The 47,107-nt window shown below is 72.5% G+C and carries 43 protein-coding genes and 1 pseudogene; 26 read left to right on the top strand and 18 right to left on the bottom strand.

The window, feature by feature from the left end:
* Nucleotides 1–162: 162 nt before the first annotated feature.
* The 3 genes from ACIP94_RS25685 to ACIP94_RS25675 all read right to left on the bottom strand — a co-directional run bounded on the left by ACIP94_RS25685 (nucleotide 163) and on the right by ACIP94_RS25675 (nucleotide 4,545).
* On the bottom strand, nucleotides 163–2,712 hold the full coding sequence (locus tag ACIP94_RS25685) for a discoidin domain-containing protein (protein ID WP_402430081.1): 2,550 nt from the start codon (nucleotides 2,710–2,712) through the stop codon (nucleotides 163–165).
* Nucleotides 2,713–3,020: 308 nt separating this feature from the next.
* Nucleotides 3,021–3,455, bottom strand: a complete 435-nt coding sequence (locus ACIP94_RS25680) for an ANTAR domain-containing protein (RefSeq protein WP_402430078.1) — start codon at nucleotides 3,453–3,455, stop codon at nucleotides 3,021–3,023.
* 112 nt (nucleotides 3,456–3,567) lie between these two features.
* Complete coding sequence (locus tag ACIP94_RS25675) at nucleotides 3,568–4,545, bottom strand: Ku protein (RefSeq protein WP_402430075.1); 978 nt, start codon at nucleotides 4,543–4,545, stop codon at nucleotides 3,568–3,570.
* A gap of 350 nt (nucleotides 4,546–4,895) precedes the next feature.
* Between ACIP94_RS25675 and ACIP94_RS25670 the strand changes: the two genes are divergently transcribed.
* The 3 genes from ACIP94_RS25670 (at nucleotide 4,896) to ACIP94_RS25660 (ending at nucleotide 9,351) form a co-directional block, all read left to right on the top strand.
* Nucleotides 4,896–6,098, top strand: a complete 1,203-nt coding sequence (locus ACIP94_RS25670; RefSeq protein ID WP_402430072.1) for an EfeM/EfeO family lipoprotein — start codon at nucleotides 4,896–4,898, stop codon at nucleotides 6,096–6,098.
* Nucleotides 6,095–7,324, top strand: a complete 1,230-nt coding sequence (gene efeB, locus ACIP94_RS25665) for an iron uptake transporter deferrochelatase/peroxidase subunit (protein ID WP_402430069.1) — start codon at nucleotides 6,095–6,097, stop codon at nucleotides 7,322–7,324. The genes ACIP94_RS25670 and efeB overlap by 4 nt, the downstream gene beginning before the upstream one ends.
* 188 nt (nucleotides 7,325–7,512) lie before the next feature.
* Nucleotides 7,513–9,351 (top strand): phospholipase C, encoded by a 1,839-nt coding sequence (locus ACIP94_RS25660; RefSeq protein ID WP_402430066.1) that lies wholly within the window; start codon nucleotides 7,513–7,515, stop codon nucleotides 9,349–9,351.
* Between the two features lie 62 nt (nucleotides 9,352–9,413).
* Here the strand turns inward: ACIP94_RS25660 and ACIP94_RS25655 are convergent, their stop codons facing one another.
* Entirely contained in the window at nucleotides 9,414–10,229 is an 816-nt protein-coding gene (locus ACIP94_RS25655) for an inositol monophosphatase family protein (protein WP_402430064.1), read from the bottom strand.
* 99 nt (nucleotides 10,230–10,328) lie between these two features.
* Between ACIP94_RS25655 and ACIP94_RS25650 the strand changes: the two genes are divergently transcribed.
* The 4 genes from ACIP94_RS25650 to pqqB all read left to right on the top strand — a co-directional run bounded on the left by ACIP94_RS25650 (nucleotide 10,329) and on the right by pqqB (nucleotide 14,127).
* Nucleotides 10,329–11,306 carry an AsnC family transcriptional regulator gene (locus tag ACIP94_RS25650; protein ID WP_402430061.1) on the top strand — a complete coding sequence of 326 codons (978 nt, stop codon included), beginning with the start codon at nucleotides 10,329–10,331 and terminating at the stop codon, nucleotides 11,304–11,306.
* Nucleotides 11,307–11,528: 222 nt separating this feature from the next.
* Nucleotides 11,529–11,930 (top strand): SseB family protein, encoded by a 402-nt coding sequence (locus ACIP94_RS25645; RefSeq protein ID WP_402430058.1) that lies wholly within the window; start codon nucleotides 11,529–11,531, stop codon nucleotides 11,928–11,930.
* 137 nt (nucleotides 11,931–12,067) lie between these two features.
* The gene (locus ACIP94_RS25640; RefSeq protein WP_402430055.1) at nucleotides 12,068–13,183 is read left to right on the top strand and encodes a hypothetical protein; all 1,116 of its coding nucleotides are present in this window, start codon (nucleotides 12,068–12,070) and stop codon (nucleotides 13,181–13,183) included.
* Between the two features lie 59 nt (nucleotides 13,184–13,242).
* A complete protein-coding gene (pqqB, locus tag ACIP94_RS25635) occupies nucleotides 13,243–14,127 on the top strand; it encodes a pyrroloquinoline quinone biosynthesis protein PqqB (protein WP_402430052.1) in 885 nt (294 codons plus the stop codon).
* 8 nt (nucleotides 14,128–14,135) lie between these two features.
* Here pqqB and ACIP94_RS25630 read toward each other — a convergent pair whose 3' ends face one another.
* The 4 genes from ACIP94_RS25630 to ACIP94_RS25615 form a co-directional block, all read right to left on the bottom strand.
* Nucleotides 14,136–14,540 carry a MarR family winged helix-turn-helix transcriptional regulator gene (locus ACIP94_RS25630; RefSeq protein WP_402430049.1) on the bottom strand — a complete coding sequence of 135 codons (405 nt, stop codon included), beginning with the start codon at nucleotides 14,538–14,540 and terminating at the stop codon, nucleotides 14,136–14,138.
* A gap of 181 nt (nucleotides 14,541–14,721) precedes the next feature.
* Complete coding sequence (locus ACIP94_RS25625) at nucleotides 14,722–15,090, bottom strand: hypothetical protein (RefSeq protein ID WP_402430274.1); 369 nt, start codon at nucleotides 15,088–15,090, stop codon at nucleotides 14,722–14,724.
* A 198-nt stretch (nucleotides 15,091–15,288) separates the two neighbouring features.
* A complete protein-coding gene (locus ACIP94_RS25620) occupies nucleotides 15,289–15,639 on the bottom strand; it encodes a VOC family protein (RefSeq protein WP_402430046.1) in 351 nt (116 codons plus the stop codon).
* A 362-nt stretch (nucleotides 15,640–16,001) separates the two neighbouring features.
* Complete coding sequence (locus ACIP94_RS25615) at nucleotides 16,002–16,289, bottom strand: ArsR family transcriptional regulator (RefSeq protein ID WP_402430043.1); 288 nt, start codon at nucleotides 16,287–16,289, stop codon at nucleotides 16,002–16,004.
* 581 nt (nucleotides 16,290–16,870) lie between these two features.
* Here ACIP94_RS25615 and crcB (ACIP94_RS25610) point away from each other — a divergent pair.
* The 11 genes from crcB (ACIP94_RS25610) to ACIP94_RS25560 all read left to right on the top strand — a co-directional run bounded on the left by crcB (ACIP94_RS25610) (nucleotide 16,871) and on the right by ACIP94_RS25560 (nucleotide 27,916).
* Complete coding sequence (crcB, locus tag ACIP94_RS25610; RefSeq protein WP_402430040.1) at nucleotides 16,871–17,347, top strand: fluoride efflux transporter CrcB; 477 nt, start codon at nucleotides 16,871–16,873, stop codon at nucleotides 17,345–17,347.
* 35 nt (nucleotides 17,348–17,382) lie between these two features.
* The gene (locus ACIP94_RS25605; protein WP_402430037.1) at nucleotides 17,383–17,844 is read left to right on the top strand and encodes a DUF190 domain-containing protein; all 462 of its coding nucleotides are present in this window, start codon (nucleotides 17,383–17,385) and stop codon (nucleotides 17,842–17,844) included.
* The gene (crcB, locus tag ACIP94_RS25600; protein ID WP_402430034.1) at nucleotides 17,841–18,218 is read left to right on the top strand and encodes a fluoride efflux transporter CrcB; all 378 of its coding nucleotides are present in this window, start codon (nucleotides 17,841–17,843) and stop codon (nucleotides 18,216–18,218) included. The genes ACIP94_RS25605 and crcB (ACIP94_RS25600) overlap by 4 nt, the downstream gene beginning before the upstream one ends.
* A gap of 82 nt (nucleotides 18,219–18,300) precedes the next feature.
* Nucleotides 18,301–19,134: an undecaprenyl-diphosphate phosphatase gene (locus ACIP94_RS25595; RefSeq protein ID WP_402430030.1), complete on the top strand. Its 834-nt coding sequence runs from the start codon at nucleotides 18,301–18,303 to the stop codon at nucleotides 19,132–19,134.
* A gap of 187 nt (nucleotides 19,135–19,321) precedes the next feature.
* Nucleotides 19,322–19,999, top strand: a complete 678-nt coding sequence (locus tag ACIP94_RS25590; RefSeq protein ID WP_402430271.1) for a FadR/GntR family transcriptional regulator — start codon at nucleotides 19,322–19,324, stop codon at nucleotides 19,997–19,999.
* Nucleotides 19,996–21,438 carry an amino acid permease gene (locus tag ACIP94_RS25585; RefSeq protein ID WP_402430027.1) on the top strand — a complete coding sequence of 481 codons (1,443 nt, stop codon included), beginning with the start codon at nucleotides 19,996–19,998 and terminating at the stop codon, nucleotides 21,436–21,438. The genes ACIP94_RS25590 and ACIP94_RS25585 overlap by 4 nt, the downstream gene beginning before the upstream one ends.
* Before the next feature lie 11 nt (nucleotides 21,439–21,449).
* Nucleotides 21,450–22,466: an asparaginase gene (locus ACIP94_RS25580; RefSeq protein WP_402430268.1), complete on the top strand. Its 1,017-nt coding sequence runs from the start codon at nucleotides 21,450–21,452 to the stop codon at nucleotides 22,464–22,466.
* Nucleotides 22,467–22,511: 45 nt separating this feature from the next.
* Entirely contained in the window at nucleotides 22,512–23,924 is a 1,413-nt protein-coding gene (aspA, locus tag ACIP94_RS25575; RefSeq protein ID WP_402430024.1) for an aspartate ammonia-lyase, read from the top strand.
* Between the two features lie 152 nt (nucleotides 23,925–24,076).
* The gene (locus ACIP94_RS25570) at nucleotides 24,077–25,000 is read left to right on the top strand and encodes a glutaminase (RefSeq protein ID WP_402430020.1); all 924 of its coding nucleotides are present in this window, start codon (nucleotides 24,077–24,079) and stop codon (nucleotides 24,998–25,000) included.
* Nucleotides 25,001–25,175: 175 nt separating this feature from the next.
* Complete coding sequence (mptB, locus tag ACIP94_RS25565; RefSeq protein WP_402430017.1) at nucleotides 25,176–26,564, top strand: polyprenol phosphomannose-dependent alpha 1,6 mannosyltransferase MptB; 1,389 nt, start codon at nucleotides 25,176–25,178, stop codon at nucleotides 26,562–26,564.
* The gene (locus ACIP94_RS25560) at nucleotides 26,561–27,916 is read left to right on the top strand and encodes a glycosyltransferase 87 family protein (protein WP_402430014.1); all 1,356 of its coding nucleotides are present in this window, start codon (nucleotides 26,561–26,563) and stop codon (nucleotides 27,914–27,916) included. Before mptB ends, ACIP94_RS25560 begins: the two co-directional genes overlap by 4 nt.
* A 38-nt stretch (nucleotides 27,917–27,954) precedes the next feature.
* On the opposite strand, the pseudogene ACIP94_RS25555 reads toward ACIP94_RS25560, so the two are convergent.
* A pseudogene (locus ACIP94_RS25555) lies at nucleotides 27,955–28,827 on the bottom strand (D-alanyl-D-alanine carboxypeptidase family protein); the annotation flags it as partial.
* Between the two features lie 106 nt (nucleotides 28,828–28,933).
* The gene (rho, locus tag ACIP94_RS25550; protein ID WP_402430011.1) at nucleotides 28,934–30,076 is read right to left on the bottom strand and encodes a transcription termination factor Rho; all 1,143 of its coding nucleotides are present in this window, start codon (nucleotides 30,074–30,076) and stop codon (nucleotides 28,934–28,936) included.
* A gap of 406 nt (nucleotides 30,077–30,482) precedes the next feature.
* On the opposite strand from rho, the gene ACIP94_RS25545 reads away from it, so the two are divergent.
* On the top strand, nucleotides 30,483–31,727 hold the full coding sequence (locus tag ACIP94_RS25545; protein ID WP_402430008.1) for a cytochrome P450: 1,245 nt from the start codon (nucleotides 30,483–30,485) through the stop codon (nucleotides 31,725–31,727).
* 113 nt (nucleotides 31,728–31,840) lie between these two features.
* On the opposite strand, the gene ACIP94_RS25540 is transcribed toward ACIP94_RS25545, so the two are convergent.
* Nucleotides 31,841–32,992: a glycoside hydrolase family 19 protein gene (locus tag ACIP94_RS25540; protein ID WP_402430005.1), complete on the bottom strand. Its 1,152-nt coding sequence runs from the start codon at nucleotides 32,990–32,992 to the stop codon at nucleotides 31,841–31,843.
* 188 nt (nucleotides 32,993–33,180) lie between these two features.
* On the opposite strand from ACIP94_RS25540, the gene ACIP94_RS25535 reads away from it, so the two are divergent.
* Entirely contained in the window at nucleotides 33,181–33,948 is a 768-nt protein-coding gene (locus ACIP94_RS25535) for a class I SAM-dependent methyltransferase (protein ID WP_402430002.1), read from the top strand.
* Here ACIP94_RS25535 and ACIP94_RS25530 read toward each other — a convergent pair.
* The 5 genes from ACIP94_RS25530 to ACIP94_RS25510 form a co-directional block, all read right to left on the bottom strand.
* Nucleotides 33,926–34,660, bottom strand: coding sequence for a GntR family transcriptional regulator (locus ACIP94_RS25530; RefSeq protein WP_402429999.1), 735 nt, complete (start codon nucleotides 34,658–34,660; stop codon nucleotides 33,926–33,928). The two genes, ACIP94_RS25535 and ACIP94_RS25530, sit on opposite strands and share 23 nt — an antisense overlap.
* Nucleotides 34,661–34,826: 166 nt before the next feature.
* Nucleotides 34,827–35,792, bottom strand: coding sequence for an acetylxylan esterase (locus ACIP94_RS25525; protein ID WP_402429996.1), 966 nt, complete (start codon nucleotides 35,790–35,792; stop codon nucleotides 34,827–34,829).
* Nucleotides 35,793–36,030: 238 nt separating this feature from the next.
* The gene (locus ACIP94_RS25520; protein WP_402429993.1) at nucleotides 36,031–36,615 is read right to left on the bottom strand and encodes a hypothetical protein; all 585 of its coding nucleotides are present in this window, start codon (nucleotides 36,613–36,615) and stop codon (nucleotides 36,031–36,033) included.
* Nucleotides 36,616–37,068: 453 nt separating this feature from the next.
* Nucleotides 37,069–37,842 carry a ferredoxin reductase gene (locus ACIP94_RS25515; protein ID WP_402429990.1) on the bottom strand — a complete coding sequence of 258 codons (774 nt, stop codon included), beginning with the start codon at nucleotides 37,840–37,842 and terminating at the stop codon, nucleotides 37,069–37,071.
* Nucleotides 37,843–37,855: 13 nt separating this feature from the next.
* Nucleotides 37,856–38,461, bottom strand: coding sequence for a sulfite oxidase-like oxidoreductase (locus tag ACIP94_RS25510; protein WP_402429987.1), 606 nt, complete (start codon nucleotides 38,459–38,461; stop codon nucleotides 37,856–37,858).
* Nucleotides 38,462–38,707: 246 nt separating this feature from the next.
* On the opposite strand from ACIP94_RS25510, the gene ACIP94_RS25505 reads away from it, so the two are divergent.
* On the top strand, nucleotides 38,708–39,631 hold the full coding sequence (locus ACIP94_RS25505) for an NADP-dependent oxidoreductase (RefSeq protein WP_402429984.1): 924 nt from the start codon (nucleotides 38,708–38,710) through the stop codon (nucleotides 39,629–39,631).
* A complete protein-coding gene (locus tag ACIP94_RS25500; protein ID WP_402429981.1) occupies nucleotides 39,628–40,344 on the top strand; it encodes a GNAT family N-acetyltransferase in 717 nt (238 codons plus the stop codon). The genes ACIP94_RS25505 and ACIP94_RS25500 overlap by 4 nt, the downstream gene beginning before the upstream one ends.
* Nucleotides 40,345–40,681: 337 nt before the next feature.
* On the opposite strand, the gene ACIP94_RS25495 is transcribed toward ACIP94_RS25500, so the two are convergent.
* Nucleotides 40,682–41,086 carry a MarR family winged helix-turn-helix transcriptional regulator gene (locus ACIP94_RS25495; RefSeq protein WP_402430265.1) on the bottom strand — a complete coding sequence of 135 codons (405 nt, stop codon included), beginning with the start codon at nucleotides 41,084–41,086 and terminating at the stop codon, nucleotides 40,682–40,684.
* Between the two features lie 355 nt (nucleotides 41,087–41,441).
* Between ACIP94_RS25495 and ACIP94_RS25490 the strand changes: the two genes are divergently transcribed.
* From ACIP94_RS25490 to ACIP94_RS25480, 3 genes are all read left to right on the top strand, one after another.
* Nucleotides 41,442–42,218 carry a putative protein N(5)-glutamine methyltransferase gene (locus ACIP94_RS25490; RefSeq protein ID WP_402429978.1) on the top strand — a complete coding sequence of 259 codons (777 nt, stop codon included), beginning with the start codon at nucleotides 41,442–41,444 and terminating at the stop codon, nucleotides 42,216–42,218.
* Between the two features lie 121 nt (nucleotides 42,219–42,339).
* On the top strand, nucleotides 42,340–44,355 hold the full coding sequence (locus tag ACIP94_RS25485) for an FAD-dependent oxidoreductase (protein ID WP_402429975.1): 2,016 nt from the start codon (nucleotides 42,340–42,342) through the stop codon (nucleotides 44,353–44,355).
* A 33-nt stretch (nucleotides 44,356–44,388) separates the two neighbouring features.
* Nucleotides 44,389–44,976, top strand: coding sequence for a PadR family transcriptional regulator (locus tag ACIP94_RS25480; protein ID WP_402429972.1), 588 nt, complete (start codon nucleotides 44,389–44,391; stop codon nucleotides 44,974–44,976).
* Here ACIP94_RS25480 and ACIP94_RS25475 read toward each other — a convergent pair.
* Nucleotides 44,960–45,928: a fibronectin type III domain-containing protein gene (locus tag ACIP94_RS25475; RefSeq protein WP_402429969.1), complete on the bottom strand. Its 969-nt coding sequence runs from the start codon at nucleotides 45,926–45,928 to the stop codon at nucleotides 44,960–44,962. The genes ACIP94_RS25480 and ACIP94_RS25475 overlap by 17 nt on opposite strands.
* 349 nt (nucleotides 45,929–46,277) lie before the next feature.
* Between ACIP94_RS25475 and ACIP94_RS25470 the strand changes: the two genes are divergently transcribed.
* Nucleotides 46,278–46,955 (top strand): glycoside hydrolase family 75 protein, encoded by a 678-nt coding sequence (locus ACIP94_RS25470; RefSeq protein WP_402429966.1) that lies wholly within the window; start codon nucleotides 46,278–46,280, stop codon nucleotides 46,953–46,955.
* Nucleotides 46,956–47,107: the final 152 nt, after the last annotated feature.

Raw genomic sequence — 47,107 nt, 5'->3', positions numbered from 1 at the left:
GGGGGGGGCGCGCCCGGGGGGGCCCGGGGGCGGTGGCGCCCCGGGGGGGGCCCCCGGGCGCCCCGGCACCCGGGGGGGGGCGCCCCGCGCCCGGGGGGGGCCGGGCCCGGGGCCCGCCGCACCGCCGTCACGGGTCATCCGCGGCCCGTGAGGCGTGACGCGTCAGGGGAACTGGGCGACCTTGGACGGAACGGTGTCCGTGCCCGAGGTGGGGGCGCCGGTGTCGTTGACGACGTGGGCGTACTGGCCCTTTCCGCCCAGCGAGATCACCAGCAGGTCGTGCATCCTGATCCCGGGTTTGACGGGCACCTGGAAACCATGGGCCTGGACGATCGTCGGGTCGGCCGTGTAGTTGCAGTAGCTGCCCAGGCCCCACGCCTCATGGACGTTCACGGTGTCGGCGACCTTGTAGGCCGCGTAGCCGACGATGCCGTCGTGGGTGATGGCGGCGGCGTTCGGGGCGTCGTAGGCCTTCTCGTTCTGGAAGAAGATCGTGCGGCCCCGCTCGCCGCTCCACAGCACGTCGTACTTGTTGAAATGCTCGACGAAGAGCCCTGTGGCCAGGACGTCGTCGCCGTTGACGCGCAGCCCGTAGTCGGCTCGGTTGGTGTTCCAGCCGACCCCGTCCCCGTGGTCGGCGCGCCAGATCCAGGTGTGGTCGATGACGACGTCGTCGCTGTTGACGACGACGGAGTTGGTGGCCAGACCCGGGCCCGCGCCGCCGATGCGGATGAAGACGTCCTGCATGGTGGTGGGGTCGGCGGAGTGGTCGGCCGTCGAACCGGCCGGGCCGATCTGCAGGAGCGTGTCGGAGTTGACGGGGCCGGCGTCGATGAGGAAGCCCGCGAGCCGGACCCCGTCGACGTCCGCCACGTGCATCGCGTCGATGCCGTTGTCCGGGACGAGGGTGGCCAGACCGAGGCCGAGCACGACCGTGTCGGCCCGCGTCACGTTGAGGGTCTGGTCGAGGTGGTAGATCCCCGGGGTGAACAGCAGGTTGAGGCCCTGGGCCAGCGCGGCGTTGATCGTCGCGGCGGTCGCGCCGGGCTTGACCACATAGAACTGGTCCAGTGGGATGGAGGTGCCCGCGTCGGCGGGCCAGGACACACCGCGGGCGTTGGTGCGCTTGGCGGGCACGAAGACCTTGTAGCTGGTGCCGTCCAGGTACAGGAACGGCTTCTCGCGGGAGACCGGGGTGGTGTCCAGCGTGGTGTACGGGCCGGAGTCGAAGTTGGTGGCCGGGGCGCCCTGGACACCCGTGAACGTCATGTTCCACACGCCGTTGGTCCAGCCGCCGACCGAGCTGTCGCGGGTGTACCACTGCTGCTGGGAGTACGGCCCCACCGTGCCGTCGATCTTCGAGTCGGCGATATAGCCGCCGGAAGCCCAGCCGTAGCCGTTCGGGGCGAGGTTCAGCCCGCCCTGGACATGGATCCGTCGGAACGGCGCGGCCTGCGCGACGGCCCACCGGTCGGTGCCGTTGGACGGCCTGAGGGCGAGGTTCTCCGCCGAGCGCCAGAAGTTCTGGGTGGCGTTGCCGTTGAACCAGCCCGCGTCGACGGTGATGTCGCCGTTGATCTGGGTGTCGTCGGGGTTCAGGCCGAGTCCCGAGATCGAGGTGTAGAAGCCGAGTTGGGCGTTGATGCCGTTGTAGGTGCCCGGCTTCAGCAGGAACTGGTAGCGGCCGGTGCCGAACTGACTCGACTCCTGCTGGGTGAAGACCTGGTCGAACTTCTGCTGAAGACCGGGCGTGGAGGGATCCACGACGATGACGTTCGGTCCGAGATCGCCACCGCCCTGGACTGGGGGAGTGCCGGACGAGTCCGTGTGGACCGAGACCTCCCACAGGGAGTAGCCGTAGCCGGTCGCGCGGACCGTCCCGTAGATCCGGACGTAGCGGCCCGAGCCGCTCACGTCGTAGGAGGCCGTGCCGCCGCTCGCGCCGCTCACGCTCCTGAGCGTGGTCCAGCTCCGGCCGTCGTCCGAGGCCTGGATCTGGAACTCCTTGGCGTAGGCGGCCTCCCACGTCAGGTCGACCTTGCACAGCTTCCGCACCGATCCCAGGTCGGCCTGCACCCACTGCGGATCGGACGCCTGGCTGGACCAGCGGGTGCCGGTGTCACCGTCGAAGGCGGCGGACGCGGGGGTGCCCGCGTTCTCCGTGGAAGAGGCCGAGGCGGGCCTGCCCTTGGCGGCGTCGGCCGGGTCGCAGGAGGGCGCGGTGGTGCCGGGGGTTCCGAAGACCTGGAACTCCCACAGCGAATAGCCCCACTGGGTGGCGCGGTGGACGCCGTACATCCTGACGTAGCGGCCCTGCCCCGACACGTCGAGGGTGTCGATGCCGCCGTCGCCGCCGCTCACGGACTTCAGGTCGGTCCAGCCGCTGCCGTCCTGGGAGACCTGGATCTTGTAGTCCTTGCCGTAGGCGGCCTCCCAGTCGAGGACGACCTTGGTGATCGAGGCGGTGGCGCCCAGGTCGACCTGGAGCCACTGCGTGTCCCCGGCGGCGGACGACCAGCGGGTGCCGTTGTCGCCGTCCACGGCGTTGGCGGCCGGTGTGCCGGCGTTCTCGTCGGACGAGGACGTGGCCGGTCTGCCCTGGGACAGCGGGGTCTCGGCCGCGACCGCGGCGGCGGCCGGTGAAGGGATGGCGGGCAGGGTGAGGAGCGCTGCCGTGGCGGCCAGCGCGACACCCAGGGATCTGAGTCTCATGTGGGGTTCCCTACGGGTGCGGTGAATGGGTGGTCACGACGAGCGGCGGCACGTGGAACGGCGTTGCCTGGTGCGCAGAAGGACCCGGAACGCGGCCACCTGTGCCGCCCCGATCGGCGCGGGGAGTGAACGGGCCCCGGAATCGGCTTAGTTCACGTCTTGATTTAACTGATGAGGCTAGACGCCGGGCAACCCCCCGGACACAGGAATCTTTTCACCTCCTGGCCACGGGCATGTGTGCCGAGGGGGAAGATGCGTTCAGGAAGTGGCGCGGCGGAGGAGGCGGTGATCCTCGGTTGGTCCTCTGCCTACGGCCTGCGCGATGACGGACGGGTGGGGGAAGGAGCCGTCGGTGCGGCCCCCGGCTCCGTGGGCTCGGCGGGGTCGGGGCGGGATCCGGTCGGGTGGGAGCAGATGCTGTACCGTTCGAGCGCCTTGTTCAGCTCCACCCGCAGGGGCTCCGGCAGGACACCGTCCTGCGCGTATCTCAGGATGTGTTCCGCCACGACACGCAGCTTGGTGTTCGTGCGCTGGGAGACGTCCCGCAGCACGCGCCAGGCCTCCTCCGGTGCGATCCGTCCGATGACGACCACGGCGCCCATCGCCTGATCGATGAGGGCATGCGAGGAGACGGCCTGGCGGAGCTGCGCGTTCTCCTCGAGAAGCCGCTCGTGCTCCAGTGCCAGGTCGGTGGCGGACAGCAGGCGCAACGGGTGCTGGTCGGATATCGCGAAGAACGCCATGGTGTGTTCCCTGGTCGAGCGGGCGGTCGCGGTTACAGCTTCCCTCAGGCGGGCGTCGTAGACGAATCGAATCCGGCCTCCCCCGCGAGGACCGGCCGGAGCCCTGCGTCGCCTACGCGCTGCGCGGCCGGCGGGCCGTCTTGCGCGCCGTCGCCTTCTTGGCCGGAACCTCCTTCCTGGCCTCCTTCGTGGCCTTCTTCGCCGCGGCCTTCCCGGCGGGCGCCTTCTCCGCCGTCTTCCCGGCCGCCGTCTTCCCTGCCACGCTCTTCTTCGGCAGCTCGTGGACCTCGGCCTCCGTCTCCTCGCCCCGGGACGCCTTCGCCTGGGCCACGGACTCCCGGAGCGCGGTCATCAGATCCAGCACCGCGCCGGCCCCGGCCTCCGGCTCCGGTGCCTCGGGCGGGGCGTGCCCCTCCCGCTTGGCCTCGATGACCTGCTCGAGTGCCTCCGTGTAGTGGTCGACGAAGTCGGGGCCTTCGAGGGTGTCCCGGGTCATGCGCCCGATCAGGTGCTCGGCCTCGGCGATCTCGTCGTCGGAGAGCTTGACCTCCTGGGGAGCCAGCTCGCGGGGATCCCGGATCTCGTCCGGCCAGCGCATCGCGTGCAGCACGATCGCCTCGTCCCGCACGCGCAGCAGGCCGAGCCGCTCCCGGCCGTGCCAGGCGAACTTGGCCACCGCCACCTTTGACGACCTCTCCAGTGCCTTGCGCAGCAGCGCGTACGGCTTGTTGGCGACCGTCCCCGAGGCCTGGAGGTAGTAGCCCTCGCCGATCCGGAGGGGGTCGATGGACTCGGCCGGCACGAACGCGGCGATCTCGATGGCCCTCGCCGTCGGCAGGGGCAGCTCCCGCAGTTCCTCGTCCAGGACGGCGACGACCTGGTCCCTGGAGATCTCGTAACCCTTGCCGATCTCGTCCTGCGGAATCTCCCGGTCCTCCATCTCGCAGTACTTGCGGACCCGTACCCGGCCCATGTCCTCGAGGTGGTACTGGTGGAAGCGGACGCTGTGGTCCTCGGTCGCGGGGACCACGTTGATCGGGATGGTGACCAGGCCGAAGCTGATCGCTCCTGACCAGATGCTCCGGGGCATCGCAGACCTCTCTGTGACGTGCCCCGAGGCCACCAGCCTACGAAGGGCTCCGCACGGCGGCACGGCGGAGCGCTCCACCGGGGGCCCGCGCGCAGGGCCACCCTTCCCGCGAGGCCCCGGCGCACCCGGCCCGAGGCGGACCGCACCGCCGTGCCCGCTCCCGCAGGTCCCACCGGGGCGGTGCGCTCCCGGCGGTGAGCGCCCGGTGAACCGCCGGGGAAATCTTGGTGTCCGTCCCCGCGTCCGGGCTGTTCCGGCGCCGGGCGCTGCCTAGCATGAGGTGATCGCGCCGGTGTCCCACGACACCCGGGCGCGTGCTCGCGTTCGTACGTCCGGGGAGGCGTTGGGGCATGCCGGTGCCCGGCCTGGGTTCACGGCCGGCCCGACTCCGGGCGGCAGGCGGACTCGTTTTCGTGCTGGCCCTGGTGACGGCGGTGCTGATCACCGCCCTCTCCCCGGGCCATCGGGCGCGGGCCGCCGCCGACGGGCTCCCGCACACCACCGTCGAGGTGTCGCCGAGCGGCTGCGGTCGCGGCTGGAGCCGCCCGGTGTCCGGTCTTCAGGTCTTCGAGCTGCACAACACCTCCGACGGCGCCGCCGAGGTGTACCTTCAGGACGCCCGTACCCGGGCCGTCTACGGGGAACTGGAAGGACTCGCCCCCGGCACGACCCGGCCGTTGACCGTCCGTCTCGGCGCGGGCTCGTACGCGTTCACCTGTCTGCCCGACGACACCGACGCCGTCACCGGCCCCACCGTCCGCATCACCGCCGGGACACCGGGGCCCGCGGCGGCCCCCGTCACCGTGCACGATCTCATCCCTCTCGCGATCGACTACCAGAAATGGGTGGCCGGCGGCCTGGACCAGGTCGTCCGGCTGACCGGACGCCTCCAGGACGCCATCGACCGAGGGGATCTCGACGCGGCCCGCAGCGCCTGGCTCTCCGCACACCTCGAATACGAGCGGCTGGGCGCGGCGTACGACGCCTTCGGCGACGCGGACGGGAAGATCAACGGCACGGACGCGGGGCTGCCCGGCGGGGTCCACGATCCGTCCTTCACCGGTTTCCACCGCGTCGAGTACGGGCTGTGGCACGGCGAGTCCGCCACCGGTCTGCGCGCTCCCGCGGGCGCCCTGGTCAAGGCGGTCCGAGCCCTGCGCGACGGCTGGGCGCAGGCCCGTATGGATCCGGCGCAGCTCGGTCTGCGGGCCCACGAGATCCTGGAGAACACCGTGCAGTTCGAGCTGACCGGACGGACCGACTACGGCAGCGGAACCAACCTCGCCACCGCCCGTGCCGGCATCGACGGGACCCGCGCCGTGCTGTCCCGGCTGCACCCCCTGCTCACCACGCGCGATCCCGGACTGCCCGCTCTCGAAGGGGAGTTGGACCGCGCGGCGCGCACCCTGGACGGCTTGCGCCACCATGGCCGCTGGACCCCGCTCGACCGGCTGGACCGGGCACGGCGCGAACAGGTCGACGCGGTCTTCGGCGACCTGGTCGAGCGGCTCGCCCCGGTGGCGACGCTCTGCGATCCCCGGAGGACGGTATGACCACCCCGCCCGCCACGAGCCGCGTCGGGCGGCGCGGTTTCCTGCGCGGGGCGGCCCTCGCGGGCGCCGGACTCGCCGCCGGCGGCGCCGCCGCCCCGTCGGGCGCCGAGGCCACCGGCGCGCCGCCCATCGCCCCCTTCCACGGTCCCCACCAGCAGTCGGTGCTCGCCGCCCCTCGCCGGGTCACCGCGTTCACCTCCTTCGACGTGACCGTCGACAGCCGCCGGGAACTGGCCGATCTCCTGCGCACCCTCACCGCGCGCGCCCGCTTCCTGACTTCCGGCGGCACGCCCCCGCCCCTCGGCATCACCGGCCCGCCCGCCGACTCCGGCATCCTGGGCGGCCAACTCCCCTCAGGGGCGCTGGCGGTGACCGTCGGCGTCGGCGCCGCGCTCTTCGACGGGCGCTTCGGCCTGGCCGGCCACCGCCCGCGCCGGCTGAGGGCCATGCCCGCCTTCCCCGACGACGACCTCGAGCCCGGGTGGTGTCACGGGGATCTCAGCCTCCAACTGCACGCCGACGACTCCGACACCGTGCTCCACGCCCTGCGGGACATCGCCCGGCACACCCGCGGCGCCATGCAGGTCCGCTGGCGTCTCGACGGCTTCACCAGCCCGCCGCGCCCCTCGGGCACCCCCCGCAACCTGATGGGCTTCAAGGACGGAACCGCCAACCCCGACCCCTCCGACGCCCGCGCGATGAACCGTCTGGTGTGGGTCGGCCCGGACGCGGGCGAGCCGGACTGGGCGGTCGGCGGCAGCTATCAGGTCGTACGGCTGATCCGGATGCTCGTGGAGTTCTGGGACCGGGTCTCGCTCAGCGAACAGGAACGGATGTTCGGCCGGGCCCGGGAGTCCGGCGCGCCTCTCGACGGCAACGCCGAGCACGACACCCCCGACTATCCGGGCGACCCCAAGGGTGACGTCATCCCGCTGGACAGCCATATACGGCTGGCCAACCCGCGCACGGCGGCCACGGCCGGCCAGCGGATCCTGCGCCGCGCCTACAACTACGACGCGGGCACGGACCGCAACGGCAACCTCGACATGGGGCTGCTGTTCTGCTGTTACCAGCAGGACCTCGCCCGCCAGTTCGAGACCGTCCAGCGCCGCCTCGCGGGCGAGCCCCTGACCGACTACATCACGCCCTTCGGTGGCGGCTACTTCTTCGCACTCCCCGGCGTGCGCGACGCGGCGGACTGGTACGGGCGAGCCCTGGTGAGCTGAACCTGTCCGGACAACCGGCCCGGCCGCGCGGGACTTTCCCGGGTCAACACACGGTCAAGACTTTCCCCGGCTTCCCTGACCTGCTGTTCATGTACACGCCACCAATGCTCCGCCGTGCTGCCGTCCGCCGGGTGGATCGTCCCTGACCGTACGTGGCAATGACGTTCGTGTCCGGAAGGTGAACCAGCATGGCCGGCAGAGGAAGACGAGCAACGACACGGAGCCTCGGGGCGCTCGCGGGAGCGGCCGCGCTCACGCTCCTCAGCGCACAGGCGCCCGCCTGGGCCACCGCGCCCGACGGAGACCGGGCCTCCTCCACGGCCACGCCCATCAAGCACGTGGTCGTCCTCTTCGACGAGAACGTCTCCTTCGACCACTACTTCGCGACCTACCCCAAGGCCGCCAACACGGACGGCACGAAGTTCACGGCGTCCAGGAAGACCCCGAAGGACGTCGACAACCTGCGCACCGCCGGGCTGCTGACGAAGAACCCCAACCAGTACGCGCCCAAGCGGCTCACCCCGTCCCAGGCCATGACCTGCGACCAGAACCACGCCTACGGGCCCGAGCAGTACGCGTACAACGGCGGGAAGAACGACCAGTTCGTGCAGAACACCGACTCGGGCAAGTGCTCCGGCACCCTGTTCGGCGAGCCGGGCCTGGTCATGGACTACTACGACGGCAACACCGTCACGGCGCTGTGGAACTACGCCCAGCACTACGCCCTCGGCGACCGCTCCTACAGCTCGGTCTACGGTCCCTCCACTCCTGGCGCGCTCAACCTGATCTCCGGTCAGACGCACGGCGTCGTCTCCATGGACCCCGCCTCCGGCACCGAGGACCCCAAGCGGACCGCCACACCGGACGCCTACACCGTCCAGTCGCCCGACGCCAAGGGCGTCGGCACGGTCGTCAACGACCCCGACCCGGCCTACGACGACTGCTCCGGCAAGGACCACACCAGCAAGAACGCGCTCGCCTCGATGCGGGGCCGCAACATCGGCGACGTGCTCAACTCCAGGAAGATCACATGGGGTTGGTTCCAGGGCGGCTTCCGGCCGTCCACCGCGTGGGACGGCCGGCAGGGCCACTACGCCCAGTGCGACACCGCGCACACCAACGTGGGCGGCGCGGCGACGGTGGACTACAGCCCCCACCACTCGCCGTTCCAGTACTACAAGTCGACGTCGAACCCGCACCACCTCGCGCCCAGGAACGTCGACGAGATCGGCCACAACGGACGGGCCAACCACAACTACGACCTGACCGACTTCGACGCGGCCCTGAAGGCGGGCAAGCTCCCCGCCGTCAGCTTCGTCAAGGCCCCGGAGTACCAGGACGGCCACGCCGGCTACTCCGACCCCATCGACGAGCAGCACTTCCTGGTCCAGCAGATCAACGCCCTCCAGAAGTCGCCGCAGTGGAAGTCGACCGCCGTCGTCATCGCCTACGACGACTCCGACGGCTGGTACGACCACGCCTACGCCAAGCCGCGCAACGGCTCGAAGGACACCTCGACCGGCTCCAACGGCAAGGCGACCGACAGCCCGGCCTGCCAGTCCGGTCCGGCGGCCGCCGGCGGCTACGCGGACCGCTGCGGTCCCGGCACCCGTCAGCCGCTGCTCGTGGTCTCCCCGTACAGCAAGGTCAACAAGGTCGACCACACGCTCACCGACCAGGCCTCGATCATCCGCTTCATCGAGGACAACTGGCACACCGGCCGGATCGGCGACCACTCGTTCGACGCCGCGGCCGGCTCGCTCGCGGGCATGTTCGACTTCCGGCACCCCAACGACAAGCAGGTGCTGCTGAACGCCAACGGTTCCGTGAAGTCGGTCGGTCCGATCCGCCCCGTGAAGGCGGTCGCCACCAGCATCACCCCGGGACCGGCGATGCAGAACACGGCCGCGGCGACGGTCGCCTCGTTCCCGGCCGTCCCGGTGGGCATCGCGGCGGGCGCCCTCCTGGCGGCCGGCGCGACCGGCACGTACCTCACCCTGCGCCGCAGGGAACGCCGTAGCGCCTGACGCGCGCGGCACGGCTTCGGCGGGCGGCGGCTCCGGTGACCCCGGGCCGCCGCCCGCGGCTTTCATCGGGCGCGGGTCACCGCCCCGCTGTCCGCCCGCAACGCCTGCACCAGATGCCGGTGCAGACCCGCCGGCGCGGCCAGGAAGCTGTCGCACCCGGCGCTCCAGGGCCGCCCCTCGGCGTCGGTGACCAGGGCGCCCGCCTCACGGGCGACCAGGGCGCCCGGCAGCAGATTGGCGTCGTCGCGCCCGAACTCCCAGAAGGCGTCGAGGCGTCCGGCCGCCGTGTCGGCGATCTGCCACGAGGTGGGCCCGAGATTGCGGACGGCGGCCACCCGCGGTAGCACGGCGGCGAGCGACCGTCCGGCCTGCGCGGCGGCCTCCGGCTGACGGGTGATGAACGGGGGATGGGTGGTCGCCACGACGGCGACGGCCGGGTCCGTCTTGGCCGACGGGCCGATCGGCGACCCGTTGCGGGTGGCGCCGGCACCGAGGGCGGCGAGATAGGTCTCGCCCAGCAGGGGCGCGTGCAGGGCCGCCGCCACGGGCTCCGCGTCCCGCACCAGCGCGAGGCTCACGCAGAACTGCGGCAGGTCCTGGAGGAACTGCACCGCGCCGTCGAGGACGTCCACGATCCACACCTCGCCCTCGGCGGGCAGCGCGGCACGTTCCTTCCACTCGTCCGCCCAGCCGACACCGGGGCGCAGCGCGTCCAGGTGCCGGCGCATGAGCGCGACCGCCGGCGCCTCCAACGCGCCGTAAACGGCGGCGAGTTCATCGAAGGAGGTGACGGGCGCGGGCCGCGGGGTGGCCAGCAGCAGCTCGCCGACCTCCCGAGCGGCGGCGGCCATGGGGGCAAGCAGGTTCCGGTGCGTCATCGTGGGCTCCCGTGCGGATTCGGATCGACGGCACGATCGTCCGGGGTCCCGGCTGCCGGTGCGCCGTCCACGGCGCCCAGGTGAGCGATACTGCCATTCATGGCCCAGGAAATGGCGCAGCATGTGCTCGACGACCGCGACCAGCGGCTGATCGCCGCGCTGCAGTGCGACGGGCGGCTGACCGCCGAGCGGGCGGGGGAGGTCCTCGGCATCAGCCCGCGGACCGCGCACCGGCGCTGGGCGGCCCTGATCGCCGACGGGGCCTGCCGGGTGGTCGCGCTGCCCGCCAGAGCGGACTCGGTCGGTGCGCTGTTCCTCCGGATCCGGGTGCTCGGCGGCAGGCTGGACGCCCTCACGGCCGCGCTGGCGGCCCGCTCCGACGTTCCGTTCATTGATGTGTCGGCATCCGGCGACGAGATCCTCGCCGTCTCCTGGACGCGTCCCGGCACCCGGGACCACCTGGTCTTCCGTGACCTGCCCGCCACCCGGGCCGTCACCTCGGTGGCCGCGGACACCGTGCTGCATGTCTTCGCGGAGGCGTCGGACTGGCGGCACGGCGTTCTCGGCGACGCCGAGCGCGCGGCGCTGACGCCGGTACGGCAGCGGGGAGCCCCCGCGGCGGGGCCGGTGGACGCCATCGACCGGGACATCCTCGCGGCGCTGGAGGACGACGCCAGGGCTCCGGCGGCGGCCGTCGCCGCGCGCACGGGCCATCCGGACTCCACGGTCCGGCGCCGGATCGCCCGGCTCTCCCGGAGCGGCCGCCTGCTCACCCATGTCGTGGTCGATCCGAGGCGGCTCGGACTGTTCATCGACGCGAACCTCATGATGCGCGTCGCGCCCGACCGCCTCGACGCGGTGGGGCGGGAGCTCGCGGCACACCCCGCCGTGCACGGCGCGTTCGCCACCACGGGCGTGTCCAACCTGCATGTCGCGGTCTGGCTGCGCGACCTGGAAGACCTCTACCGGTTCATCACCGAGGACCTCGGCGCCCTGGGAGTCGACGGCACCGAGACCGTGATCGTCGGCCAGGCGGTCAAACGCCCGGGCAAGGGCCCGTCCGGCTGGACGGTGTGATCTTCGGCAGAGGACAGACCGCTTTCGCAGGCGGGCCCCGGGTCGGAAGCACCCCCCGCGGGCCGGCCGGAGACCGCCGCACGCCCCCTGGGGACCCTCCCCGCCATCCGATTCCGGCCGCCGCCGCATGCATGGCCCGTTCCCGGGCGGGTACGTGACGGGAACGCGTCGTCCGGAGCCGGCGGTTCCGGACGCCTGCCCGCCACTATCTGGGGATCTGCCATGGACACACCCGAGAACACCCCCCGCCCGAACGCGGCGCAGGCGGCGCTGGACACCCTCGTGGTGGATGCCGCCGACACCGAGGCGCTGGACACGCTGGCCGGGAGCGACGTGCTCGTCCCGGTGCCCGACGACGCCACGGATGAGGATGCCACCAATCCCAACGCCGTGGCGCTGCCCGTCCTGGAACAGCCGGATGGCGGGCAGACGGTCCCCGTGTTCACCTCCGAAACGGAGATGGCCGGTCTGCTGCCCTTCGTCTCGCGCTACCGGCTCGTGCCGCTCGGCGCGCTCGCCTCCCAGTGGCCCACCGGCGAGCTCACGCTCACCATCGACGCCGCCTCGCCGCACGGCCTGACGCTCAACTCCGACGGCGTCCGCACGCTCCTGGCCCGGCCGTAGGGTGACCGGCCGGGCCCGGTGACAGAGCGCCGGTACCGCCCGGGCCATGGCCGGCGCCGGCCATGGCCCGGCCTGCCTTCCACGCCGTGGGGATCCATCCCGCGGAGACATACCGGGCCGCGCCTCACAATGACGCCATGAGATGGATCTCCGGCGTGGCCGGTGTAATGCTCCTCGGGAGCGTCCTGGCCAGCATCCTGCGCACACTGGTGGTGCCCCGCGGCCTCTACTCGGCGCTCGTGCACCGGCTGTGGCGGGTGCTGCGCCGCGTGCTGAGGGTGGGGACCCTGCGCGGCGGCTACCAGGCCATCGACCACAGGCAGACCTGGCTCGGCCCGCTGATCCTGATGGGGATGCTCGCGACCTGGCTCGGCGGGGCCTTCGCCGGATACGGGCTGCTGCTGCACGCCCTGTCCACGCTGAATTGGGCCAACTCCTTCCGCGAGGCGGGATCCAGCCTCTTCACGCTCGGCTACGCCAGCGGTCAGCGGCTGAACCTGTCCGCCGTGGACTTCCTCGCAGCGGCCACCGGGCCCTTGGTCATCGCCCTGCAGATCGCGTACCTGCCCACTCTGTACGCCGCCTACAACCGCCGTGAGCTGGAGGTCACCCTCCTCCAGGCCCGGGCCGGCGAACCCTCCTGGGGCCCGGAGATCCTCGCCCGGCAGTGGCTGGTCCAGACGGAGACCGCGCTGGCCGACCTCTACCGCGCCTGGGAGCGGCTGGCCTCGGACATCGGCGAGAGCCACTCGACCTACCCGGTGCTGGTCTCCTTCCGCTCGCCCCGCCCCTACCGGCACTGGCTGGTCGGACTGCTCGCCGTCATGGACGCGGCGGCCATGCAGCTCTCGCTCTCCCCGCGCTCCGCGCCGCCGGAGGCACGTCTGGTGCTGCGGGCCGGTTTCACCGCCCTGCGTGACATCGCCCGCTCCGTGCGGTTGCCCTTCGAGGCGGACCCGGCACCGGGCGCGCCCATCCACCTCACCTTCGCGGAGTTCGAGGCGGCCGTGGCGATGGTGGAGGCGGCGGGCTTCCCGTCCGAGCGGCCGGCCGAGGAGGCATGGCCGCACTTCCACGGCTGGCGGGTCAACTATGAGGCGATCGCCTACGAGCTGTGCCGTCGCTCCGACGCCGTACCCGCCCTGTGGAGCGGTCCGCGCGACTTCGCCGCCGCCCCGCTGCCGCCGTTGCGGCCGGTGGACCGGCGGCCTGAGGACCTAGGTCGGCCGGAACTGCCCCCCAAGGAGGGGTAGCCCGGGCCCCAGCGGCGGGAAGATCCCAGGGGAGTGACCCGACAGGGAGGGGATTGGTCGTGAGGGTCATCCTGCTGGGCACGGCGGCCGGAGGCGGCTTCCCACAGTGGAACTGCGCGTGTGCGCTGTGCACGGCCGCCCGTGACGGCAAACTGCCCTCCCGCAGCCAGGAGTGCGTCGCCGTCAGCGGCAACTCGCGCGACTGGTGGCTCCTGAACGCCTCACCCGACATCCGTACCCAGCTGGCGGCCAACGCCCCGCTGTGGCCGGGTCCGGGGCCCCGGGAAACCCCGGTCAGAGGGGTGCTGCTGACGGATGCGGAGGCCGACCACGCCATGGGCCTGGGCGTGCTGCGCGGCGGCGCGGGCCTGAAGGTGTACGCCGCACCCCCGGTGCTGGCCGCGCTGGCGCCCCTGCGTATGGCGCTCGGGCGCTACACCGGGTGGGAGTGGGCGGACGCCCTGACCGACGGCGGCTTCGTCCTGGCGGGCGGACTGGTCGTCACCGCGCACCCGGTGGGCGCCAAGGCGCCCACGTACCTCCCGGGCGCCGGCGCGGACGCTGCCTGGGTGATCGCGTACCGCATCGAGGACCTGGCCACCGGCGGAGTCCTCGTCTACGCGCCGCGCCTGGGCGCCTGGCCGCCGGTGCTGGACGAACTGCTCGCGACGGCGGACTGCGCGCTGCTCGACGGCACGTTCCACGCCGCCGACGAGATGGGCGCGGCGGTGCGCGGCGCGGCCGGACAGGCGGCGATGGGGCATCTGCCGGTCGCGGGCGCGCAAGGAAGTCTGCGTCATCTGGCCCGGCACCCCGGCCCGCGCCGGATCTACACCCACCTCAACAACACCAACCCGCTGCTCGACCACGCCTCGGCCGCCCGGCGCCGGGTGACCGAGGCGGGAGTCGAAATCCTCACGGACGGGGCCGAGTTCGTCGTCTGACCGGTCGGTCAGTTCGAGGGGGACCCGGTGCTCAGCGTGCGGGCCAGCGCCTCGCGTTGCAGCGGCAGCACCTCGGCATGCAGGGCACGGCCCTTCTCGGTCAGCGCGACCCAGACCCCGCGCCGGTCCTCCTCGCACACGGAGCGCACCACCAGGCCGTCCTTCTCCAGCCGTCCGATCAGCCGGGACAGGGCGCTCTGGCTCAGATGGACGCGCCCTACGATGTTGTGCACCCGGCACAGCTCGCCGTGTGCCGGCGTTTCGGCGGCCAGGATGTCGAGCACCTCGAAGTCGCTGGCGCCGAGCCCGTACGGGTGCAGCGCGCGGTCGATCTCGCACAGGGTGCGGGCGTGCACCGACAGGATCTCCCGCCACTGTTCCTCAAGTCTGGCTTCGGCCGTTTTCGCTGCCATACCCGCACGGTAACAGAGAACACTTCTTTTGTTTATCGTGCAATTAGTGTGTCCGCAAGCAATGTCGCCCGCGGCGGGGCGGCCCCGCCCGGCCATGGCCGCCCCCGGTCCGCCGCCGCCCCGATGCGCGGCCCCGGGCCCAGCGGACCGGCCTGGTACTCCAGGCGACTTCGTGATCCGGCTAGGCGTCGAGGTAGTGGTAATCCCCATCCGGGAGGCCGATCACCAGGCCGCCGTTCTGGACCCTCCACTCGCTCATGCCGTCGACGTCGTGGCTGACCAGGAACAGCCCCCGGGGCCTCTCGTCGTACTCCTCATCCTGGTCAGAGGCCGGGATCCGGGCGATCTGACGCAGCCTCTCCTCGAACCAGTCGAGGGACACCGCGCGGATGTTGCCCCCGTAGAAGGCCCACTTGACGTAGTTGTACTGCCGAGCGGGGAAGGCCCAGCCCCCGCTGTAGGTGCGATCCGGATCGTCTGCTTCCACGATCTCCTTGACCTGGGCCAGCTGTCCGTCGTCACACTGCAGCCAGCCCCTGACCGAGACCATGGTTCCCACGGCGGTTGCTCCTCGTTCGTGCGGCGCGCTGCCCTGGCGCACGCTTCGTGTGCACGTGCACGCTAGAGGTGACCTGCTCCGTCGCGCAAAGGGATTGACAGGTGGATCAGCCGCCTCGAGCCGGAGCGCGCCATCCCCATCCGGACGGCCGCGATTTCGCGCTGAGCCCGGGTGAGTATGACCGGAGTACTAGGCGACCGTGTCCTGCATGAGCCCCACGAGGTTGCCGTCGGGGTCCTTCACCGAGGCGATCAGCCTGCCGCCGCCGACGTCCTGGACGTCCTGGAGCAGCTCGGCCCCGGCCTCCAGCAGGGCGGCGAGACGCGACCGGATGTCCGTCACGTTCCAGTAGGGCACCGGGCCGGTCATTCCCTTCGCATGACCGTTCGGGTCGAGGCCGATGTCCTGCCCGGCGGCCTTGAAGCCGACGTAGTACGGCTCGTCCGCGTACGGCTCCACCTCCAGCAGGGCGCCGAACAGGGCCTTCGACCGGGCGAGGTCCTTGGCGGGGTAGATGATCGTCTGGACGCCGGTGGTCATGGCGTACTCCTCCGGGAAACGGGATCCGAGCTACGTGGCCGACGTGGTGCGTCGGTGGTCTCACCGTAGGGCGGGGGAGTGCGGGAGTGCTTCTCCAAAACTGACCGGTCGTCCCCGGCGCCCCCACCACCGCCCCGGGGCCCGTCCACGGTGCGTCGGCCCGGCGGGTCCGCCGGATCACGTCGACTCGTGCTTCACCAACTCGACTCCCCGGCTATGACGGCCCGGCGCCGCCCGCGATGAAACCGGTCCGGGCGCCGCCCGCGATGAAACCGTTCCGGGCGCCGCCCGCGATGAACTGCTCCGGTCACCGCCGAACCACGGTCACACAAGGGCCGGTCGTGAACCGGCCGGCCCGTCGCCTACCACCCCTTCTCGAACAGGCGCGCAACCTCGGCGATACGCACCTCGTCCCGGCGGTAGTAGGTGCGCCGGCAGGTTCTCCTGGTACGCAGCAGACCGAGGGCGGCGAGGATCCGCAGATCGGTGGCGGCGACGGACCGGGGCACGGCGAGCTTCCCGGCGACGGCCGCCGCGGTGACGCCGTCCTCGACGAGGTCGTGGTGGCGTTGCGGCGGGAAGTGGGCGACCGGGTCCTTGAGCCACTCGAGAATCCGCATCCGTCGCTCGCTCACCGGTGTCTTCAGCATCGCGTCCCTCCGTGCCCGCCCTCTCGACCACTGTGGCCTGCCGGTCGGGGCCGGGCCGAGAGGGGAACGGGCCGAAGTGGGGGGACGGTGAGCCGATTCGCGCATGTGACCCGGCCACGGGGCACACCTGCTGCGCCATGCCGCCCCGGACGTGCGCCCTGCCGCCCCGGCTGTGCGCCGTACCGCCCTGGCTGTGCGCCGTGCCGTCGGCCTCGCGGCGCGCGACCCGTACCGCCCCGCCTCCTGACGCGCGCTCGCGGTCGCGCGCGCCCCCGACGGCCGCCGGCCTCCGGGCCCGGCATGACTGTTCCCCCCTGTCGAACGGATGGCCTGGGGGGTGGTGGTGTCACCGGGCCCGAGAGGTGCCGTTGAAGACGCTGCTCCCCCCCGCCTCCCCGGACCGCCTGTGTGCGGGCCGCTCGCGCCCCGGGTTACCCTGTTCACCGGCCGCGATCGCCTGTCCGCGGCGCGGTGGTGGGGCCCGCCGTACCCGAACCGCGGCAGTGCCGCCGCCAACGGTCCCTACTTGCGATCGAGCGTGCCCGTCCGGCAGGGCCCCGGCGAGTAGGAGCAGTACATCCATGACAGTTCCGCACCCCAAGAGCGCCGACCGGACCGGTTTCCCCGCGCCCGAGCCCGCTCGGGAGCCCTCGCCCTGGCAGGGTCAGGGCCCCGTCGTGGCGGTCGTCGCCCTCGGCGGCGCTCTCGGAGCCGCGGCCCGCTACGCCGCCTCGCTGCTCTGGCCCGCACGGGCCGGCGGATTCCCCTGGACCACCTTCGGGATCAACGTCGCCGGGTGTGCCGTGATCGGCGTGTTCATGGTCGTGATCACCGAGGTGTGGGCCGCCCACCGGCTGATGCGCCCCTTCTTCGGCACCGGAGTGCTGGGCGGTTTCACCACCTTCTCGACGTACGCCGTCGAGATCCAGAGGCTGGTGGACGCGGGCGCGGCGCGCATCGCGCTCGCCTACCTGTTCGCGACCCTGGCCGGGGCTCTCGCGGCGGTGTGGCTCGCGATGGCGGCCGCCCGCCGGCTCCTGGCCTGGCGGCAGCGATGAACGAGACCACCGAACGGCGACCCACGGAGGCGGTGATGACCCGACTGACCGGCAGCGCCCTGCGACTGACCGTCTTCATCGGCGAGCACGACCGATGGCACCACAAGCCCCTGTACGCCGAGATCGTGCACCGCGCGCACGCCGCGGGCCTGGCGGGGGCCAGTGTGTTCCGCGGCATCGAGGGCTTCGGCGCCTCCTCGCTCATCCACACCTCGCGGCTGCTGTCGCTGAGCGAGGACCTGCCGGTGGCTGTGGTCATCGTCGACACCGAGGAACGCGTCCGTGCGTTTCTGCCCCAGCTCGACGAACTCGTCACCGAGGGGCTGGTGACCCTCGACGGCTGCGAGGTCATCACGTACACGGGACGCGGGCACCCGCGCACGGCGGCCGGGACGGATGACGCGGCGGCCGGCCGGGGTGGCCCGGCGGACGAACAAGGTGACGGGGCGGCCCGCGAGGGAGGCCCTCCGGACGGGAAAGGTGAGAAGTCGTTGTGAAGTGGCTGCTGGTGGTCATCGGCGCCGCGGTCGGGGCACCCCTGCGCTATCTCACCGACCGGGCGGTGCAGCTCAGACATGACACCGTCTTCCCCTGGGGCACCCTCGCCGTGAATGTCTCGGGATGCCTGATCCTCGGCCTGCTTTCCGGAGCCGCATCCTCCGGTCACGCCTCGCCGCATGTGCAGCTCCTGATCGGCACGGGCCTGTGCGGGGCGCTGACCACATACTCGACTTTCTCGTACGAGACACTGCGGCTCACCGAGACCGGTTCGGGGTTCTACGCTGCCGCCAATGTCGTCGGAAGTGTGGCGGCGGGCCTCGGCGCGGCGTTCGCGGGCGCCGCGATCGCCGGGGCCGTGTGGCCCCGGTAGGCGCACGTCCTCCGCGCGTAGTACAACTTCCAGAGCACCACCGTCTACAGCATTGTCGACCACCTCCTCAGAACTGGATCCCATGAGCGTCATCAACGTCGGTCAGGCCGTCGTCCTCGGAGTCGTCGAGGGGGTGACCGAATTCCTCCCCGTGTCCTCGACCGGCCACCTCAAGATCACCGAGGGGCTGATGGGGATCCCCGTCGACGATCAGGCCGTCGTCGGCTTCTCGGCCGTCATCCAGGTCGGCGCCATCGCGGCCGTGCTCCTGTACTTCTTCAAGGACATCGTGCGGATCGTCTCCGCCTGGTTCCGGGGCCTGTTCAACCCGCGCGAGCGGTACCACCACGACTACAAGTTCGCCTGGTGGGTGATCGCCGCGACCATCCCGATCGTCGTGGTGGGCCTCGCCGCCAAGCCGCTGATCGACGGTCCGCTCGCCTCCCTGTGGGTGGTCGCGGGCTCGCTGATCGTCGGATCCGGTGTGATGTGGGTCGCCGACCAGATGGGCCGGCACAAGCGCGGTGAGGACGACACCTCGTTCAAGGACGCGATGCTCGTCGGCAGCTCGCAGATCCTCGCACTGCTCTTCCCCGGCTTCTCCCGCTCCGGCGCCACGATGTCCACCGCGCTCGTCCTCGACCTGGACCGGGTCGCCGCCACCCGCCTGTCCTTCTTCCTCGGCATCCCGGCCCTCACCGGCGCCGGTATCTACGAGCTGAAGGACGCCCTGGGCGCGGGGGTGGGCGCCGCGCCGCTCGCCGTCGGCACCATCGTCTCGTTCGTGGTCGCCTACGCCTCCATCGCCTGGCTGCTGAAGTACGTCGCCAAGCACTCCTTCAACGCGTTCGTGATCTACCGGATCGTCATCGGTGTGGGCCTCCTCGGGCTGCTCGCGACCGGGGTGCTGAGCTGAGCGCCACCCGTAGTCGCTGATCACCGCCGTGTGACCCGGGGGCGGGAAGCCGTTGTCCAGGCTTCCCGCCCCCTGTGATTTCCCTGCCGACACCCCTTGACAGTCCCGTCGCGCAACCCGCAGGATCACCCCCGTGAACCTGTCAGACAGCCAGACAGGTGGCAGGGGACCGCGGCGCGTCAGCGCGATGGAAGCGGTGCTCACCCACCTTCGCGGCGCCATCGAGCGCGGCGACTACGCGATCGGTGACAAGCTCCCCTCCGAGGCGGAGCTGTGCCGCACCCTCGAGGTCAGCCGCCCCGTGCTGCGCGAGGCCCTGCGGGCCCTGCAGACCATGGGGCTGACCGTCTCCAGGACCGGCAAGGGGACCTTCGTCGTCGCGAGCGCCGTCGACGACCCGACCTTCGGCGACTACGCGGCCAGCGATCTGCTGGAGGTGCGCCGTCATGTCGAGATCCCGGTCGCCGGGTACGCGGCGCTGCGCCGCACCCCGGAGAACCTCGACCACCTGTCCCACCTGCTGGACCGGATGGAGCGGGAGACGGACACCACTGCGTGGGTCGCGATGGACACCCTCTTCCATCTCGCCGTGGCCGAGGCCGCCCAGAACCCGGTCTTCCGCCGGGTGATCGAGGAGATCCGCGACGCACTGGCGCGTCAGTCGACCTTCCTCAACCAGCTCGGCGGCCGGCGCGAGCAGTCCAACCGCGAGCACCGGGCGATCGTCGAGGCGCTGACCGACGGTTCCGAGCACGACGCCGTCGAGGCCATGGCCCACCACCTCGACCGCGTCGAGACGACCCTCACCGACATCCTGCGCCCCGGGCGCACGGATCCCCCCACGGAAGGCGGACCCGAGGCGTGAGCGAGCGGCACCTCAAAGAAGAGACGCGCCCGGCGTCCGGTCACGTCGACGCCGGAGACGCGGGCTACAGCAAGGCCCTGAAGTCCCGGCACGTCAACATGATCGCCATCGGCGGTGCCATCGGCACCGGGCTGTTCCTCGGCGCCGGCGGCCGACTCGCCGACGCCGGCCCCTCCCTCTTCATCGCGTACGCGATCTGCGGCGTCTTCGCGTTCCTCGTCGTGCGCGCGCTCGGCGAACTGGTCCTGCACCGTCCGTCCTCCGGCGCCTTCGTGTCGTACGCCCGTGAGTTCCTCGGCGAGAAGGGCGCCTACACCGCGGGCTGGCTGTACTTCCTCAACTGGGCCACAACCGGTATCGCGGACATCACCGCGGTGGCCACCTACACCCACTACTGGCACCTGTTCTCCGACATCCCACAGTGGGTGATCGCCCTCATCGCCCTGGCCGTAGTGCTCACCGTGAACCTCATCTCGGTGAAGATCTTCGGCGAACTGGAGTTCTGGTTTGCCATCGTCAAGGTCAGCGCCCTCGTGGTCTTCATGGCGATCGCCATCTTCCTGCTGGTCACCCGGCACCCGGTCGACGGCACCACCCCCGGCCCGTCCCTGATCACGAGCCACGGCGGTGTCTTCCCGCACGGTGTGCTGCCGATGCTGCTGATCATCCAGGGCGTCGTCTTCGCCTACGCCTCGGTCGAGTTGGTCGGCGTCGCGGCCGGCGAGACCGAGAACCCCGAGAAGATCATGCCGAAGGCGATCAACTCGATCATGTGGCGCGTCGGCCTCTTCTACGTCGGCTCGGTCATCCTGCTGTCGATGCTGCTGCCCTGGAACAGGTACACGGCCGGCGAGAGCCCCTTCGTGACGGTCCTCTCCCGCATCGGCGTCCCCGCGGCAGGCGGGGTCATGAACCTCGTCGTCCTCACCGCGGCCATGTCCTCCCTCAACTCCGGCCTCTACTCCACCGGCCGCATCCTGCGCTCCATGGCGATGTCCGGCTCCGCGCCGAAGTTCACCCGGGTGATGAGCCGCACCCAGGTCCCGTACGGCGGCATCCTGCTCACCAGCGGCATCTGCGTCCTCGGTGTGGGCCTCAACTATGTGGTCCCGGCCGACGCGTTCGAGATCGTGCTGAACTTCGCGGCGATCGGCATCCTGTCCACCTGGGGCATGATCATGATCTGCCATCTGCTCTTCTGGAAGAAGACCCGCGACGGGGAGCTGACCCGGCCCGGCTACCGCCTGCCCGGCTCCCCGTGGACCGAGATCATCACGCTCGGCTTCCTCGCCTCCGTGTTCGTCCTGATGTACGCCGACGGCGGCGCCGGCCGCACCACCGTGCTGTGCCTGCCGCTGATCGCGGCGGCCCTGGTGGCCGGCTGGTACGGCATACGCGGCCGGGTCGCCCGCGCTGAATCCCCCAAGGTGCATCCGTGAACCACGCAGTGCTGTACGGAAGTGCGGCGGCGAAGGCTCCTGCGATCCGGGAGCCCCTGCACGCACCGGTCGCCCATCTCGTCCGCGGCGGGGTCATCGAGGGCATCCACTACGGCTCGGTCGTCGTCCTCGGCGCCGACGGGACGGTGGAACTCCAACTCGGCGACATCGAGGCCGCCTTCTACCCGCGCTCGGCGCTCAAGCCGCTACAGGCGGCGGCGATGGTCCGGGCCGGGCTGCCGCTCGACGGGGAACTGCTGTCGCTCACGGCGGCCAGCCACTCCGGCGAGGAACGGCACCTGGCCGGCACCCGCCGCATCCTGGAGTTGGCCGGCGCCACCGAGGACGACCTCGGCAACGTCCCCGACCTGCCCTACGACCCGGTCGTGCGCGACGCCTGGGTGCGCGAGGGGCGGCTGCCGTCCCGGCTGGCGCAGAACTGCTCCGGCAAGCACGCGGCCATGCTCTACACCTGCCGGCTCAACGGCTGGCCGCTTCGGGGGTATCTGGACCCGGCCCATCCCCTCCAGCAGGCCATCGCCGAGATCGTCGAGGACCTCACCGGCCAGGCGATCGCCCGGGTGACCGTGGACGGCTGCGGCGCCCCGCTGTTCTCCGTCTCGCTGCACGGTCTCGCCCGCGCCGCCGCGCGGATCACCACCGCGCCGGCCGGCACTCCGGAGGCACGGGTGGCGGACGCGATGCGTGAGCACGCCGAGATGGCGTCCGGCTCCCGGCGCGATGTCGCCGCGCTGATGCGCGCCGTGCCCGGGCTGCTGGCCAAGGACGGCTTCGAGGGCGTCCAGGTCGCCGCCCTGCCCGACGGCCGGGCCGTCGCCGTGAAGATCGCCGACGGGGCGAACCGGGCCCGGATACCGGTCACCGCGGCGGCCCTCGCCCGGGCCGGGGCCGACCCGGCGGCGCTCGCCGAGTTCGCGGGGGAGCCGCTGCTCGGCGGCGGCGAGCCGGTCGGCAGCGTCCGCCCGGTCCGCGCCCTCGACCCGCTCACACCCGACGCCCACGCCTGACGACCACCGTCACTCCACCACCTCCGGAAGAGGAACCGCACCACCATGACCGCCGCAGCCCACCGCAGCGAGCACGACCTGCTCGGCCACCGCGACGTGCCCGCCGAGGCCTACTGGGGCATCCACACCCTGCGCGCCAAGGAGAACTTCCCCATCACGGGGACGCCGATCTCCGCGTACCCGCACCTGATCGACGCCCTCGCCGCCGTCAAGGAGGCCGCCGCCCTCGCCAACGAGGAACTCGGCCTGCTGGAGCCGAGGAAGGCCGCCGCCATCGTCGCCGCCTGCCGCGAGATACGCGACGGCAAGCTGCACGACGAGTTCGTCGTCGACGTCATCCAGGGCGGCGCCGGCACCTCGACCAACATGAACGCCAACGAGGTCGTCGCCAACCGCGCGCTGGAGCTGCTCGGCCACGCCAAGGGCGAGTACCGGTACCTGCACCCCAACGAGGACGTCAACCTCGGCCAGTCCACCAACGACGTCTATCCGACCGCCGTCAAGATCGCCACGGTCTTCGCCGTGCGCGGTCTGCTGAAGGCGATGGCCGTGCTCCAGAACGCGTTCGCGGGCAAGGCCGTCGAGTTCCGCGACGTACTGAAGATGGGCCGCACCCAGCTCCAGGACGCGGTGCCGATGACGCTGGGGCAGGAGTTCTCGGCGTACGCCGTCATGCTGGACGAGGACCGCAGCCGGCTCGCCGAGGCCGTCGAGCTGATCCACGAGATCAACCTCGGCGCCACCGCGATCGGCACCGGGCTCAACGCGCCCGCCGGATACGCCGAGTCGGCCCGCCGCCACCTCTGCGACATCACCGGTCTTCCGCTGGTGACCGCCGCCAACCTGGTGGAGGCCACCCAGGACTGCGGTGCCTTCGTGCAGATGTCCGGCGTGCTCAAGCGGATCGCCGTCAAACTCTCCAAGAGCTGCAACGACCTGCGCCTGCTCTCCTCGGGTCCGCGCGCGGGCCTGAACGAGATCAACCTGCCGCCGGTGCAGGCCGGTTCGAGCATCATGCCCGGCAAGGTCAATCCGGTGATCCCGGAGGTCGTCAACCAGGTCGCCTTCGAGGTGATCGGCAACGACGTCACCATCACCATGGCCGCCGAGGCCGGCCAGCTTCAGCTCAACGCCTTCGAGCCGGTGATCCTGCACTCCCTCTCCGAGAGCATCACGCACCTGGAGCGCGCCTGCACGACCCTGGCCGAGCGGTGCGTCGCCGGGATCACGGCCAACGAGGCGCGGCTGCGGGCCGCGGTGGAGAACTCCATCGGCCTGGTCACCGCCCTCAACCCGTACATCGGGTACGAGGCGGCCACCGACATCGCCAAGGAGGCCCTCGCCAGCGGCCGCGGCGTCGCCGAACTCGTCCTGGAGAAGGGCCTGCTTCCGGCCGAGCGGCTTGCGGCCCTGCTGCGGCCCGAGGTGGTCGCGGGCAGCGGCTCACCGCGGCTCTGACCCGCCGATCAGGCAGAACGCGCCTCGGGGCGGCCGCAGGGTGCGGCCGCCCCGCCCCATCCAGAGGTGGGCGGGGCGTCCAGGATCCGGAACATGATGATGAGGTACCTCAAGGTGAGCGGCTCGCTCCACGGGACGGCACGATAGTGACCATGGCCCCCTCGCCGACCTTCCAGCCCGTCCTGGAGCGCATCGCCGAAGAGCTAGAGCAGCGGCCCGGGCGCGGACGGGCCGCCGACTACATCCCCGCGCTCGCCGCCCGCGACCCGCACCGCTTCGGCATGGCGGTCGCGGAGCCGGACGGCACGGTCTATGGAGTGGGGGAGTGGCGGGAGCCGTTCTCCACGCAGTCCATCACCAAGGTCTTCACCCTCGCCCTGCAACTGGCCCGCGAGGGCGACGAGCTGTGGGAGCACGTGGGCCGGGAGCCCTCCGGCAACCCGTTCAACTCCCTGGTCCAACTGGAGTACGAGAACGGCATCCCACGCAACCCCTTCATCAACGCGGGCGCTCTCGTCGTCACCGACCGGCTCCACACCCGTACCGGCGAAGCGGCCGGCGCCCTGCTCGACTTCCTGCGGGCGGAGAGCGGCAACCCGGACCTGGGCTTCGACCAGGAGGTGGCCGCCTCCGAGACCGCGCACGGCGACCGCAACGCCGCCCTCGCCCATTTCATGGCGTCCTACGGCAACATCGACAATCCGGTGCCGGACCTCCTCGACCAGTACTTCCGGCAGTGCTCCATCGAGGCGTCCTGCGCGGACCTCGCCCTCGCCACCGGCTTCCTGGCCCGCCACGGCATCCGCGCCGACGGCACCCGGCTGCTGACCCGCAGCCAGGCCAAGCAGATCAACGCGGTGATGCTGACCTGCGGCACCTACGACGCGGCGGGCGACTTCGCCTACCGGGTCGGGCTGCCCGGCAAGAGCGGCGTCGGCGGCGGGATCATCGCCGTCGTGCCCGGCCGCTGCACACTGTGCGTCTGGAGCCCGGGCCTGGACGAGCGCGGTAACTCGGTCGCGGGAGTCGCGGCGCTGGACCGGTTCACCACGCTCACCGGACTGTCCGTGTTCTGAGTGAGCCGTCCGTGTCCCGGGACGGCGCCCAACGCCGTCCGGGACCCTCGCCTCCAGGGAGTCACCGGGTCCACGGTGGCACCGGTCATACGGAGGTCACACGCAGGTCGCCGCCGTGAGGGTCGAACGTCGCCTTCCGGCCATCCGGCGTTGACACGCTTCGCGAGTGTTGGCCATGGCTTTCCCCGTCGATCTCCGCCGCTGCCAGGCGCTCGGTCTGGCCGGTACCGCCTTTCTCGCGTTGGGCGGTGAGACGGCCGGGGCCTTGCCGGTCGCGGATCTGGTCTCCCCCGAGTCCGGGCGCGCCGCCCTCGGGCTGGTGGGGGTCTACTTCGGGGTGGTGCTGCTGATCGCGGCCTGGGCGCTGCTGGGCCGGGTGATCCGCGGCCCCGAGCCGCCGACGCCACGCGCCCTGCTGCTCGTCCTCGCCGTCTGGGCCGCACCGCTGCTGCTCGCGCCGCCCCTGTTCAGCCGGGACGTCTACAGCTACCTCGCGCAGGGCGCCATGGTCGACGCCCATATAGACGTGTACACCCACGGACCCGCACAGCTCGGCGGCCCGCTGGCGGACCAGGTCGCGCCGGTGTGGCGGGACACCGCGGCCCCGTATGGGCCGGTCTTCCTTGCCGTCGCCTCCGCGCTCTCCGGCCTGACCCGCGGCGAACTGCCGGCCGGGCTGCTCGGTATGCGGCTGGTCGCGCTCCTCGGCGTGGCCCTGATGGCGGCGGCGCTGCCCCGGCTGGCCCGGCAGTGCGGCGCCGACCCGGCGGCCGCGCTCTGGCTCGGCGCCCTCAACCCGCTGGTGCTGCTGCATCTGGTGGCCGGTGCCCACAACGACGCCATCATGCTGGGCCTGCTCGGTGTCGGCCTGCTCGCCGCCCGCGGCCGGCTGCACCTCCTCGGCGTCGTCCTCGTCACGCTCGCCGCACTGGTCAAAGCCCCCGCCGCGCTCGGGCTGCTGGCCGTCATCGCGCTGCGGCGGCACGTCGGGATCGTCCGCGCGGTGGCGACGACGACGGTGGTCGCCACCGCCACCACGGTGGTGGTCACGGCCGTCACCGGCACGGGCTACGGCTGGGTGGCGGCCCTGAAGACGCCCATCTCACCGCACAACTGGTCACCCACCAGCGTCCTCGGCCGGGTCACCGGACGGTTGCTCGACGACCTCGGCAGCGACCTCGCGCCGCTCGCGACTCCCGTGTGGCACGCGGCCGGGTTGTTGGCGACAATGATCGCCGTGCTGCTCATCTGGCTCCGGCTGCGGCCCGCCCCGGTCTACGCGCTCGGCCTCAGCCTCGCCGTCGTGGCCGTCCTCGGCCCGGCGATCCGCCCCTGGTACGCCCTGTGGGGACTGTTCCTCATCGCCGCCGCGGCGCCCAGCGCCTCCGTACGCCACCGGGTGGCCGCCGCCACCGCGGTCCTCGCGCTCGCCGTGCTGCCGAGCGGCGGGCCCGCGGACCTCGCCCAGGTGCTGCTGGCCGTCTCCGGCGGCGTCCTCGCGGTCGTGGTGCTCTGGCAGGCGCACCAGGCGGCCCAGGCGCCGGTGCTGGGACGGACGGCGTGAGAGCGCCGCGCACCGAGAAGGGCCGGCTGGCCCTCGTAGTCGGCCTCGCCGCGGCCGTGGCCGTCTTCACCGCCACGGTGCCGCTGCTGCGCGACTGGTTCGATCTGCGCGTCTACTACGGGACCGTGCACACGTGGGTCCACGACGGCGGGCACATCTACGACTACCGGGTACCGGGGACGACGTACGGCTTCACCTATCCGCCGTTCGCCGCGCTGAGCATGCTGCCCATGGCGTACGTCGGACTCGGCACCGCCATCGTCCTCGCGCTGCTGCTGAACCTCGCGGCCGCCGCGGTGGTGCTGTGGATCCTCGTCGGCCGGGAGCTGTGCCGCTACGGCTGGTTCGGCTGGGCGCTGGCCGCCTGCGCGCTGGCGCTGCTCGAACCCGTCCGGGACACCTTCAGCTTCGGGCAGGTCAACCTGCTGCTGCTGGCGCTCGTGCTCACCGACGCCTGGCTGCTGTCCACCGGGCGTGAACGCTGGGCCGGGGCGGGCATCGGAATCGCGGCGGCCGTGAAGCTGACGCCCGCCGTCTTCATCGGCCTGCTGCTGCTCGCCCGGCGCTGGCGGATCGCCGCCGTGGCGACGGCGGTCGCCGCCGCCGCGACCCTGCTCGCGGCCTGGGCCGCACCGGGCGCCTCCCGCTTCTACTGGACGCATGCCGTCTGGGACACCACCCGCGTCGGCCGCCTGGACTATGTCTCCAACCAGTCCCTGCAAGGGATCCTGGCCCGCCTCTCGGCGCCCGACGCACCGAGCCACGCGGCCTGGGCGACGGCCGTCGTGCTGGTCCTCGCGGTATGGGGGTGGCGCACCCACCGCGCGCTGCGCGCCGCCGACTGGCGGGCCGCCTTCGCCCTGACCGGGCTGGCCGCCTGTCTGGTCAGCCCGATCACCTGGGTGCACCATCTCGTCTGGCTGCTGCCGTCCTTCGCCGTGCTGCTGCGCGCACGCCGGCTGCGCATCGCGGCGGTTCTGTACGTGGTGCTGTGCAGCAGCGTGGTGTGGCTGTGGTTCGACGACGCCTCCGGCATCGACGGCTTCCTCGGCAGCAACACCTACACCTGGATCACCCTCGGGCTGCTGCTCTGGCTGCCGGTCGGTCAGGCGCGTGGCGAGCGTCTCCTCCTGAGCCACAGCGCCAGCGCGGCCGCCGTGCCCGCGCTCGCGCCCACGGCACCCGCGAGCACTCCCGTGCCGGGTGCGTCGCGGTCCGCCGGCGCAGTCCTCGGCAAGGCGGCGGGACCGGCCCGGGACACGGTGGGCCGTTCGGGCACCAGCGAGCCGACCGGAGTCACCCGTCCGACGGCGGCGAACCCCCAGTCGAGCAGCGAGCGCGCCTCCTCGTAGACCGCGAACCCGCCGCCGATCTGAGGGTTCATCACGGTGACCAGGACGGTGTGGCCGCCGCGGCGCGCGGCGGCCACGAGCGTGTTGCCCGCATGGCTCGTGTAGCCGTTCTTGACGCCGATCAGGCCCGGGTAGGGCTGGACGCCGTTGCGGCCCGTCAGCAGCCGGTTGGTGTTGGCGATCTCATAGGTTCCGCCGTCGTCGCCGGGGAAGCTGGAGGTGGCGGTGGCGCAGTAGCGCGCGAACTCCGGGTTCTGGAGTCCGGCCCTCCCGAACACCGCGAGGTCGTACGCCGACGACACCTGTCCGTCCGCGTCGTACCCGTCGGGGGAGACCACATGGGTGTCCAGGGCGCCCAGCGCGCGGGCCTTGGCCTGCATCTGACGGACCGTGTTCCGCACTCCGCCGTTGAGCGCGGCCAGCACATGCACGGCGTCGTTGCCGGAGTTCAGGAAGACCCCCCGCCACAGGTCGCTGACCTGGTAGGTGTCGCCCTCCCTCACCCCGACGAGGCTGCTGCCGGGCCCGACGTCCGCCAGTTCCCGCGCGCTGACGGTGTGCCGGGTGTCGGCGGGCAGGCCCGGCAGTACGGTGAGGGCGAACAGCGTCTTGAGGGTGCTGGCGGGCGGCAGCGGGCGGTGTGCGTCGTGCGCGGCGAGCACCTGGCCGGTGTCGGCGTCGGAGACCAGCCATGACAGCGCCGACACTTCGGGGAGCTGGGGCACCCCCGCGCGCTGCCGTACCTGCGTGCCCGACGCGTACAGGGGGGAGGTATTGGGGGTCGCGGGCCGTGGAGTGGCGGAGTCGGGGCCCGCGACGGCGACGGCGGGGAGGGACGGGAGGGCCGCCGTCCAGGCCGCGCCGAGAGCGCAGCAGGAGACGACGACGCGGGACGAGATTCCTATGGTCATACCCGCCACCGTAGGAACGGTCGCGGCCCTCTCGCCTGGGCACGTTGGGCCGAGTGGAGGTATCGGGCACCCGGATGCCGGACGCGGGGCCCGCGCGGCGAGGCGGTCAGGCCGCCGGCAGCGTGGGCTGGATCCTGCGGAGGAACGTCGCGTTGTCGGGCGTGGTCCGCATCCGCTCCAGCAGGGTCTGAAGGTTCGCCAGCCCGTCACGCGACGTCAGTGCGCGCCGCAGGCCTCGTAGGGCCGTCGACTCGAATGGGGCCAGCAGGAGTTCCTCGCGGCGGGTACCGGATCCGGCTATGTCGACGGCCGGGTGGATCCGGTGGGCGGCGAGGTCCCGGTCCAGCCGCAGCTCCATGTTGCCGGTGCTCTTCAGCTCCTCGAAGAAGAAGTCGTCGGCGCGGGAACCGGTCTCGACCAGGGCGGTGGCGAGGATCGTCAGCGAGCCGCCCTCCTCGGCCAGGCGGGCGGCGCCGAAGAGCCGCTTCGGGCCCTGAAGCGCGGCGGCGTCGACGCCGCCGCTCAGCGTGCGGCCACCGGCGGCGGCCGCGTTGTTGTGCGCCCGGCACAGCCGGGTCAGCGAGTCGAGCAGGATGACGACGTCCTGCCCCTGCTCGACGAGCCGCTTGGCCCGCTCGACGACGAGTTCCGCGAGGGCGATGTGCTCCTTCGGTGTCCGGTCGAACGTGGAGGCGTACACCTCGCCGCGCACCGAGCGCCGCATGTCGGTCACCTCCTCGGGCCGCTCGTCGAGCAGTACCACCATCAGATGGCACTCGGGGTGGTTCCCGGCGACGGCCGCGGCGATCTGCTGGAGCAGCACGGTCTTGCCGGTCCTCGGCGGGGCGACGATCAGGCCGCGCTGCCCCTTGCCGACGGGGGCGAGGAGGTCGACGACGCGCCCGGACAGGCCCGCCGCGGGGTGTTCGAGGCGCAGCCGCTCGCGCGGGTGCAGCGGGGTGAGGTCGCGGAAGTGGGGGCGCCCGCGCAGTTCGTCGGGGGTACGGCCGTTGATCCGCGTCACCTCGGTGAGGGCTCGCCCGTCGCGGACGCCGTCGAGGGTGTCGCCCTTGCGCAGGCCGTGGCGGCGGATCAGGGCGGGGGTGACCTGGGGATCGGCGGGGGAGGCCTGGCAGCCGACGGCGCGCAGATGTCCCTTCCCGCCATGGTCGAGGTCGAGGACTCCGGTGACGGACTGGGGTGTCTGCTGCTGCCGCACTGTGGGAGGGCGCTGGAGGGTGGCGGTCATATGAGGTCCTTTCACGGACTGAGGACAGAGAGGGGGGAAGGGGAGGGCCGGGAGGCGGCGTGCTCACGCCTCGTCGCGGCGGGGAACCGCACCTCGGACGCAGCGGAAAGGGGCTGGTCGCGAGGTGACGCGGGAAAGCCGGTGCGCCGGTCGGTGACGACGGCGGACGGAACGGCGAACTCAAGGAGAGACAGCACCGGCGCCCGGAACGGGGCGTCCACGGATGCTGCCCGCACTGTAGCACTCGACAAGCGCGTGCGCACCGCCCTCGGGGGCCCACACCGCCTACGGATCGCCGTGCACCCCTTTCAGCGCCCTGGTGGCGCCGTCTATTCCCGGGTCCCGATCCCGGGGAGAATCGATCGTCGTACGCCGTCAGCCCGACCCTCGCGACAAGGAGGCACCGGTGGACACCTCCTCCGCCGCACCGCATCGGCTGGACCCCGCCGGCGGCTGCCCGCACGCCGACAACGCGCGGTTGCTCGCCCGGGGTGCCGTCGCGCCGGTCCTGCTGCCCGGGGACATCGAGGGCATGGCCGTACTGGGGCACGAGGCGCTGAAGGAGTTCCTGGCACATCCCGATGTCGCCAAGCACGCCGGCCACTTCACGGCCCTGCGCGAGGGAAGGATCGCCGAGGGCTGGCCGCTCATGACCTTCGCGGCCGTGCAGGGGATGACCACTGCCGACGGTGACGACCACCGGCGGCTGCGCTCGCTGGTCAGCCGGGCCTTCACGGCCCGCCGTGTCGCACAACTGCGTCCGCGAGTCGAGGAGTTGACGGAGGCCCTGCTGGACGACCTGGCCGGGGCGGCCGCGTCCGGCGGCGGAGTGGCCGATCTGCGGCGGCACTTCGCACTGCCCCTGCCGATGGGGGTGATCTGCGAGCTGCTCGGCGTGGCGCACCGCTACCGGGACCGGCTGCACCGGCTGTCCAGCCAGGTCGTCGCCACCGACATCGGCCCCGAGCAGGTCATCGCCGCAAACAGCGAACTGGTCGCCGTGCTCGGCGAGATCGCCGCCGCCAAGGCCGAGCGTCCCGGGGACGACCTCATCAGCGCGCTCATCGCCGCCCGGGACGAGGACGGCGACCGGCTCAGCCGGCAGGAGCTGACCGGCACACTGGTGCTGATGATCATCGCCGGGCACGAGACCACGATGAACCTGATCACCAACGCCGTACGGGCCCTGTGCGGCCACCGCGACCAGCGGGAACTCGCGCGGAAGGGGCGGGTGGGCTGGGACGACGTCGTCGAGGAGACCCTGCGCTGGGACGCGCCCGTCAGCTACTTCCCCTTCCGGTACCCCGTTCGGGATCTGACCGTGGACGGGACGGTCATCCCCCAGGGCACACCGGTGCTCGCCGGATACTCCGCGGCCGGGCGCGACCCGGCCGCGCACGGTGCGGACGCCGGCCGGTTCGACGTCACCCGGCCCGGGCGGAGCGGCACCGTGCGGCACCTCTCGCTCGGGCACGGCGCCCACTACTGCCTGGGCGCTCCCCTGGCCCGGCTGGAGGCCGGGATCGCGCTGGAGCGCCTGTTCACCCGTTTCCCGGACCTGGACCTCGCCGTGCGCGAGGACGACCTGACCCGCCATGCGAGCTTCGTCGGCAACAGCGTACGGACGCTGCCCGTGCGTCCGCGGCCCTGAACCGTATACCGGCCGCATGGGGGCCGGGACGGGGGCGACGGGGCCAGGGTGGCCGCATGGGGGCCGGCACGGGGGCGACGGGGCCGGGGTGATCACCCCGGCCCCCGACGTGCTCAGCAGTACAGGTTGGATCCGGGGCTCACGCCGAGGATGGCGGTGAACCGCTGGTAGGCGTCCACGCGGCTCTGCACCTGGGCGGGGTTCCGGCCGTCGCACTCCAGTGAGCCGTTGATGCTGCGGATGGTCTGCCCGAAGCCGGCCTGGTTCACCATGGCGTTGTGCGGGGTCATGGTGCCGGGGCCGGACTGCGTGTTCCAGTACCACAGGCCCGTGCGCCAGGCCACGGCGGAGTCGTTCTGCACCAGCCACGGGTTGTCGAGCAGGTCGATGCCGAGCGCGTCGCCCGCCGCCTTGTAGTTGAAGTTCCAGCTGAGCTGGAGGGGGCCGCGCCCGTAGTACGCGGCCTGGCCGGCAGGACAGCCGTAGGGCTGGCTCCAGTCGCAGTACGTCGGGTAGTTGGCCGTGTTCTGCTCCACCACGTAGACCAGACCGCCGGTCTCATGGCTGACGTTGGCCAGGAAGGCCGCGGCCTCCTGCTTCCTCACGGTGTCGCTGCCGGTGTTCGCGAAGGCGGGGTAGGAGCTGAGGGCCTGCACAAGGCCGCCGTAGGTGTAGAACGAGTTCCGGTTCGGGAACATCTGATTGAACTGGGCCTCGCTGACCACGAATCCGGACGGAGTCTGGTTCCCCCCGCCGCTCGCGGGAGCGTTCCACTTCTGGTTGGCCCCGCCGGTGCAGGTCCAGATCTGCAAGCGGGTGCCGTTGGCCGGGTTGTTGTCACGGACGTCCAGGCACTTGTTCGCGGCCGGGTTGACGATGTCGTGGGCCCCGGTCACCACCCACTGCTGGTTGGCGCCGCCCGAGCAGTCCCACAGCTGGACCGCCGCCCCGTCGGCCGTGCTGCGGTCGACGACATCCAGACACTTGCCGAGCGCCCGCAGGGTGCCGTCGCCGGGGTTGGACCAGAGCTGGGCACCGCTGCCGTTGCAGTCGTAGAGCTGTACGGCGGTGCCGTTGGCGCTGTTGGCTCCCGCCACGTCGACGCACTTCCCGGCCAGGCCGGTGATCCGGCCGTCGTCGGCGTGCGCGGGGGTGGCGGAGAACAGGGCGGCCATCAGGGCCACGACGACGGCGCCGACCGGGAACCGGCCGAGGACCGCGTGTATGAGCGGGAATCGTCTGAAGGAGAGCTGGGCCATGGTCATCGTTGTCGACACCTCGTGGGGGGTTGGCCGGATGGCAACGTGAACTCCGGTCTCTGCAGCGGAATGTGACGGCCCGAAAGCTAAAGGTCTGAACCAAGTGCGTCAAGAGGTGAAGCGGAACAACGTTGTCACCGGCGCCGGGCACTCAGAAGCCGAAGCGAGCTCCGCGGGCGCTCTAAGCTGGCGTGATGTTCTCCCCGCACGGTCCCAGCCTCCGCGAGCTCGCCGTTCAGGCGCTGTCCTCGGTCGAGCGCGGCTACGACCTGCTCGCGCCCACGTTCGATCACACCCCCTTCCGCACGTCGGACGCGGTGCTGGACGCCGTCGGGCGCGCGCTGGAGGCGATGGGGCCCTTCCATCACGGCCTCGACCTGTGCTGCGGTACGGGGGCGGGGACGGACCTCCTGCGCGCGGTGTGCCGCGAGAGCGTCACCGGGGTCGACTTCAGCGCGGGCATGCTCGCCGTCGGGCGGCGGCAGGTGCGCTCCGACGGGTGGCCGCGGGTCGCCTGGGTGCGGGGTGACGCCCGCGCCCTGCCCTTCGGTCCCGTCTTCGACCTGGTCGTGAGCTTCGGCGCCTTCGGTCACTTCCTGCCGGCAGAGCTGCCCGGCCTGTTCGGGCAGGTCCACTCGGTGCTGCGGCCCGGCGGCCGGTTCGTGTTCCCGATCGGGGCCCCGCCGCGCCCGACCTCGCCCTGGTACTGGGCGCTGCTCGGCTTCGACACCGCGATGGGCGTCCGCAACGCGCTCTGGCGTCCGCCGTTCGTCATGTACTACCGGGCGTTCCGCCTCGGCGACGTACGGCGGGAGCTGGGCCGCGCCGGGTTCACGGTGGAACATCAGGCGATGCCGGACTTCGGCCTTCGGCCCGACGGCAGCCCGCGCTGCCGGCTGCTCGTGGCCACGCGGGCGCGCGGCGGGGCTCCCGCGGGGGTCAGCCGGCCGCCGGCAGGGTGAACTCGTAGACCAGCGCGTCCCGTTGGGCCTCCACCACCAGATCGGTGATCTCCAGCGGCCGGTCCCACTGGTCGTGCACGCGCCGGGTCACCCGCACGGTCGGCGGCAGCGGAGTGATCGCGTCACGGTGGTGCAGGGTCAGGCCGGCCGTGCGCATCCAGTCGTAGGCACGCCACAGTTCGGCCGAGGCCCTGCCGTCCGCCCGGTCGCGGTAGCGGGCCAGCTCCGGCACCTCGGCGACGGCGACCGCGGAGAACGAGGTGACGGCCGTCCGCGCCCGGCTGCCGTCCGCCGCGGCCGACGCGTAGCGGTGGACGAGGGTGGGCCGCAGGGGCGCCAGGCCCAGCTCCCGGGCGTGTTCGGGGGACGGGACCTCCCAGGTGACGGTCGCCCGGCCGGGCTCCGCGCCGTGCGCGCCCACCGGAAAGGCCAGCGAGGGGACGTGCTCGGCCGTGGCCCCGGGCAGCACCGCGTGGCTGCCGCGTCGGTCGGTGGCGACCAGTCCGGCGCGGCGCAGGATCTGCAGGGCCTGGCGCACGGTCTCCCGGCTGACCCGGAAGTGCGCGGCCAACTGCCGCTCCCCGGGCAGCCGTTCCCCCGGCGGGATGCCGCCGTCACGCAACTCGGCGAGCAGTTCGGCGGCGATCCTCCAGTAGAGCGGTTCCTCGTGCGCGTGAGGAAGAGGGTGGTCGGGTGGGGTGGTGCGGGCCATGTCCGCGCCTCCTGGTGACAAGACGTAGCCGTGCGGAATCAGTGCGCGACCAGGTCTAGCATTGGTCTAAACCACCAGGAAAGGGTGGGCCGGCACTTCGGCCGAATCCGGTCCGTCTCCCGCGTCGCCGGGAACTCGGTCCACGCGGAGTATTTCTGACGCTCCATCACAAACGTGCGGGCAGCCAGCGCAACTGGACCGCCTGCTGGTGGGGGCCGCCGCCCTCGTGGTCGTTGAAGTCGTAGACCTCGATCGTCTTGTCCTCGTGCGCCCACGCGTTGAACGCGGCGAAGACCGTGGAGGGCGGGCAGGTCTGGTCCTCAAGCGCCGCCGAGAAGAGCGCGGGCGCCCGGCCGCGCGCGGCGAAGTGCACGCCGTCGAAGTACGACAGGGTCCGCAGCACACGCTCGGTGCGGCCGCGGTGCGTCTTGAGATAGGTGCCGATCTCCCGGTACGGCTGGCGGTCCGTGAGGGTCGCCGCGCGCGGGAAGTCGCACAGGAACGGCACGTCCGGCGCGATCGCCACCAGGTCCGGTACGAGACCGCCGACCGCTATCGTGATGCCGCCGCCCTGGCTGGCGCCGAGGGCCGCGGTGCGGGAGGCGTCGGTCAGGGGGTGCGCCCGGGCCGCCTCGACGGCCCGCACCCCGTCCGTGAACAGCCGCCGGTAGTAGTACGTCTCGGGGTCCTCGATGCCGCGCGTCATGAACCCGGGGACGGCCGGCGCACTGCCCACCGGGTCGGGGGTGTCGCCGCCGCCCCAGGTGCTGCCCTGCCCGCGCGTGTCCATCACGAAGTGCGCGAAGCCCGCCGAGGCCCACAGCAGATGCATGTGCGGCAGGGCGCGTCCGCCGCCGTAGCCGACGAACTCCACGACCGTGGGAAGCGGCCCGTCCGCGGAGGCGGGCACGGTCAGCCAGCCCTTGACCGGGTGGCCGCCGAAGCCGGCGAACGTCACGTCGTACACCTGGACCGTCCTCAGCCCCGTCTCGACGGGCTCGAAGCGGGCGCCCAGGTCGTGTTCGCGGGTCTCCTGAAGCGTCTTGGCCCAGAAGGCGTCGAAGTCCGAGGGCTCCATCGAGGCGCTGCGGTAGTCGCGGAGCCGGTCGATCGGCAGGTCGAACAGGGCCATGGAGGACCGCCTTTGACGTCACGAACGTGGATGATCACACCGTACGGTGACGTCCGGGGAGACGCCAGACCGCCGGTCTGCCGGTCTGCCGGTCTGCCGGTCTGCTGGGCCGCCGATCCGCCGATCCGCCGATCCGCCGATCCGCCGGTCTGCCGGTCTGCCGGTCTGCCGATCCGCCGATCCGCCGGTCTGTCGGTCCGCCGGTCCGCCGGTCTGACCGTCCGCCGGGCCCTGCCGGTCACGCCGTGCGCCGCCCCCAGTCCGGGCCCGTGCGGGCCCACTCGGCCTCCCACTCCGCCATGCGGTGCCGCTCGGAGATCCTGCCGATCACCGCGCGGCCCAGGAAGACCGCCCCGGCCACTCCGCACGCGGCCCACACAGCGGCCGTCAGGCCGTGCTGCCACACCGCGGCGTCGCTGGGCGGCGGCCCGACCCCGTGGTCCTTCGCGTCCAGCCACACCCGCACCCGCTCGCCGCGCAGCGAGCCCGCCGGGACCTGCGCGAATGTCGTCCGGGTGCCCTTGCCGGGCTCGGTCCAGCGCACCGGCACCCGGTACAGGGGCTGCCTGACGCCCTGGGACGAGGGCGCCACGGCCGGGGCGTCCTGGACCAGCACCGCGGGCACCTGATGGCGCTCGGCGCGCTGGGCGGTCTGCGTCGCGCGCGCGTCGCCGTAGGCCCACCAGCCCACGGCTGTGCCGACGAGCGGCGCTCCGACGCACAGCAGCACGGCGAGGAGAAGCGACGTCCACGCCTCGACGACATCCGATCGCCGGCGCAGCGGATTGCGCCGCCAGCGCCAGCCGCGCATCCGGGTTCGCATCTCGACCTCCTTGCCGCCACGTCCCGCTCGTGGAAGCGCCGAGCCCCCTGGGGAACCCGCACACCGCCCCCGGCCACGATCAAGGAGCCCCTCGGCGCAGCACCGCGCGACGGCGCCCGCGGTGCGCCCGCCTCGTACGGGCACCTCGCCGCCCGCGACTCACGGCGGCGGCGGTCCCGCTACGCCCCGCATCCGGGACCCGCTCATGCCGGACCGGCCGCACCCGCCGACCCCTGGCCCGGGGACGGCCGTACGGACCGGCGCGGAAGCGCTGCGCACGCGACGCGGACGCGGCACCGGACGCGTCCGACATGAGTCGGCCTTTTGTGCCGATTCTCCTCCCCGGCGAGGTTCCCGGCCATGTGGCCCCGAAACCTGGTGCCGGCCCGGGGACACGGTGCGGGAGCGGCAGGGGCGAGGCGGCGCGGCGGGCGGGCCGAGGCGTTCGACGGTTCAGCCGAAGCGTTCGACACGGATGCGGTCCACCGGCTGCCCGGCCTCCACCAGCAGCCGCGACGCATGCTCGGCGAACGCGTTGGAACCGCACACATAGGCTTCCCACCCCCCAGGAGGCGCCGCGGCCATGAGCGGCGCCACATGGGCCGCGGACATGCGTCCCACCGGCACCCCCGGGGGCGCGTCGCGGGTGAAGAGGGGGATGGTCTCCGCGCCGTACTCGTCCGCGTAGATCAGATCCCGCGGCCCGCGCGCCGAGACCAGCAGCCGCAGCGGCACGTCCAGGCCCCGCGCCCGGTGGTGGCGCACCATCGACATCAGCGGGACGACCCCCGACCCTGCCCCGAGCAGCAGCGCGGGCCGGTCGCCCGGCCAGGCGAAGAAGCCGCTCAGCGGGCCGCGCACCGCGACCCGGTCCCCGGGCTCGGCCACGGTGTGGAACCAGCCGGAGACCTCGCCGCCCTCGACACGGTCCAGGGTCAGTTCGACATGCCCGGTGTCGTCGGGTGGCGACGCGATCGAATAGTGCCGCTGCGCCGTGTAGCCGTCCTCGGCGGTCAGTCGCAGCAGCAGGTGCTGGCCGGGCAGATGCCCCGCCCAGCCGGGGACCGCGAACCGGAAGGTGGCCGCGCGCGGTGTCTCACGGCGGATCTCGGTCAGCGTCGCGGTCCGCCACTCGGCGGCGGTGCCGGCGTTCACGGCGATCCGCCCGGGCACGGAGAACCGCGTGAGCGGAAGGAAGCGGCCGGAGGTCAGGCTTGTCTCGGTCATCACCTCAGTCACCTCAGTCACCGGAATACCGCTGCTCCTCCCACGGGTTGCCCCGCGCGTGATAGCCGTTCTCTTCCCAGAACCCCTGCTCGTCGTGGTCGAGGATCCTCAGGCCGGCGATCCACTTGGCGCTCTTCCAGAAGTACAGATGCGGCACCAGCAGCCGCGCCGGGCCCCCGTGCTCGGCGGGCAGCGGCCTGCCGTCGTACGCGAAGGCGATCCAGGCGCGCCCTCCGGTGAGGTCGGACAGGGGGAGGTTGGCCGTGTACCCGGTGTGGGAGTAGGCGACGGCGTGCGTGGCCGTCGCCCGGGGCCGCACGACGTCCAGGAACGCGTCCAGCGACACACCCGCGAACCGCACCCCGAACTTCGACCAGCCCGTCACGCAGTGGATGGCGCCGTCGTACGCCGACGCGGGCAGCGCATGCGCCTCCGCCCAGGTCCACGTGCGCGGTCGGGCCACCTCACCGTCGATGCGGAAGGACCAGTCCGCGGCCGCCAGCACCGGAGTGACCTCGGCTGACAGGACGGGCCAGTCGTCGCCCGCGTCGTACTGACCGGGCGGCAGCCCGGGGTCGGGGACGCGCGGGCGCCCGGTGAAGCCTCGGGTGACGTGCATGGTGGGGCGGTGCCTCTCCAGGCGGCCGGACGGGACCGCCGGCCGGGCGTGATCAATGCGAACGCCTTCCACCGTACGCGCCCGCGCGCTCTGTTCCCGCCCCGGCCGATCCGGATCATTGCGGCCGTATGAACTCTTCGTCCGGCCGGGAATAGCCGCCAGGTGATCTTCCTTGGGCAGTAGTGGCCGGTGCCGGTGGCCCCTGGACCGGCGGTCCGGCGGCAGCGAAGGAGAGTGAGGCAGGACATGCCCAAGGCGTACGCATACACGCGGCACGGTGGCCCGGAGACCGAGACCTTCGTCGATGTGGAGCGGCCGAGTCCCGGCCCCGGACAGGTACTCGTCGCGGTGTGCGCCGCGGGCGTGAACCCCGTCGACTGGAAGCTCCGCACGGGCCTGAGGCGGCCCGGCGACACCGGCGAGCCGAGCTTCCCCGTCGTCTTCGGCAGTGAGGTGGCCGGAGTCGTCGAGGAGGTCGGCGAGGGCGTGACCGGTTTCACGGCCGGCGACGCGGTCTTCGGCAACACCGTGTCCGGCGGATACGCCGAGTACGCCCTGCTGCCCGCCGCGGTGACCGCACACCTTCCGGCGGAGCTCTCCTTCACGGCCGCCGCGGTCCTGCCGGTCGCCGCGGCCACCGCGTACGACGGAGTCCGCCAGCTCGGCCTGGCCGCCGGCGCGACCCTGCTGGTCACCGGCGCCGGCGGGGGAGTCGGGGTCGCCACCGTGCAGATCGCCCGGGCCTTCGGACTGCGGGTGGTCGGCACCGCGAGCGAGGGCAAGAAGGACTTCGTGGAGGAGCTCGGAGCCGTGCACATCGCATCGGGCCCGGATCTGGTCGCGCGGGTGCGGGCCGCCGTCCCGCAGGGGGTGGACGGCGTCTACGACCTCGTCGGCGGTGACGTGCTGGAGGAAGCCGCGACCCTGCCGGCCGACCGGTCGAAGGTGATCTCCGCCGCGGCGCGCCAGGAGGTCGAGCGGCTGGGCGGCGCACCCGTGCGGCGGGCCCGCACCGCCGCCGTGCTCGACGAGGTCGCGCGCCTGGTGGTGCGCGGCGATCTGGCCCCCCATGTCACCCGGACCTTCCCGCTGGAGCGCGCCGATGAGGCCCTGCGCGTCGTCGAGGAGGGCCATGCCCGGGGCAAGGTCGTGATCGAGGTCGGCGCATGAGCGGCATCCGGCACGTCCTCGACAACCCCGCGCTCACCTCGCTGACCGGCCCCCACGCCCACTTCGCCGAACGCCGGGGCCGTATCCTGCGCTACCCGACGGACGTCTCCCCCTGGGTGGGGCTGCCCGACGACCCCGACGCCGGCGACTGGGCCGACCTCGCGGCGCTCGCGGGTCCGGGCGCCGAGGCCCCGCTGCCCGGTTTCCGCGGTGAACTGCCGGAGGGCTGGGAGATCACCTTCGATCTGGACGGCGTGCAGCTCGTCGACGACGGGATCCCCGCCGCCCCCGATCCGGAGGCCGTACGGCTCACCGCGGCCGACGTACCGGAGATGCTGGACCTGGTCGAGCGCACCCGGCCGGGGCCCTTCCTGCCGCGCACCATCGAACTCGGCACCTACCTGGGTATCCGCCGGGACGGCGCCCTGATCGCCCTCGCCGGCGAGCGGCTGCACCCGCCGGGCTGGACCGAGATCAGCGCCGTCTGCACCGATCCGGCCTTCCGCGGCCAGGGACTGGCGACCCGGCTGATCCTCGCGGTCGCGCACGGCATCCGCGAGCGCGGCGAGACACCCTTCCTGCACACCGGCGCGGGCAACACCAGCGCCATCCGGCTCTACGAGTCCCTGGGCTTCAGGCTCCGCCGCAGGACGAGGTTCCTCTCGGCGCGGGTGCCGGAGCTCTTGGCGGACGGGCAGACGGTGGGAATCTGACGGCAGTGCGGATGCGCCGACGGATCTGACGGACTGCGACGGACCGACCGGTCGGCCATCGGGCCGGACCGACCGACCGGGTCGGACCAACCGGCCGGACCGACCGACCGGGTCGGACCAACCGGCCGGACCGACCGACCGGGCCGGACCGACCGGCCGGGCCGGACCGACCGGCCGGACCAACCAACCGGCCGGACGGACCGACCGGGCCGGACCGACCGACGACCAACCGGCCGGACCGACCTACGGGGCCGGGCCGACCGCCGACCAATCGACCGGCCGGGCGCGGCGCCGGGCGAGCAGGCCGGCCCCTGTGGACCGCACCCGGCGGCGCGCGTCAACGCCCGGCGGTTGTGGCGGCGTTGTAGCGCAGCAGATACGCGGCGAAGCGTCGCAGATCCTCTTCCGGCCACCCCGCGAGCCGCTCACGGAAGGCCTCCCGGCGGCTCTCGGTGACCTGGGCGAGGATCCGCGTGCCCGCCTGCGTCAGGTGCAGCACCTGGACCCGGTGGTCGCCCGGATCGAGCCGCCGCTCGATCAGACCGGCCCGCTCCAGGGCGGCCACCTGGCGGCTGACCGTGGACTTGTCCAGCGCGTAGTGGTCGGCCAGGTCGGTCGCGCGGCACCCGCCGCTCTCCTCCAGGTGCCCGAGGAGCGTGTAGGAGACCAGCGAGAGTTCCGGGTGCATCCGGCCGGCCGAGGCGCGGGCGCGCCGGGCGAACGTCGTCAGCTCACGGTGGATCGTCTCAACGGCCGCCCCGGCGGAGGGCGCGGCGGCGTCCCGCTCGGGGGCGTCGGTTCCGTCGGACGCCTCGACTGCCTGCACGAAAGCCTCCCTCGGTCTTTCCGGTTGTAGAGTACAACCGGAATGCGGAGGCGGCCTTCGTCGCCCGCCGCTCACCGGCGCGCGGCCGGTCACCCCCTTCCTGTTAGGGTGACCGTCCTGGCCGCGGATCGTCCCGGCCGGTGGTGGCCGAGGAGGTGAGACCCATTTCCGCTGTGTCGGCTCGGGTGCTCTCGCCTCACGTCAGCGTGGATCACCGCCGTTAGGTGACCGCGAGAGCGCCCTTCGGTCAACCGAAAGGCTTCTCGGCTACATGCCCTCCATGTCGCGTTCCCGCGTCGTCTCCGCTCTGCGCTCCGCCGGCTGCGTCTTCGCCGAGGACGAGGCGGAGCTGATCCTCGCAACCGCCCGCACGCCCGACGAGGCCGCCGCCATGGTCGGCCGGCGCGTGGCCGGCCTGCCCCTCGAACAGGTCCTGGGCTGGGCGGAGTTCCACGGACTGCGCATCACCGTGGAACCGGGCGTCTTCGTGCCGCGCCGGCGCACCGAGTTCCTGGTCCGGCAGGCCCTCGCCCTCGGGCGGGACGCCCGCGTGGTCGTGGACCTGTGCTGTGGCTCCGGCGCGGTGGGTGCGGCGCTCGCCGCCGCGCTCGACGGACCGGAACTGCACGCGGCCGACATCGAGCCGGCCGCGGTCCGCTGCGCGCGCGGCAATGTCGCCGCGTACGGCGGCCGGGTGCACGAGGGCGACCTGTTCGCCGCGCTCCCGGACGGACTGCGCGGCCGTGTCGACATCCTGGCCGCGAACGTGCCCTATGTGCCCACGCACGAGGTGGCGTTGCTGCCGTCCGAGGCCCGCGACCACGAGCCGCTGGTCGCCCTCGACGGCGGCTCGGACGGCCTGGACGTCCTGCGCCGGGTCGCCGCGGAGGCGGCCCGGTGGCTGGCCCCCGGCGGCTCCCTGCTCGTGGAGACAAGCCAGGCCCAGGTCCCCCGGGCCGTGGAGGCGTTCACCCGCGGCGGGCTGCGGACCCGGCTCGCGGTCTCGGACGAGCGATACGCCCATGTCCTGATCGGCACCAGGCGGTAGCAACGGAACCGCCCGCCGGGCCGGTGGCCGCGTGACGAGCCCCACCCCATTGTGCAACTAGTTGCACAATGGGGTGGGGCTCGTCTACAACAGAGCTACGACACGCCGGACGGAGGGCCCGATGAGCCGCTACCCCCATCTGCTGACCCCGCTCGACCTGGGCTTCACCACCCTGCCCAACCGTGTGCTCATGGGCTCGATGCACGTGGGCCTGGAGGAGGCGGAGCGCGGCTTCGAGCGCATGGCCGCCTTCTACGCCGCCCGGGCCCGCGGAGGGGTGGGGCTCATCGTCACCGGCGGCATCGCGCCCAACGAGGCCGGACGACCGTACGAGGGCGGCGCCAAGCTCACCACCGGGGCGGAGGCCGAGCAGCACTCCGTCGTCACCGAGGCCGTGCACGAGGCAGGCGGCCGCGTCGCCCTGCAGATCCTCCACTTCGGCCGGTACGCCTACCACCGCGACCTCGTCGCGCCCAGCGCGCTCCAGGCCCCGATCAGCCCGTTCGTCCCACACGCGCTCACCGATGCCGAGGTCGAGCAGACGATCGACGACTACGCGCGCGCCGCCCGCCTGGCCCGTCAGGCCGGTTACGACGGCGTGGAGATCATGGGGTCCGAGGGCTACCTCATCAACGAGTTCATCGCGGCGCAGACCAACCGGCGCGAGGACCGCTGGGGCGGCTCGTACGAGAACCGGATGCGCTTCCCCGTGGAGATCGTGCGCCGCGTCCGCGAGGCCGTCGGCGAGGACTTCATCATCATCTACCGGCTGTCCATGCTCGACCTGGTCCCGGGCGGTTCCTCCCTCGACGAGGTCATCACGCTCGCCAAGGCGGTGGAGGCCGCCGGAGCGACCCTCATCAACACCGGCATCGGATGGCACGAGGCACGCATCCCGACCATCGCCACCTCCGTGCCGCGCGGCGCGTACGCGTGGGTGACGAAGAAGGTCATGGGTGCCGTCTCGGTTCCCCTCGTGACCACCAACCGCATCAACACCCCCGAAATGGGCGAGCAGTTGCTCGCCGAGGGATACGCCGACATGGTGTCCCTGGCCCGCCCGATGCTCGCCGACCCCGACTTCGTGGCCAAGGCCGCGGACGGGCGCCCCGAGGCCATCAACACCTGCATCGGCTGCAACCAGGCCTGCCTTGACCACACCTTCAGTGGGCAGATCACCTCCTGCCTGGTCAACCCGCGCGCCTGCCACGAGACCGAGCTGGTGCTGTCCCCGACCCGGCTGCGCAAGAAGGTCGCCGTGGTCGGCGCCGGTCCCGCCGGACTCGCCTGTGCCGTCTCGGCCGCCGAGCGCGGCCACGAGGTCACGCTCTACGACGCGGCGAGCGAGATCGGCGGACAGCTCAACGTGGCCCGCAAGGTCCCGGGCAAGCAGGAGTTCGACGAGACGCTCCGCTACTTCCGCACCCAGCTCGACCTGCACGATGTGGACGTCCGGCTGAACACCCGGGTCGCCGCCGCGGACCTCGCCGGGTTCGACGAGGTCGTCGTCGCGACCGGCGTCATCCCGCGCACCCCCGAGATCCCGGGCATCGACCACCCCCGCGTCCTCGGCTACCTCGACGTCCTGCGGAACGGCGCGCCCGTCGGCGCCCGCGTCGCCATCCTCGGCGCGGGCGGCATCGGCTTCGACGTCGCCGAGTTCCTCACCGACACCGGCGACAAGGCGAGCGAGGACCCGGCGACCTACTTCCGCCACTGGGGCGTCGACATGGACTACCGCGTCCCCGGCGGGCTCGCGGCGCCCGAGCGGCCCGCCGCGCCGCGCGCCGTCCACCTTCTCCAGCGCAAGACCTCCAAGGTCGGCGCGGGACTGGGCAAGACCACGGGCTGGATCCACCGCACCGAGCTGAAGCACCGGGGCGTCACCATGGTGCCGGGCGTTCGCTACGACCGGATCGACGACGCGGGACTCCACATCACCGTGGACGGCGAGAGCCGGGTCCTCGAGGTGGACACGATCGTGGTGTGCACGGGCCAGGAGCCGCGCCGCGATCTGTACGAGGAGCTGATCGCCGCGGGCCGGACGCCGCACCTCATCGGCGGCGCCGACGTGGCGGCGGAACTGGACGCCAAGCGGGCGATCAAGCAGGGCACGGAGCTGGCCGCGGCGCTTTAGGAGTGCTGTGCGCCGCCTCCCTAGGATGGCCCCATGTCACTCCCGCACGCGATCCTGACCGCCCTGCTGGAGAAGCCGTCCTCAGGTCTCGAACTGACTCGTCGGTTCGACAGGTCGATCGGCTACTTCTGGTCGGCGACCCACCAGCAGATCTATCGCGAGCTGGGACGGCTCGAGCACGACGGCCTGATCCGTGCCCTGCCGACCGAGCAGCCGGCCCGCGGGCAGAAGAAGTCCTACGAGGTTCTGCCCGCCGGCCGCGCCGAACTCGCCCGTTGGGCGGCCACATCGCAGGACCCCAAGCCGATGCGTGATGTGCTGCTGCTGCGGCTGCGCGCCGCGGCGGTGGTGGGCACCGAGGGTATCGAGGCCGATCTGCGTCACCATCTCGCCCTGCACCAGCGGCAGTTGGCCGAGTACCAGGAGATCGAGAAGCGCGACTTCGGACCGGGCAGGGACTCGGCGCAGGACCGCATCCAGCACCTTGTGCTGCGGGCGGGCATCGATCTGGAGACCTTCTGGATCCAGTGGCTGACCCACGCCCTGGACGAGTGGGGGACGCTGCCCGCAGCCGGCCCCGATCAGCCGTCCCGGCGGCATCCCGTCACGGGCCCGTCGTGACGGCCCGCTCGGGGGAGAAGCCGCCCCAGGTGCCGTCCGGCAGCCTCGCCCGGATCCGCACCCGGTGTGTGACCCCGGCCTCCCGGCCGACGTAGAAGCTGTAGGCGGCTGTCGAGCGCGGTGCGCTGCCGCCCCAGACCAGCGATGTCGCCGGCCGTCCGTCCAGATCGATCCCGTACTCCGTGATGACGCCGTCGGCCACCGGCGGCACCCAGGACAGATCCAGGTAGTACGCCCCGTCGGCTCGGTGCGTCGTGGCACGGAAGCGGGTCGGTGCGCTGCCTGTGCCGTCGTCCGCGCCGGGCGCGGTGGTCAGCCGCACCGTGTCACTCGGCGCTGAGAGGTTGTCGGCCGCGTCCCGAGCGCGGACGGTGAACGCGTAGCGGACGCCCGGCCGCAGCCCGGTGACCACGGCCGCCGTCTGGGCACCGCCCACACTGTGGATCTTCGAGCCGCCCTGGTAGATGGAGTACGACACCACGCCCCGGTCGTCCGTCGACCGCCCCCAGAAGAGCTGGACCGCCCGGCTTCCCACCGCCCTGCCGCTGGGCCGCCCCGGCCGGGACGGGGCCCGTTCGTCGGCGGCGACGGCGGCCGGCGTCGTGGCGCGGACCTCCGGCCCGGCCGGGCCGAGGCCGCCGTCGGCGCCACGGGCCCGCACGGTGAAGGTGTACGTGGTCGACGGCTCGAGCCGGGTGATGTCCAGCATGTGCTCTTCGGCGGGCACCTCCGTCACCTTTACGGTGCCGCGAAAGACCTCGTACCCGGCGATGTCCGTGCCGTCCGCCACACGGTTCCACATGAGGTGCACACTGGTCGCGCTGCCCGCGACGGCCGTCACCCCCAGGGGTGCCGGCGGCAGGTGTCCGCCGCCGTCGCCCGGACCGTCCCGGGCACACGACACCAGCAGCAGAAGAGAACCGCAGATCACCGGTAAGAGGGCGCGTCGCACGGGCTACTCCCTCCCTGGGGATTGGTCTGTACCTATATGCCATGGCTGGCGTGAGGGCGGCAAGAGGGGGAGCGGGGCTGGCAGCGGCCCGGCGCCGATACGTATGCTGGATCCCCAAGCGGCGTGAACTCGCTTGCCTTCCAAAGCAGTTCGTGCCGACGGCGCGGTCCGCTGTCGTCGCTGTCACCGCGCCGGCGAGCGCGGCCGAGCGGCCGGGTCCCCGTCCGGGCCCGGCGCTCGGCCGTACCAGGGGCGCGTGCTCCGTCCGGCCCCCTCCGCTGGACGCGTGCCGGGGAGCGACACCACGGTGGGATGGTGATCGTCCTCCCCCAGGAGAGGGGCCCTCATCGTGCTCGCCCAGTCACTGACGCTGGCCGCGGCCGGCGCCGCCCTGCTCATCCCCGCCACACTGCCCCCCGCCCACCCGGGCGAACTGCGGCAGGGCACCGTCCGCGCCGCGGACCTGCTGGCGAAGACGCGAGGCTGCCTGCGGATATCCCACGGCCGCTACCGCAGCGACCAGGGAGCCCCGGCCGACATACCCGTCTGCGGCGCACACGGCGCCGTGTTCTGGACGGCCGACATGGACATCGACTGCGACGGGCGCGCCGGCCGCGTCTGCAACTCCCGTACCGACGGGTACTTCACCCCCGCCACCACCTACCGGCAGTCCGACGGCCGATACCCGAGTTCGGAGATCCTGCCGTACCTCGTGGTGCCCGGCCCGAGCGGCATCTGGGACTACCGGGCATACGGCATCACCGGCGGTTCCGTGGCCGCCGTCGTACACGGGGGCCGCATCGAGTACGCGGTCGTCGCCGACACGGGCCCCACCGGCATCATCGGCGAGGCCTCCTACGCCACCGCCCGCGCCCTCGGCATCAACCCCGACCCGCGCGGCGGCGGAACGGACGGCCCGGTCACGTACGTCCTCTTCCGCGGCTCCCGCGCGATCCCGCTCGAGGACCACCGGGCGGCCGTGGTCCAAGGGGTCGCACTGGCGCGGAGATTCCTGGCCGAGAACTGATCCCCCGTGGAGCAGTCCGCCGGGTCCACGGAAGCGGTCGCATGACAGTGGCCGTGGGGGGGGGGCGGCCCGCGGGCCCCCCCCCCCGCGCCCCCCCCCCCGGGCGGGGGCGCCCGACCCGGAACCCCGACCCCCCAGGCGGCCCCCCCCCC

The organism is Streptomyces sp. NPDC093261 (genome assembly GCF_044753645.1).
In the GTDB taxonomy this organism is placed as follows: Bacteria; Actinomycetota; Actinomycetes; order Streptomycetales; family Streptomycetaceae; genus Streptomyces.
Note: the sequence above shows the minus strand (reverse complement) of the source record. Positions and strands in the feature narration are given on the sequence as shown.

What these genes read in the sequence shown, in the direction of transcription:
- crcB (WP_402430040.1), top strand. Translation starts at nt 16,871, where the DNA reads ATGACAGTTCCGCACCCCAAGAGCGCCGACCGGACCGGTTTCCCCGCG.
- ACIP94_RS25625 (WP_402430274.1), bottom strand. Translation starts at nt 15,090, where the DNA reads ATGGTCTCGGTCAGGGGCTGGCTGCAGTGTGACGACGGACAGCTGGCC.
- ACIP94_RS25540 (WP_402430005.1), bottom strand. Translation starts at nt 32,992, where the DNA reads ATGACCATGGCCCAGCTCTCCTTCAGACGATTCCCGCTCATACACGCG.
- rho (WP_402430011.1), bottom strand. Translation starts at nt 30,076, where the DNA reads ATGACCGCCACCCTCCAGCGCCCTCCCACAGTGCGGCAGCAGCAGACA.
- ACIP94_RS25615 (WP_402430043.1), bottom strand. Translation starts at nt 16,289, where the DNA reads ATGCTGAAGACACCGGTGAGCGAGCGACGGATGCGGATTCTCGAGTGG.
- ACIP94_RS25500 (WP_402429981.1), top strand. Translation starts at nt 39,628, where the DNA reads ATGAGCGGCATCCGGCACGTCCTCGACAACCCCGCGCTCACCTCGCTG.
- mptB (WP_402430017.1), top strand. Translation starts at nt 25,176, where the DNA reads ATGGCTTTCCCCGTCGATCTCCGCCGCTGCCAGGCGCTCGGTCTGGCC.
- ACIP94_RS25530 (WP_402429999.1), bottom strand. Translation starts at nt 34,660, where the DNA reads ATGGCCCGCACCACCCCACCCGACCACCCTCTTCCTCACGCGCACGAG.
- efeB (WP_402430069.1), top strand. Translation starts at nt 6,095, where the DNA reads ATGACCACCCCGCCCGCCACGAGCCGCGTCGGGCGGCGCGGTTTCCTG.
- ACIP94_RS25570 (WP_402430020.1), top strand. Translation starts at nt 24,077, where the DNA reads ATGGCCCCCTCGCCGACCTTCCAGCCCGTCCTGGAGCGCATCGCCGAA.
- ACIP94_RS25510 (WP_402429987.1), bottom strand. Translation starts at nt 38,461, where the DNA reads ATGCACGTCACCCGAGGCTTCACCGGGCGCCCGCGCGTCCCCGACCCC.
- ACIP94_RS25660 (WP_402430066.1), top strand. Translation starts at nt 7,513, where the DNA reads ATGGCCGGCAGAGGAAGACGAGCAACGACACGGAGCCTCGGGGCGCTC.
- ACIP94_RS25535 (WP_402430002.1), top strand. Translation starts at nt 33,181, where the DNA reads ATGTTCTCCCCGCACGGTCCCAGCCTCCGCGAGCTCGCCGTTCAGGCG.
- aspA (WP_402430024.1), top strand. Translation starts at nt 22,512, where the DNA reads ATGACCGCCGCAGCCCACCGCAGCGAGCACGACCTGCTCGGCCACCGC.
- ACIP94_RS25680 (WP_402430078.1), bottom strand. Translation starts at nt 3,455, where the DNA reads ATGGCGTTCTTCGCGATATCCGACCAGCACCCGTTGCGCCTGCTGTCC.
- ACIP94_RS25675 (WP_402430075.1), bottom strand. Translation starts at nt 4,545, where the DNA reads ATGCCCCGGAGCATCTGGTCAGGAGCGATCAGCTTCGGCCTGGTCACC.
- ACIP94_RS25685 (WP_402430081.1), bottom strand. Translation starts at nt 2,712, where the DNA reads ATGAGACTCAGATCCCTGGGTGTCGCGCTGGCCGCCACGGCAGCGCTC.
- ACIP94_RS25525 (WP_402429996.1), bottom strand. Translation starts at nt 35,792, where the DNA reads ATGGCCCTGTTCGACCTGCCGATCGACCGGCTCCGCGACTACCGCAGC.
- ACIP94_RS25595 (WP_402430030.1), top strand. Translation starts at nt 18,301, where the DNA reads ATGAGCGTCATCAACGTCGGTCAGGCCGTCGTCCTCGGAGTCGTCGAG.
- ACIP94_RS25670 (WP_402430072.1), top strand. Translation starts at nt 4,896, where the DNA reads ATGCCGGTGCCCGGCCTGGGTTCACGGCCGGCCCGACTCCGGGCGGCA.
- ACIP94_RS25620 (WP_402430046.1), bottom strand. Translation starts at nt 15,639, where the DNA reads ATGACCACCGGCGTCCAGACGATCATCTACCCCGCCAAGGACCTCGCC.
- ACIP94_RS25645 (WP_402430058.1), top strand. Translation starts at nt 11,529, where the DNA reads ATGGACACACCCGAGAACACCCCCCGCCCGAACGCGGCGCAGGCGGCG.
- ACIP94_RS25520 (WP_402429993.1), bottom strand. Translation starts at nt 36,615, where the DNA reads ATGCGAACCCGGATGCGCGGCTGGCGCTGGCGGCGCAATCCGCTGCGC.
- ACIP94_RS25630 (WP_402430049.1), bottom strand. Translation starts at nt 14,540, where the DNA reads ATGGCAGCGAAAACGGCCGAAGCCAGACTTGAGGAACAGTGGCGGGAG.
- ACIP94_RS25515 (WP_402429990.1), bottom strand. Translation starts at nt 37,842, where the DNA reads ATGACCGAGACAAGCCTGACCTCCGGCCGCTTCCTTCCGCTCACGCGG.
- ACIP94_RS25480 (WP_402429972.1), top strand. Translation starts at nt 44,389, where the DNA reads ATGTCACTCCCGCACGCGATCCTGACCGCCCTGCTGGAGAAGCCGTCC.
- ACIP94_RS25505 (WP_402429984.1), top strand. Translation starts at nt 38,708, where the DNA reads ATGCCCAAGGCGTACGCATACACGCGGCACGGTGGCCCGGAGACCGAG.
- ACIP94_RS25640 (WP_402430055.1), top strand. Translation starts at nt 12,068, where the DNA reads ATGAGATGGATCTCCGGCGTGGCCGGTGTAATGCTCCTCGGGAGCGTC.
- ACIP94_RS25655 (WP_402430064.1), bottom strand. Translation starts at nt 10,229, where the DNA reads ATGACGCACCGGAACCTGCTTGCCCCCATGGCCGCCGCCGCTCGGGAG.
- ACIP94_RS25590 (WP_402430271.1), top strand. Translation starts at nt 19,322, where the DNA reads ATGGAAGCGGTGCTCACCCACCTTCGCGGCGCCATCGAGCGCGGCGAC.
- ACIP94_RS25650 (WP_402430061.1), top strand. Translation starts at nt 10,329, where the DNA reads ATGGCCCAGGAAATGGCGCAGCATGTGCTCGACGACCGCGACCAGCGG.
- ACIP94_RS25490 (WP_402429978.1), top strand. Translation starts at nt 41,442, where the DNA reads ATGCCCTCCATGTCGCGTTCCCGCGTCGTCTCCGCTCTGCGCTCCGCC.
- ACIP94_RS25485 (WP_402429975.1), top strand. Translation starts at nt 42,340, where the DNA reads ATGAGCCGCTACCCCCATCTGCTGACCCCGCTCGACCTGGGCTTCACC.
- ACIP94_RS25605 (WP_402430037.1), top strand. Translation starts at nt 17,383, where the DNA reads ATGACCCGACTGACCGGCAGCGCCCTGCGACTGACCGTCTTCATCGGC.